Below are 55,906 nucleotides of genomic sequence, written 5' to 3' on the forward strand. Positions count from 1 at the left end.
GGAAGCCGCCCGCCGACTGGCCCTCGAGTATCCGTTAGGAAGCGTCTTCTCCATCATGCTGCCGCCAACCCTGCCTCACCATGTCCAGTGGTTTGCGGCGATGGCGGAGCACAATCTGGGGCTTCGGGAGCAATCGCGGGCGCGGCTACAGGTGCTCGCCGAACACTGCCGGCTGGCTGGCTTCCTTCAGTTGCAGACCGAGGTGCTGGCGTTCCTTCGGCAGTGTGGTGCTGCGGACGAAGGCGAAGGCGCGGACGCTTGCGGCTACCAGGAAGAGCTCACTGTGCGGGAGGTGGCGGTGCTCGAGCTGCTGGCCGAGGGGCTGTCGAACCAGGAAATCGCCGACGCGCTCTTCCTCTCGGTGAACACCGTCAAGTATCACGCCAAGAATATCAATGCGAAGCTCGGCGCCACCCGGCGCACCCAGGCCATCGCTTGCGCCAAGGCTCGGGGCCTGCTGGCCTGAATGGAACGCCACCTGATCCGGGTGGCGTGTTCCTACAGACGAAACCTCAACCATTGCAGCCACTCCCCGGCGGCGGATGCCGCCCGATCATGCACAACAGGAGCTTCTGCAATGAGCACCCACGAGTACCTGGACGAGGCCGCGATTCGCGCCTTGCTGGAGCGCCAGCGCGCCGCGAGCCGGGCCAGCGCGCCGCCGAGTGCCGAACAGCGCGGCGAACTGATCGACCGCGCCATCGAGCTGCTGGTGCGCTATGAGCAGCCCCTGATCGAAGCGCTCAATGCCGACTTCGGCCAGCGCAGCCCGACCTTCTCCCGGCACAGCGACGTGTTGTCGCCCTTGGCGACCCTCAAACAGACCCGCGCCGAACTGGCCGGGTGGATGCAGCCCGAGCGCCGCCCGGCACCCCGTGGCGAGGCCTGGGTGGAATACCAGCCGTTGGGCGTGGTAGGTATCGTCACCGCCTGGAACGTACCGGCCAACATGGTCTTCAAGGGCCTCGCCGGCGCTCTGGCGGCGGGCAACCGGGTAATGATCAAACCGTCGGAATTCAACCCACAGACTTCGACGCTGATTGCGCAGATGATCGGTGAGGCCTACGCCCAGGACGAAGTGGCGGTCGTCACCGGCCCCGCGGAAGTCGGCCAGGCATTCTGCCGGCAACCCTTCGACCACCTGATGTTCACCGGGGCAGCGAGCATCGGCCGCCACGTGCTTCGGGCCGCGGCCGAAAACCTGGTTCCGGTGACCCTGGAGCTGGGCGGCAAGTCGCCGACCATCATTTCCCGTTCGGCGGACCTGAAGACCGCGGTGAGCAAGATCATCGTCGGCAAGCTGATGAACGCCGGCCAGCTGTGCGTCGCACCGGACTATGTATTCGTCCCCGAAGAGTCGATGGATGCTTTCGTCGAGATCGCCCGTGCGTTAGTAGGCAAGGTGTTCCCCACCCTGGCCGGCAACCCCGAGTACACCGCGATCCTTAACGACCGCCACTATCAGCGCCTGCAAGGGTATCTGGAGGAGGCGCGTGCCGCAGGCGTCGACGTGGTCGAGCTGAACCCGGCCGGTGAAGTGCTCGATCCTGCGCGCCGCCTGATCGCCCCGACCCTGCTGCGCAATCCGGATGATCGATTGCAGGTCATGCAGGACGAGATATTCGGCCCGCTGCTGCCGATCAGGCCCTACCGCGACTTCGCCGAGGTCATTGCCTGCATCAACGCGCGCCCGCGCCCGCTCGGCCTGTACTGGTTCGGCAGCGATGCCGACGAGGAGCGCCAGGTGCTCGAGCGCACCTGCTCCGGTGGCGTGACGCTCAACGAGGTGATGCACCACGCCGGCCTGGAAAGCCTGCCCTTCGGCGGCGTCGGCCCCAGTGGCATGGGTGCCTATCACGGCATCGACGGCTTCCGCACTTTCAGCCACGCCAGGGCGGTTTATCGCGCGGGCTGACCGCTGCGATTCACCGCTGTCGATTTCCCCTACTCGAGAACGAACATCATGAAAGCAGCTGTATTCCATCAGGTCGGCGCGCCGCTGAGCATCGAGGAAGTCGGTATCAGCAAGCCGGGGCCACGCGAGGTCTTGATCCGCACCGTCGCCGTCGGCGTCTGTCATTCCGACCTGCACGTGATCGACGGGTCCTATCCGTATCCGGGCCCGCTGGTGCTCGGCCACGAGGCGGCCGGTATCGTCGAGCAGGTCGGTGCGGAGGTCCGCACTGTCAAGCCCGGCGACCATGTCGTGACCTGTCTAACGGTCTTCTGCGGCCATTGCGAACACTGCGTGACGGGTCACCTGTCGCGCTGTGTTTCGCCGGAAACAAAGCGCGGCAAGGACGAGGAGTCGCGTCTGACCTACGTGCAGAAGCCGATGCCGCAGTTTGTCAACCTGTCGGCCTTCGCCGAGCAGATGCTGGTACATGAGAACGCCTGCGTGGCCATCCGCCGCGACATGCCGCTGGACCGTGCTGCGCTGCTGGGCTGCGCTGTCACCACCGGCACCGGCGCGGTGTTCAATACGGCCAAGGTGCGGCCCGGCGAGACGGTCGCGGTGATCGGCTGCGGCGGCATCGGCCTGGCTGCGATCAATGGTGCGGCGCTGGCCGGGGCAGGGCGGATCATCGCCATCGACATGCTCGACTCCAAGCTTGAGCTGGCCCGCCAGTTCGGCGCCACCGACGTGGTCAACGCGAAATCGGGCGATGCGGTGAAGCAGGTGCAGGAGCTCACCCGTGGCGGGGTCCAGCATTCCTTCGAGTGCATCGGCCTCAAGCAGACCGCCGAGCAGGCCTTCGCCATGCTGGCACGCGGCGGCACCGCCACCATCATCGGCATGATCAAGCCCGGCCTGAAGATCGAGGTCGACCCCTATCAGTTGCTCCACGAGCGCCGGCTGCAGGGTTCGCTGATGGGCTCCAACCGTTTCCCGGTGGACATGCCGACGCTGGTGGATTTCTACATGGCCGGCCGCCTCAAGCTCGACGAAATGATCTCCCAGCGTATCCGCCTGGAGCAGATCAACGACGCCTTCGACGAATTGCGGCGCGGCGAGCTGGCGCGCTCGGTGATCGTCTTCGACCAATGACCCGCACGGGCCGCCCCAAGCGGGCGAGCCCCTGCCAGGAGTTCGCTGATGGATATCCATTTCACGCCTGAAGAACAGGCTTTCCGCGAGGAGGCGCGTGCCTTCCTGCGTGCCGAGCTGCCCGAGCGGCTGGCGAGCCGCATCCTCCAGGGCAAGCGCCTGAGCAAGCAGGACCAGGTGCTGTGGATGCGCAAACTGAACGCACGTGGCTGGCTCGCGCCTGGCTGGCCGGCCGAGTACGGCGGCCCCGGCTGGAGTGCCGTGGAGAAGCATATCTTCGAGGAGGAGTGCTTCGCCGCCGGGGCGCCGCGAGTGGTCGCCTTCGGAGTGAAGATGGTGGCGCCGGTGCTGATCCGGTTCGGCACACCCGAGCAGAAGGCGCGTTTCCTGCCGCGCATCCTCGACAGCTCCGACTGGTGGTGCCAGGGCTATTCCGAGCCGGGGGCAGGCTCCGACCTGGCATCGCTGAAGACTCGCGCGGTGCGTGAGGGTGACCACTATGTGGTGAACGGCCAGAAGATCTGGACCACCCTGGCGCATTACGCCGACTGGATGTTCTGCCTGGTGCGCACCGACCCGGATGCCGCGCAGCAACGCGGCATCAGTTTCCTGCTGGTCGACATGAAGACGCCGGGCATCACCGTGCGGCCGATCATCACCCTGGATGGCGAGCACGAGGTCAACGAGGTGTTCTTCGACAATGTGCGCGTGCCGGCGGAAAACCTGGTGGGCCGCGAAAACGAAGGCTGGACCTGCGCCAAGTACCTGCTCACCCACGAGCGCACCAGCATCGGCGGCATCAACCAGACCAAGGTGTTGCTGCGCAAGCTCAAGCAGGTGGCCGGACAAGAGTTGCGCAATGGTCGGCCACTGATCGAGGACCCGCTGTTCCGAGCTCAGGTCGCTGCCGTGGAGATGCAACTGATGGCCGCTGATATGAGCAACCTGCGCGCACTGGTAGCCGCCCGCGATGGCGGGGTACCGGGTGCGGAGAGCTCGATCCTCAAGATCAAGGGCACCGAGGTGCGCCAGCAGATCGTCTATCTGCTGACCAAGGCGGTGGGCGCCTATGCGCTGCCGTTCCTGGAGGATGAGCTGGGCTTCGAGGCATCGCAGGAACCGGTGCTGCACAGCGCTGACAGCGCCACTGCCACCTACCAGTACCTGGATTCGCGCAAGGCTTCGATCTATGGCGGCTCCAACGAAATCCAGAAGAACATCATCGCCAAGATGATCCTCGAGCTGTAAGGAGCCCACCGCATGGACTTCAAATTGACCGAAGAGCAGCAGATGCTGCAGGACACCGCAGCCCGCCTGGTGCGTGACAACTATGCTTTCGAGCAGCGCGAGGCCTATCGGCGCGAGCCTGGCGGTTTCAGCCGGGCATTCTGGGCCCGGCTTGGCGAGCTGGGCCTGTGCGCGGTGCCGTTCGAGGAGGTCCATGGCGGCTTCGGCGGCCAGGGTGTGGAAATGGGCCTGATCTGCGCCGAGCTTGGTCGTGGCCTGTGCCTGGAGCCGTACCTGCAGTCGGTGATTTTCGGCGGCGGCCTGCTGGCGCAATTGGGCAGCGCCGCGCAGCGTGATGAGCTGCTGACTCGTGTGGCCGCAGGCGAGTTGCAACTGGCGGTCGCCCTGGAGGAGCCGCAAAGCCACTATCAGTTGCACGATGTTTGCTGCACCGCGAGCCCGGCCGCCGGCGGCTGGTTGCTGGACGGGCGCAAGAGCGTGGTGTTCGGTGGCCAGAGCGCCGGGTTGATCCTGCTGTCCGCGCGCACCGCCGGCGGCGCCCGGGACGAGCAGGGCATCAGCCTGTTCCTGGTCGATCCGGCCAGCACGGGCGTCGTCCGGCGCGAATTTCCCACGCTCGACGGGCGCATGGCCTGCGAGCTTTACCTGGACCAGGTGTTCGTCCCGCGTGCCGCGCTGCTGGGCCTCGAGGGCGAGGCGCTGCCGGCGTTGCGCTACCAGCAGGGCCGGGCCATCGCGGCGCAGTGCGCCGAGGCGGTCGGCAGCATGGAAGCCGCCTGCGCGCTGACGCTCGATTATCTCAAGACCCGCCAGCAGTTCGGCAGCGTCATCGGCAAGTTCCAGGCGCTGCAGCATCGCATGGTGGATATGCGAATCGAACTGGACCAGGCCAGCTCCATGGCACTGCTCGCGGCCTGCATGGCGGACGAGCCCGACAGCGATGAGCGCAGCCGGGCGTTGGCCGCGGCGAAGTACATCGTCAGCCGCGCCGCGCGCCTGATCGCCGACGAAAGCGTGCAGCTGCATGGTGGCATCGGCCTGACCTGGGAGTACCAGCTATCGCACCACGCCAAGCACCTGTGGATGGTGGCGCGTCAGTTCGGCGACGATGATCATCACCTTCAGGTCTTCAGCGAACTGATGGCGCCGGCAGACTGAGCAAGCGTCCAGGAGTCCCTTCTCGGGCCACCGCGGGTGGCCCTTTTTTCAGGGTGTCGGGGTGGAGGTCATCGCCCAGGTGATGAAGCCGGCATTGAAACCGGTGAACACCAGCGCGAACAGGAATACTGCATCAGCGATGTGCATCATCCGCCGGCCGCGCAGGGTACGGTGGGTGCGCAGGCTCCAGTAGGAGCAGAAGGCCGAGACCACATAGAACATCATGTTGACGGCCACCATGTCATCGATGATCAGGTCTTCCCGGCGCAGGGTGAGGATCACCCGTATGATCCCGATCACGGTCAGGCACACGCCGACCATGGTGGCCGAGACGGAGAAGATGTGGACGCAGATGTCGTCGTCCAGGGAGGGCGTTTCCGGCTCGTTCATGACGCGCGCTCGCTGTCGTGGAAGGTGTGGAAAGCGTAGTTCCGATTCAACCAGGGCTTGAGTCGCTCGCCCAAGGAGCCTACTGTCAGCGGCTGCCCCAGGCCCGGATATGAAACGCCCCATGATCGACTTCAACAACGTCACCGCCTACCAGCAGCAGACCCGCGTGCTCGATGGTTTTTCCCTGCATATCGGCGAAGGCGAGAAGGTCGCCATCCTCGGCCCCAACGGCGCCGGCAAGAGCACGCTGCTCAAACTGATCAGCCGCGAACTCTACCCGGTGGATCGCCCGGACAGCTCGCTGAACCTGTTCGGTCTGCAGAACGTCACCCTGTGGGACCTGCGCAGCCGCATCGGCTTCGTCTCCCAGGACTTGCAGGAAGACTACACACCCTTCACCCAGGCGCTGGACGTGGTGATCTCCGGTTTCTTCGGCGCCATCGGCAGCCACGGTCACCTGCAGCCAACGCCGGAACAGGCGGAGAAGGCGCGCGAGATGCTGGGCCAGGTGGAGATGGACGGCTACGCCGAGCGCATGTTCCAGCGCCTGTCGACCGGGCAGAAGCGCCGCCTGCTGCTGGCCCGCGCGCTTATCCACGAACCCCGCGCGCTGATTCTCGACGAGCCGGCCAATGGCCTGGACATGGGCGCCAGCCTGCAGATGCTCACCCTGCTTCGACGCTTCTGCGGCCCGGAGCACGCGATGATCATCACTACCCATCACCTCGACGAGATCATTCCGGAAATCGAACGGGTGGTGCTGATCGCCAACGGCAAGGTCGTGGCCGACGGGCCGAAGGCGGAGATTCTGACCAGCAAAAACCTGTCGGCGCTGTACCAGGCTCCGCTGAAAGTGACCGAGCAGGATGGCTGGTATCGCTGCTGGCATGCGTGATTCGATGCTGGCCTTCTGAGCCAGACCAACCCTGTCGCGGACGTGCGTTCATGGAGGCTCCTGCAGGAGCAGACTCTGTCCGCGATGGGCGCCTGCGCGTGCCGATCCTCGATCGGATTTTTGTCCAGCGCCCGCCACTGCGCCTGCATCGCACGAATGCGCTATCCGCTGAGCCTTGCCGGCGGGGACGCCGAGCAGGCAGGTGCGGCTGGGGTCGATCAGCCCGAAGTCACGCACGCCCACCGGATAGGGCCGCTGGACTTGGGCATCGGTGACACCGGGAAGACGCACAAGGCGGCGACGGCCACACTCACCAGCAGGGTGAAGCATATCCCCGACCAGACCGGTACCCGCGCAGGGCGCTTTTTCCGCAACAGCAGCCAGGGCAGCAGGCCGGCGGCGATCGTCATGCAACGGCGCCCTTGCGCGGCAGCACGGTCCAGACCACGCCAAGGACCAGCAGCACGGCAATCAGCAGGTAAGGTGCGCGGCTATCGACCTGGTGCAGCAGGGTGCCCAGCAGCGGGCCAGTGATCATGCCCAGACCGTGCACGGCGACCAGGCTGCCGGCGGCGGCGCCCTGTTCGTCGGCTTCCACGGCGTTGGCGTTGAGCGCCGAGACGGCGGGGAAGACCCAGCCCATGCCGGCAGCAGCGACGAAGCACGATGCGTAGAGCATCCACGGTGCGACGGCGATGCATACCGAGGCAAAGCCCAGTGCCGAAATCACGCCGCCCACGCCGATCAGCCGCAGCGGTGCCCAGTTCAGCTTGCGTACCAGCATCTGCGCGCAGATCAGCGCCACCCCCACCGAGGTCAAGGCGATGCCGGCGACGCGGGCGGCATCGGCGGGCGGCAGTTGCAAGCGGTCGAGGGCGAAGAAACCGACGGTCATCTGTGCGACGGTGACGCAGACCATGGCGATAAAGCCCAGGGTCAGCGAGCGGCGCAGACGCCGGTCGCTGATTGCCAGGGCAGGGCCCTTGCGTTCGCTGAGGCGCTGGCTGTCGGGCAGCCATTTCCACAGCACGGCCAGGGCCAGCAGCGGCAGCAGGCAGGTGAGCAGCAGCGGCAGGGCCAGACCGAGCATGGCCAGCAGGCCGGCGAAGCTCGGGCCGACCACCATGCCCACGGCGCTCGCCGCGCCGAGCCCGGCCATGGCGGAAGCGCGCTTGTCGGCGCTGACATGGTCAGCCACCAGTGCCGCCGAGCAGGCCGGCACGGCGGCGTAGAAACCGCCCGCCAGTCCGCGCAGTGCAACGATGCCGATGAATGCCGGCAGCGGTGACATCGAGGTGTTCAGCGCCAGCGCCATGAAGGCGCAGAGCAGGGCGTAGGTCAGCGCAAAGCCGGCCAGGCCGCCGAGCAGCACGCGGCGGCGGCCCAGGCGGTCGCTGGCGATGCCCCAGACGCGGGCCATGAACATCCAGGCGATGCCGCCGACGGTCACCGTCATGCCCGCCTGCCAGGGCGCCAGTCCCAGGGTGCGCGCCACCGGGCCGATCAGCGCGACGAAGGACATCACGGCCACCGTGCAGACGAAAGTCTCGAACATCAGCGGGCGGAGGTTCAGGGTCGGCGCCTGGGGTGGCATGGCGGTCATTTCAGCGGGTCTCCTTGGGTCGGCGGGGCACTCTCATCCCTACAAAGACGATCAGCAGCAGCGGAACACCAAGGGAAATCCACGACAGCACGTCGAAAACCCCATATCCAGTTCCGCCAGGCGTTTCTCGACGGGCGTGCGGCGTCGGCCAAGACAAAGGTACAGGCCGCTGGCGAGGATGACGATGCTGACGATATCCAGCAGCGCCCAGACGATCTTCAGCGGCATGCCGCCGTAGTCACCGAAGTGCAGCGGCTGGGACAGCAGCGTCTTCACGTACAGCGGCATCTCGCGCATGTCGGTCAGTTCGCCGGTTTCGGCATCCACCAGCGCGGGCTTGAGCAGGCGTTCGGTGAACGGCGTGTTGCCGCGCATGAACACGGCGTAGTGTTGCTTGCTGCTGAACTGCGTGCCGGGGAAGCCGACGAAGCTGACCTCCATGTCCGGCGCGGCCTTGCGGGCGGTATCGATGGCCTTGTGCTGCGAGCCGAGGCTTTCCAGCGGCGGCGCGTCCTTGTGGGGCGCGGTCATTTCCGCCAGCTGGCCACCTTGCCAGAGCATCAGGATCGGCAGCGCCAGGGTGTTGATCACCCCGGTGACGCCGACCACCAGCACCCAGGCGAGGGTGACGATGCCCAGCACGTTGTGCAGGTCCAGCCACTTCGGCCGCGAGCTGCGCTGGGAGCGCACGGTGGCGAAGTCCAGCTTGCGCATGAACGGCGTGTAGACCACCACGCCGGAGACCAGCGACGCCACCAGCAGCGTCTGCAAGGGCATGCGGTCGGCCATCAGCATGCCGTGGGTCCAGGCGTCCGGGGCCGGCGAGGGGGCGACCGAGGTGATGCCCAGTGCTGACAGCAGCACGGAGTCCCCGGCGCCCAGCCCTTGGCCGGCTCCGTGCGACGACACTGCTTCGACGCGGCCCTCGAGAACGGCAACGCGGGTCGCCCCCTGGTCCTGGCGCACATTGAAGCGCGCTTCGCGGGGCGTGACCAGGAAAGGCCGGCTGTCCACGCGCGCATCGAGGAAGATCTCCCCCCGCAGCAGGTGCACCAGGCGCGGCGCGGGAGTGAAGGCGATGTCCACGGCACTGTCGGTGTTGAGCGTCAGCAGGCTGCCATCGGGCAGCAGCCATTTGCCAACAGCAGGGCAAGCTGCTTGAGTGCCCGGCAGCGGTCGAGCTGGCGTTCACGGCCCAGGGTTGGCATGGCCAGTGCGGGCGGCAGGCTGCCGAGATGCCCCATCAGGCGCTCGGCACGATCCCAGGGATACGCCCAGGCGCTTGGCGATAGCCCCTCGACCTGTGCCAGCAGGAAGGCCTGGCGCACCGGGTCGGGCAAGCGCGAAAGCAGGGTGTCGATCTCGTGCAGGGTTTCCAGCACCAGGTAGCGCTGCTCCGGCGAAGGCGCGAGTTCTTCGGGGATGCTGGCGAGGGCTTCGAGGTAGGCGCGCTCCAGCGACTGGCGCTGGAACCAGTTGATCATCAGCCCCTTGGCCACCGTGGTGAGATAGGCTCGCGGCTCGCGAGCCTCCAGCACACGGCGTGAACCAAGCAGGCGGGTAAACGTGTCCTGGGCCAGGTCCGCCGCCTGTTCGTGGCAGCCCAGGCGGCGACGCAGCCAGCCCTGCAGCCAGCCGTGATGGTGCTGGTAGAGGTCACTGACAGCAGCGTGGAGCGGAGCGTCGACCGGGGACATGGCAGAACTTTTATCATTTGAGAATACTTCTCATGATAGAGGTTGCCAAGGCCTGCTCACAAGCCCCCGGAAGGAGGCGCGCTTGTGGCAGTTGCTCAGGATATTCGGCTGGCGAGGTCGAGCATTGCCAGGTGGGAGTCTGAAAGGCTCAGTCGGGTCGCTCGCACCAGACTGGCTAGCTGGTGTTCGCTGGTGGCGCTGGCGATGGGGGCGGTGATGCCCGGCTGTTGGCGCAGCCAGGCGAGGGCGACCTCGGCCGGCGACGAATGGGTTTCCTCGGAGACCTGGTCAAGCGTCGCGAGAATCTTCAATCCTCGAACATCGAAGTAGCCCTCCAGGTCTTCGCCACGAGCACTTCCAGTGAGGTCGCTGGGGGCGCGGTACTTGCCGGTGAGAAAGCCCGAGGCGAGGCTGAAGTAGGTCACCACGACGTCTCCGTGCTCGGCGGCGAAGGTGGCGGTTTCCGTTTCGTGGCCCGTGCGGTCGTAGAGGTTGTACTGGACTTGCAGTGCGGAGTACGCGGGGAGGTCGTTACTGCGCGCAGTTTCCGCGGCCGCCTCCAGTTGGTTTCGGCTGAAATTGGACGCACCGATGGCGCGCACTTTTCCCGAGGCGATCAACTCTTCGTAGGTACGCAGGGTTTCCTCGTGGGGCGTGCTGTCATCCGGGTAATGACTGAAGTACAGGTCGATGTAGTCGGTGCCCAGGCGCCGAAGGGAGTCCTCGACTCCCTGCAGAATCCATCGGCGCGACAGGCCGCGCCGCTGTATCGAAAGTTCGGCGCCGATCTTGGTGCATAGCGTCACCTCGGTGCGCCGGCCTGGTTGGCTGGCGAGCCAGCGGCCGATGATGGCCTCCGACTCGCCACCCTCGTGACCCGGCACCCAGACTGAGTACATATCCGCGGTGTCGATACTGCTCAGCCCCGCGTCGAACGCCGCGTCCAGTAGGCGTCGAGAAATGGCTTCGTCCACCGTCCAGCCGAACACGTTGCCGCCCAGTATCAGTGGCGAAAGGTTGAGGTCACGAGCATGCATGGCTTTCTCCTCAGCACACCGCGATATGCGAATCCGCGCGCGGTTCAGTGCCGCCGCAGAGCACGCCGGTCTGCGGGTCGCGGACGATGATCTGGCCGCGGCCGTAGTCGGTGAGGTCGCAGGCAATCTCCACCTCGTGGCCGCGTCGCGCCAGGCCGAAGGCGAGATCGCGGTTGGCGTGCTGCTCGATGCCGACCTTCATGCCACCCAGCCATTGCCAGCGCGGGGCGTCCAGCGCAGCCTGCGGGTTGAGGCCGAAGTCCACCAGGTTCATCACCATCTGCACGTGGCCCTGGGGCTGCATGTAGCCGCCCATCACGCCGAACGGGCCGACGGCCACGCCATCCTTGCTGAGGAAGCCGGGGATGATGGTGTGGAAGGTCTTCTTGCCCGGTGCCAGGGCGTTGGAGTGCGTTGGGTCGAGGCTGAATTCCGAGCCGCGGTTCTGCAGGCCGATACCACTGTCGGGCAGTACCACGCCGGAGCCGAAGCCGTGGTAGGCGCTCTGGATGAAGGAGACCATGTTGCCTTCGCCGTCGGCGGTGGCGATGTACACGGTGCCGCTGGAGAGTGGGTCGCCATGCCTGGGTTCGGCGGCACGCTCGCCGATCTCGGCGCGACGGCGTGCGGCATAGTCATCGGAGAGCAGCGCGGCGGTGCTGACCCGCATGTGCTCGGCGTCGGTGATGTAGTGCAGGCCGTCGGCGTAGGCCTTCTTCATCGCTTCGAGCTGACGGTGCCAGGTGAGCTGGCTGTCGCGCTGGTCGAAGTCGTAGCCCTGGAGGATGTTCAGGGTCATCAGGGCGATCAGGCCCTGGCCGGCCGGCGGGATTTCCCAGACGTCATAGCCGCGGTAGTTGGTCTTGATCGGCTCTACCCACTTGGGCTTGTAGCCGGCCAGGTCAGCGGCGCTCAGCTCGCCACCGGTGGCGGCAGAGTGCGCGGCCAGGCGCTGGGCGAGGGCGCCACGGTAGAAGCTTTCGCACTTCGTCTCGGCCAGCTCGGCGAGGGTTTTCGCCTGGGCCGGGTTGCGGAACAGCTGGCCGGCGCGCGGCGCTTCGCCGTTGACGGTAAAGGTGTCGAACCAGGCTTCCAGGGCCGGCACGGCGGCGCGGCTTTCCTGGTATTCGCGGCGGGCGATTTCCCATTGGTGGGCGACCACCGGGGACACCGGGAAACCGTCGCGGGCGAGGGCGATGGCCGGTTGCAGAAGGTCGGCGAAGGGCAGCTTGCCGAAGCGTGCGGACAGCTCGGCCCAGGCCGAGGGAATGCCCGGCACGGTGACTGGCAGCCAGCCGTGAACGGGCATCTTGTCGTGGCCGGCGGCTTTCACCTTGTCGATGGAAATGGACGCCGGTGCGTGGCCGCTGGCGTCCAGGCCGTGCAACTGGTCCTTGACCCAGACCAGGGCAAAGGCGTCGCCGCCGATGGCGCAGCCGGTGGGTTCGACCACGGTCAGCGCGGCGGCGGTAGCGATGGCGGCGTCGATGGCGTTGCCGCCGGCACGCAGCATGGCGATGCCGGCCTCGGCAGCCAGGGGCTGCGAGGCGGCGACCATGCCGTTACGGGCGAACACGCTCTGGCGCTGGGAAGCGTAGGGGTACTCGTGGGCAGAGAAGCTCAGCATGGAAAACTCTCTTCGGTTCAGCGGTCAGTCTTGATACGGGTCCATTCGCGGGTGATCACGCGCTGGATTTTCGGCGGCAGGTCGGCGGAGACGTAGAGCTTCTCGATCACCGCGTCGCTGGGGTAGATGCCGGGGTTGTCACGCACTTTCGGATCGAGCAGCGGTGTGGCGTCCGGGTTGGGGTTGGCGTAGCCGACGTAATCGCTCACCGGGGCGATCACTTCCGGGCGCAGCAGGTAGTTCACCAGCTCGTGGGCGCCCTTGGGGTTCTTCGAGTCGCGCGGGATGGCGAGCATGTCGAACCACAGGTTGGCGCCTTCCTTGGGAATCACGTAGCGCACGTCGATCTTCTTGCCGGCTTCCTGGGCGCGGGTCTGCGCCTGCATGACGTCGCCCGAGTAGCCGACGGCCACGCAGATGTCGCCGTTGGCGAGGTCGGTGGTGTACTTCGAGGAGTTGAAGTAGGTGATCGACGGGCGCAGCTTCTGCAGCAGCGCGGAGGCCTTGGTGTAGTCCTCGGGATTCGTGCTGTTCGGGTCCAGGCCCAGGTAGTGCAGCGCCTGCGGGATGATCTTCACCGGTGCGTCGAGGAAGGCCACGCCACAGCCGTGCAGCTTGGCGAGGTTTTCCGGCTTGAAGATCAGGTCCCAGGAATCCAGCGGCGCGTTGTCGCCGAGGGCGGCCTTGACCTTGTCATAGTTGTAGCCGATGCCCACGGTGCCCCACATGTAGGGCACGGCGTACTGGTTGCCCGGGTCGGCGGCTTCCAGGCGCTTCATCAGGCGCGGGTCGAGGTGCTTCCAGTTGGGCAACTGGGCGCGATCGAGCTTCTGGTACACGCCGGCGTTGATCTGCTTGGTGAGGAACTGGCTGGACGGCACCACCAGGTCGTAGCCCGAGTGCCCGGAGAGCAGCTTGGCTTCGAGCATCTCGTTGGTGTCGAAGACGTCGTACTGGACCTTGATGCCGGTGTCCTTCTCGAAGTTCTTCAGGGTGTCCGGGCCCATGTAGTCGGACCAGTTGTAGAAGCGCACCAGCTTGTCGTCGGCTTGCGCGGCGGTGGCGCAGGCGAGAAGGGTGAACAGCAGAACTCCATTACGCATGAGCTTTCCTTTCTTCATTAGTCAGAGAACACGGCTGAGGAATTCCCGCGTACGCGGGTGGTGCGGATTGCCGAAGACCTGCGCGGGCGGGCCTTCTTCGATGAGTTCGCCCTGGTGCAGGACCACCACGCGGTCGGCCACTTCGCGGGCGAAGCCCATTTCGTGGGTGACCACCACCATGGTCATGCCTTCGTCGGCCAGCTCCTTCATCACTTGCAGCACCTCGCCGACGGTTTCCGGGTCGAGGGCGCTGGTGGGCTCGTCGAAGAGCATCGCCTGGGGCTTCATCGCCAGGGCGCGGGCGATGGCCACGCGCTGCTGCTGGCCGCCGGAAAGCTGGCCGGGGTAGTGCTCGGCCTTGTCCGACAGGCGCACGCGGGCGAGCAGCCGGCGCGCCTGCTCCAGCGCTTCGCCCCTGGAAACGCCGAGCACCTGGGTCGGCGCTTCGATGATGTTTTCCAGCACGGTCATGTGCGGGAACAGGTTGAAGCGCTGGAACACCATGCCGATGTCGCGGCGACGGCGGGCGATGTTGCTTTCCGAGTCACGCACCAGCTTGCCATCGGGACGCTCGCGGTAGCCCATCAGCTCGCCGTTGACGCGGATGCTGCCGCCCTGGATGTCTTCCAGGTGGTTCATGCAGCGGATGAAGGTGGTCTTGCCCGAGCCGGAGGCGCCGATCAGCACCACCACTTCGCCGCGGTGCACTTCCAGGGAAACACCCTTGAGGATTTCCAGCTCGCCGAAGGCCTTGTGCACGTCGCGGGCCTGGATCACCACGTCTTTCATATCCGGGATCATCTCAACGCCCCCTCAGCAGTTTCATGGCCTGGCGGCCGAACATGCGGTTCGGTGCGGCGGCCTGGCCGTCGGATTTGCCGAAGCGCACTTCCAGCCAGCGCTGGAAGAAGCCCCACAGGGTGGTCAGGGCGAGGAAGTAGATCGCCACGACCAGGTACAGCTCGAACACGCGGAAGGTCGCGGAGGTGACCATCTGGGTGCTCAGCAGCAGTTCCTGCACACCGATCACGCTGACCAGCGTGGTGTTCTTCAGCATCACGTTGAACTCGTTGCCCAGCGGCGGAACGATCACCCGGAAGGCCTGGGGCAGCACGATGCGACGCATCAGCCTGGGGAAGGTCATGCCGAGGGATTTGCCGGCTTCGTACTGGCCCTTGTCCACCGCGCCGATGCCGGCGCGGATGATCTCGGCCATGTACGCGCCTTCGTTGAGGCCCAGGGCGATGATCGCCGCCTGGATGTTGCCGGGCAGGATGAACAGCCCCAGGTCCAGGTCCTCGAAGCGGAAGAGGCCGCCGGCGGCCAGTGCGGTGTAGAGGAAGACGATCTGCACCAGCAGCGGCGTACCGCGCATCAGCCACACGTAGAAGCGCACCGGGTATTGCAGTAGCGGGTTGGTCGACAGGCGCATCAGCGCCGCCAGCAGCCCGAGCACGCAGCCCAGGAGCATGGCGCTGACGGCAATCACGCAGGTCAGCCAGAGGCCGTAGAGGTAGATGTCGCTCGGCCGCAGCAGGTACTGCCAGAACACGTCCCAGCTGAAGTTCATATCTCGTTACCTCAGTCCAGTTTGTCGCCTTCGATGTGCCACTTGGCCAGGAGCGCGGCGTAGCTGCCGTCGGCCTGCATGTCCTTGATGATCTGGGTGACGGCTTCGCTGAGCTGCTTGTCTTCCTTGCGGATGCCCAGGCCGGTGAGGATGCGTGCGAAGGCCGGCACGCCGATCTCGAACAGGTCCGGGGCCATGCTCTGGTAGTAGCCGGCGGTTTCCACGGTGGTGCCGTAGGCGTCGGTCTGGCGGATACGCAGGGACTGGAAGGCGTCGGTGTCGGTGTTGTAGACCACCACCTTCATCGGCGGCTTGCCGGCCTTGGCCAGTTTCTCGTTGTGGGCGTCGAGCAGGGTGCGGATGGTCGAGCCATTGAGCACGGCGACCTTCTTGCCGGAGAGGTCGTCCAGGCTGCGGATGCCTTCGGGGTTGCCCTTGCCGACGACCACGGCCTGGCTGGAATACATGTAGTTGACCATGTCGATCACTTCGCGCCGCTCGGGCTTGTCGAACAGCTGGTCCACCAGCATGTCGCACTGGCCGGCGAGCAGCGCCGGGATCAGCCCGGAGAAGGGCGTGATGCGCCAGTCGATCTTCTTGTCGCCCAGGCGCTTGGCGATGGCTTCGCCGAGGTCGATGGTGACGCCGGTGAGTTTCTGGTTGGCGTCATAGAAGCCCATGGGCGGGGAGTCCATGCCGCCGCAGAAAGTGACCTTGCTGGCGTTCTGCAAGCGGTCGGGAATCTTCACTTCGGCGTGCGCCAGCGGGGCGGCCAGGCAAAGGGCGAGAAGGCACTGCGGGATCCTGCGTTCGAACATGTTGCTCTCCGGGGTGGGGTTGCCAGGGGCAGTTCAGGGACACAGAAGTACGGGTCTAGGCGCCCGTTGCTTCAAAGGACTTGCGCTTGCTCAGGAGGATTGCGCCTCAGGAGGCTTGTGCTTCAAGGAAATGGGCCAGGGAGGGGATGGTTCCCTCGATGTGCTCGCAGATCACCCGCTCGGCTTCGCGGGCATCGCCCGAGCGCAGGGCGTCGAGGATCACGGCGTGCTCCTCGCGGGCGCTCATGGGCTTGTCGACGTGCTGCAGCCACAGGCGCATGTGCGGCTCGATCACCGAATACAGCGCGGTGATCTGGCGCAGCAGGCGAGGGCGCCCGGCGAGGCTGCAGAGGTATTCATGGAAGGCGCGGTGGCGGCTGACCCACTGCGCGCTTTCGTCGCGGTAGTCGTCCATCTCGTCGAGCATGCGCTCCAGGCGAGAGATGTCGCGGTCGCTCAGGTGCGGCACGGCAATGCGGACGGCCAAGCCTTCCAGGGCGCTGCGCATTTCGAAGACTTCACGCATCTCCTCGATGTTCAGGCCGCTGACGATGGCGCCGCGATTGGGCCGCAGGGTGACCAGGCCTTCGGCGTCCAGGCGCTTGAAGGCACCGCGCACGGGCATGCGGCTCATGCCGATCTCACCGGCGATGTCCTCGGCCACCAGGCGGTCGCCAGTCTTGTAATGGCCGGTGCAGATGGCCTGGAGGAGGTAGTCGTAGGCCTCGTCTTCGGCACTCATCGGTGGGCGGGCAGTGGGCACCAGGCGCATGGGGATGTTTCCTCGTGGATTTTTGGATCCAATTATCCATGCATGCAAATAAGCAGATGCCGTGCCAATGATGGCGAAGTGATTGGAAGTCGGCGGGGTAGAGCGGTGGGCACCGGAAAGTGGCGTAGGAGCCATGGAGGGAGAAGGGGCGAAACGGTAACGGATGGGGCTGTTGGTGCGCGCTCGCGGTGCGCTTCGGTAACGTTGTGGTGCAGCAAGAGCATTGAGTTTTGTAGGAGCGAGCGCGCTTGCCAAGGGTTACCCGGCGAAACGGAGGCTGAGGGTGGTTCGCGAGCAAGCTCGCTCCTACAGTCCAGGGCGCGCGCGCCGCGTGCAACTTAAGCACACACCTACATACAAACCGGCTGGTCGATAGTTGACCAAGACGCTTGGTGAATGGCTGCGGCTTTCTATAGAATGCACAAACGTTTCAGCAGACCATGCATCCCTCCCACAACAAAAGCCAAAGCCGAAGGCTTTGCGTGTCTCTCTGCGCAGGACGTCCCTCATTCCATCAAGCAGGCCTCAGAGCCGACGGAGGAGGGAACTGAGTCCCGACTCATCCTCGTCATCTGTCGCCTTGCCCATCGCTCGCACGCTGTGCGCCGGGTCCGGCCTTCACGCTGAATGACGCCGGTGGGGAAGGCCAAGCCCTAACGACGAGAAACCTTTCGATGATCAAGAAAGTTAGCGGGGCGCTGCTGGGCCTCGCTCTGGCAGTGAATTGCGCGCCCGCCTTTGCGGATACCAAGAAAGTCGACGTGCTGCTGATCGGCGGCGGCATCATGAGCACCACCCTGGGCGTCTGGCTCAATGAGCTGGAACCGGGTTGGTCGATGGAAATGGTCGAACGCCTCGACGGCGTCGCCCAGGAAAGCTCCAACGGCTGGAACAACGCCGGCACCGGCCATTCGGCCCTGGCCGAGCTGAACTACACGCCGGAAGACAAGGACGGCAACGTCACCATCGCCAAGGCCGTGGAGATCAACGAGTCGTTCCAGATCTCCCGTCAGTTCTGGGCCTGGCAGGTGCAGAACGGCGTGCTGAAGAACCCGCGCTCATTCATCAACTCCACCCCGCACATGAGCTTCGTCTGGGGCGACGACAACATCGCCTTCCTCAAGAAGCGCTATGAAGCGCTGCAGGCCAGCCCGCTGTTCCGCGGCATGCAGTACTCCGAGGACCCGGCGCAGATCGCCAAGTGGGTGCCGCTGATGATGCAGGGCCGCGATCCTTCGCAGAAGATTGCCGCCACCTGGACACCCATCGGCACCGATGTGAACTTCGGCGAGATCACCCGCCAGTTCGCCGGCTACCTGCAGACCAGGCCGAACTTCAGCCTGAAACTCTCCAGCGAAGTCGAGAACATCACCCGTAACGACGATGGCACCTGGCGCGTCGAGTACAAGAACCTCAAGGACGGCAGCGTTACCGAGACCGACGCCAAGTTCGTCTTCATCGGTGCTGGCGGCGGCGCGCTGCGTCTGTTGCAGAAGTCCGGTATCGAGGAAGCCAAGGACTACGCCGGCTTCCCGGTGGGTGGTTCGTTCCTGGTCACCGAGAACCCGACCATCGCCCAGCAGCACCTGGCCAAGGCTTACGGTAAGGCGTCGGTTGGCGCACCGCCGATGTCCGTGCCGCACCTGGACACCCGCGTGCTCGACGGCAAGCGCGTGATCCTGTTCGGGCCGTTCGCCACCTTCTCCACCAAGTTCCTCAAGGAAGGCTCGTACCTCGACCTGCTGGGCAGCACCAACGTGCATAACGTCTGGCCGATGACCCGCGTGGGCATCGACGAGTACCCGCTGGTGGAATACCTCGCCGGCCAGCTGATGCTCTCCGATGACGACCGCCTCGCCGCGCTGCGCGAATACTTCCCGGAAGCCAAGGCCGAGGACTGGCGCCTGTGGCAGGCCGGCCAGCGCGTGCAGATCATCAAGCGTGACGCGGACAAGGGCGGTGTGCTGAAGCTCGGCACCGAGATCGTCGCTTCCGCCGACGGCAGCATCGCCGGCCTGCTGGGCGCTTCGCCGGGTGCATCCACTGCGGCGCCGATCATGCTCAACGTGCTGGAGAAGGTGTTCAAGGACAAGCTCGCCACGCCCGAGTGGCAGGCCAAGGTCCACCAGATCGTCCCGAGTTACGGCACCAAGCTCAACGACAGCGCGGAGAAGACCTACGCCGAATGGAGCTACACCGCCAAGGTCCTGCAACTGGACCCGCCGCCGGCGATCGACCAGGCACCGGCCGTGCAGCCGACCGACGCCGCCCCGGCTGCGGAAAAAGCGGCCAGCGACATGGCGCTCTGACCCCCGCAAAAGAAAACCGGAGCTGATGCTCCGGTTTTCTTTTCTGCGCCTGGAAATTAGCCGCGCGAAGCTTTCCAGCGGCGGATCACCAGTTTCTCCAGTTCCACCGCGAAGAACACCACGATGCCGATGCCCAACGAGATCAGCCAGCCGCTGAAGGGCAGGGCGACCGTATGGAAGGCGGTCTGCATGAAGGGCACGTAGATCACGAAGCACTGCAGCAGGATCAGCGCCAGGGTCACCGTGAGCAGAGCGCCGTTGCGCAGCAGCGCCCAGTTCAGCGAGAACTCCTCCTGCAGGCGGCAGTTGAACAGGTACGCCCACTGCGCGGTGACCAGGGTGTGCAGGATCATGGTGCGGATGTAGTCGGTATCGTGGCCGTTGCTGACCAGCCAGGCTTCCAGCAGGAAGGCCGCGGCGGTGAGCAGGCCGCCGACGTAGAGCACGCGCCAGACGGCGAAGCCGTTGAGGATCGACTCCTTCGCGTTGCGCGGCGGCCGGCGCATCATCCCCGGCTCGCCGGGCTCGAAGGCCAGGGCGAAGGACAGGGTGGTGGAGGTCGCCATGTTCATCCAGAGGATCTGCAGCGGCGCCAGCGGGATCACCGCGCCGGCGAGGATCGCCATGACGATCAGCAGGCCCTGGGCCATGTTGGTCGGCAGGATGAACAGCACGGTCTTCTTCAGGTTGTCGTAGACCCGGCGGCCCTCGCGCACGGCGCCGGCGATGGTAGAGAAGTTGTCGTCGGTGAGCACCATGTCGGCGGCTTCCTTGGTCACCTCGGTGCCCTTGATGCCCATGGCGATACCGACGTCGGCTTGCTTCAGCGCCGGGGCGTCGTTGACCCCGTCGCCGGTCATGCCGACCACTTCCTCGTTGGCCTGCAGCGCGCGCACCAGGCGCAGCTTGTGTTCGGGGCTGGTGCGGGCGAACACCGAATACTGCAGGGCGAGGGATTTCAGCTGCGTATCATCGGCCTGCTCCAGTTCCTGGCCGGTCATGGCACGCAGGTCGTTGCCCATGCCGAGCATGCCGGCGATGGCGACGGCGGTGTCCGGGTGGTCGCCGGTGATCATCTTCACCTGGATGCCGGCGCGCTTGCACAGGGCGATGGCTTCGATGGCCTCCGGGCGCGGCGGGTCGAGCAGGCCGGCGACGCCGAGGAAGATCATGCCGTCCTGCACGTCCTCATGATCGATCACGCCGTCATCGGGCTGCACCGGCTTGTAGGCAGCGGCCAGCATGCGCAGGCCTTGCCCTGCGATGAAGCCCATCTCGCGCTCCCAGTACTCGCGGTCCAGCGGCTCGGCGCCGTTGGCGCCCAGTTGCTGGTTGCACATGCGCAGCAGCACGTCCGGCGCGCCCTTGAGGTAGATCAGGCTCTGCCCGGCGACGTCACAGCGGCGCGCCATGTACTTGTAGGCGGAGTCGAAGGGGATCTTGCCGAATTTCTGGAACTCGATCTCCGGCAGGGTCGCCTTGCGCGCCAGGACCTTCAGTGCGCCCTCGGTGGGGCCGCCGACCACGCCCCAGCGGCCTTCTTCATTGAGCTGCAGGCTGCTGTCGTTGCAGATGTCCACCGCGCGGATCAAGGCTTCCAGCGAGCCGTGTTGCGACCAGTCCAGCTCGTCACTGGTGCCGCCGAAGGTGATACGGCCCTTGGGCTCGTAGCTCTGGCCCTCGACGCTGTAGAGACCCGTGGCGAGCAGCACGCTCTTCACGGTCATCTCGTTCATGGTCAGGGTGCCGGTCTTGTCCGAGCAGATCACGCTCATGGCGCCCAGCGTTTCCACGGTCGGCAGCTTGCGGATGATCGCCTTGTTCTGCGCCATGCGCTGTACGCCCAGGGACAGGATGATCGAGACGATGGCCGGCAGGCCCTCCGGCACCGAGGCCACGGCCAGGCTGATCAGCGACAGCAGCAGCTCGCCGAACGGATAGTCATGCCAGAAGAAGCCGATGATGAAGAGCACCACCATCATGCCGACGATCAGCTGGAAGATGCGCTTGCCCAGCTCGGCGATCTGCCGCAGCAGCGGCGTTTCGCTTTCATCGACGTTGGCGATCAGTTTGTTGATGCGGCCCAGCTCGGTGTTCGCTCCGGTCTCGATTACCACGCCGCGCGCATTGCCGGCGCTGACGTTGGTGCCGGAGAACCCGAGGTTCAGGCGGTCGGCCAGCAGCGCCTCCTTGTCCAGCGCGTCGGCCTGCTTGCCGACGGTGAGGGATTCGCCGGTGAGCATGGATTCCTCGACCTGCAGGTGGTGCACGTCGAACAGGCGCACGTCGGCGGGAATCTTGTCGCCGGGACGCAGGATGACGATGTCGCCGGGTACCAGCTGGGCGGCGTCCATCTCGATCTTCTTGCCATTGCGCACCACGTGGGCGGTGCTGCTGAGCATGCCGCGCAGCGCGGCGAGGGATTTCTCCGCCTTGTTCTCCTGGAAGAAGCCGATACCGGCGTTGATCACCGCCACCAGCAGGATGACGATGGTGTCCGTCCAGTGGCCCATCAGCGCGGTAGCCACGGCGGCGGCCAGGAGGATGTAGATCAGCACGTCGTTGAAGTGCCGGGCGAAGCGCAGCCAGAGCGGATCGACGTCCTTGGCCGGCAGCGCGTTGGGACCGACGCGCAGCAGGCGTGCGCCGGCATCGTCAGGGGAAAGGCCTTCCGCGCTGGTTTGCAGGTCGGCCATGGTCTGCTCAACGCTCTTGCGGTACCAGTCGGTGGCTTGCGGTTTGTGGTCGGTGGTTTGCGGTGCAGTCATGCTCTGACTCCCGGCTCCTGCCTGTTGGGAAAGTGGGACTGCACCCAGACTAGACGGTGGGGATTGCACCGGGCCTGTCATATCTCAAGGTTCGGCGGATCCTCGCTGAACCGTTACTGAATAGCGTGGTATTTGTCATCAGAGGTAGGGATTGGCGTAGCAATGGGCTCAGTGCGTGTTCGGGTCAGCATCGCTCCGGGCCGTGGTGAGGTGGGCGAAACCCTCGCGAACGGAGTCCGTTCCTGCAAGGTCGATGGCTCCAGTTCCCGCGTTCCGCCCACCCGGCTGGCTTGCCGCCAGCGGTTCGGCGTGCAGCCCACGAGCTTGCGGAAGCTGCGGCAGAAGTGCGACTGATCGGCGAAGCCGCATTCCTGCCCGACCTGGGAAATCGGCGCGTCGCCGCTGGCCAGCAGCTCGCGGGCGCGGTCGATGCGCAGGCGCAGCGCCCATTCCCGCGGCGCGAAACCGGTGGCCTGCTTGAACGCACGGGAGAAATGGCTGCGCGACAGGCCGCATTGCTCGGCGACATCGGCGATGTACAGACGGCTGAGCAGGCAGCCGGCGAGGATTTCCTTGGCCTTGCGCTCCTGCCAGGGGGCGAGGGCGAGGCGTTCGCCATCGCTGCGCGCGTCGTTGCACGGATCCGGCATGCGGTAGTGCTCCAGCAGATGCCGGCAGAGGCGCTGGCTGGCTTCGTGCACGCCTTCACCGGGGGACTGCAGTTGCTCCATGAGCTGCAGGACCAGGCGGTGTGTCGCAGGGGCGAGCATGGTCGCTACCTGGTGGGCAGGTGCGGGCATGATGTCTCTCTTCTCGCCGTCTTCCAGTGGCGGCAAAAGCCGCCTGATAAAAAAGGAAAATTCAAGGTAAATCAAGGTGATCCGATGCTCAATCGAATTCGCCGGAGGCAGCGCTTTCAAGCACATCCGTCCAAGAAAAACCTCGTGGGGCATGGTCGACTGGCGCGACCCTCGTCTTGTGCCAAGATGCCCAATTCCACAGCCCCGAGCGACCAGCCATGAACCGAAACGACCTGCGCCGCCTGGACATGAACCTGCTGGTGATCTTCGAATCCCTGATGCTGGAGCGGAATTTGACCCGCGTCGGCGAGAAACTGTTCATCACCCAGTCCACTGTCAGTGCTGCGCTGGCGCGCCTGCGCGACCTGTTCGACGACCCGCTGCTGGTGCGCGCCGGCCGCGCCATGGAGCCCACCAGCCGGGCGCTGCACATCTTCGAGGAGCTGCGGCCGGCGATGGATGTGATCTCCGCCGCGGTCAGCCGCGCCAAGTCCTTCGAGCCCCAGAGCAGCTGCAATATCTTCCGCCTGGGCCTGTCCGATGACGCGGAATTCGGCCTGTTCCCCGCGCTGCTGGCGCGCTTGCAGCAGGAGGCGCCGAACATCACGGTGGTGGTACGCCGGGCCAATTTCCTGCTGATGCCGGCACTGCTCTCGTCCGGCGAGATCACCGTTGGCGTCAGCTACACCACCGACCTGCCGGCCAACGCCAAGCGCCGCAAGCTGCGCGATATCGGCGTGAAGGTGCTGCGCGGCGACGACCGCCCCGGCCCGCTGACCCTGGACGAATACTGCTCGCGGCCGCACGTGATGGTGTCCTTCTCCGGCGACCTCAACGGCGCCATCGACCTGGACCTGGAGCGTATCGAGCGCCGCCGTCGGGTGGTGCTTGCCGTGCCGCAGTTCGGCAGCCTGCGCGCGCTGCTGCGCAACACCGAGATGATCGCCACCGTGCCGGACTACGCCGCCTGCGCCCTGGTGGAGGACAGTTGCCTGCGCGCCGAGGAGCCACCCCTGGAGATCAAGCCGGCGGAGCTGTCGATGGTCTGGAGCGCCGCCCACGACAACGACCCGGCCGAGCGCTGGTTGCGCGAGCGGATGGTGGAATACATGAGCGCGGCGGTACCCTGAATCCCGCTATCCGCTATCCGCTATCCGCTGTCGGTGCGCTTCCGACACAGGCGTCCAAGAATCGGGCGGGCAAAACGGAGCAGCATGGCGCCATCATCTTCCAAGGAGGCGCCCGCCATGCCGGCATCCCGCAGCAACCCTTGCTTGACGCTTTTGGCCAGCACACTGCTGGTCTCCACCGTTGCCTGGTCCGAGCCGCCGGCCGCGCCGAAGACCCAGGCGCCGGGCTATTTCCGCCTGGCCGTGGGCGATTACGAAGTCACCGCGCTGTACGACGGGTACAACGATCTGTCGCCGGGCCTGTTGCTGGGCCTGAGTCGCGAGCGCATCGGTGCTCTGCTGGCGCGCAGCGCCATGGGTGACGAGCGTGTGCAGACCAATTTCAATGCCTTCCTGGTCAATACCGGCAAGCACCTGGTGCTGGTGGACAGCGGTGCCGGCCAGTGCATCGGCGGCACCGCCGGGCACCTGCCGGAGAACATGAAGGCCGCTGGCTACGCGCCTGAACAGGTGGACAGCATCCTGCTCACCCATATGCACCTGGACCATGTCTGCGGCCTGGTGGACGGGCAGGGCCGGGCGCTGTTCGCCAACGCCACCGTCTACGCGACCCAGGCCGAGGCGGATTACTGGCTGGACGAGAAGCGCCGAGACCAGGCGCCGGAAAAGGCCCGCGAGTTCTTCCAGGTGGCGCAACAGTCGCTCGCGCCATACCGAGCCACCAATCGCCTGCGGACGTTCGTGCCACCGGCCTCGCCTTTGCCCGAGCTGCAGACCGAGGCCACCAGTGGCCATACGCCGGGCAGCACCAGCTACCGCTTCGAGTCCGGTGGAGAGGCTATCGTCTTCATCGGCGACCTGATCCACAACGTCGCCGTGCAGTTCGCCCACCCGGAGGTGGCGATCCGTTTCGACACCGACCCGAAGCAGGCGGTGAAGGCTCGCGAGGCGGAGTTCGGCGCGCTGGCGAAAAACGGCGCCTGGGTGGCCGCCGCGCACCTGCCGTTCCCTGGCATCGGCCATATCACCCGCGACGGCAAGGCGTACAACTGGGCACCGGCGGTTTACGGCCCGTACCAGCGTGCGCAGGAGGTGCCGTTCATCCAGTGACGGGCAGGGCGAAAGCCTGTGCGATGGCATCGATCACTGCCCGCACCCGCGCCGTATGGCGCACGTCCTTGTGGGTGACCAACCACACGTCATAGGGCAAGGGCGGGCGCTCCGGCCACAGGCGGACCAGGCCGCCCGCCTCACCCATTGGCAGCGGCAGTTCGCCCACGCCGAGGCCGCAGGCCAGCGCGCGGCGGACCATGAAGCCGGAGGTGCAGGTCATGGCGATGCGCCCGCGGATGATCGGCTCGGAGGCGAGGAGCAGGTCCTTGCCGGCATCCAGATATGGCTGGTAGACCACCAGGTCGTGCCCGGCAAAGGCGGTTCCCGGCTCGGGTACGCCGCGCTCCTCGACGTACTGCGCGGAGGCGAACAGCCCGCTGCCCCAGCGCGCCAGGCGCCGTACGATCAGGTCGGGGTTCTCCGGCTGGTGGGTGCGCACGGCAATGTCGGCCTCGCGCTTGCTCAGGTTGAGCATCTGCGTGGAAGTCTGCAGCTGCACCTCGATCCCCGGCTCCTCGCGGTGCAGGGCGGCCACGGCGGGGATGATGTAGTCCGTGGCGAAGGAGTCGGTGGTGGTGACCCGCACCACGCCACTCATGCGCTCGTCCATGCCGAGGATCTGCCGTTGCAGGTCGGCGGCGGAGGACTCCATGGCCTGCGCCGCGGCCATGGCGATCTCGCCCGCGGCGGTCAGACTGTAGCCGGCCGAGGTACGCAGGAAGAGCGTTGCCTCCAGCGAGCGTTCCAGCGAGGCCAGGCGCCGGCCCACCGTCGCCTGGTCCACCGCGAGCACACGGGCGGCGCCGCGCAGGGTCTGTTCGCGGCACAGGGCGAGGAACACCCGGGCGTCGTCCCAGTTCATCATGGTGATTTTCCTTTGATGCAGAAATGCAAACCTGGAAAGAAAACTCGCTGCATTATTTCATCTTCTCGCGACTTTATGATCTCCCCATTGTCAAGCAACGGCGCCGCCCCGACGGCGCGATAGGGGTTGTCATGAATACCGATGCTTCCCGCCTCGCCAGCCGAGGCTCCCTCTGGTTGCCGATCTGGGCCGGCCTGTGCGCCAGTCTGGTCGGCATCGGCCTGGCGCGTTTCGCCTACACGCCACTGATTCCGGCGCTGATCGAGGCGCACTGGTTCTCGGCCTCGGCCGTGGTCTACCTGGGGGCCGCCAATCTCGCCGGCTACCTGGTTGGCGCCCTGGCCGGGCGCCCGCTGGCGGCGCGCTGGTCGAGCGCCGCGGTGCTGCGCGGCATGATGCTGCTGGTCACGCTGTCGTTCTTCGCCTGCGCCTGGCCGCTGAACCAGGCGTGGTTCTTCTGTTGGCGACTGGTCTCGGGGATTTCCGGCGGGGTGATCATGGTACTGGCCGCCAGCACCATCCTGCCGCAGGTGGTCGCCAGTCGTCGTGGATTGGCCAGCGGAGCGATCTTCCTCGGCATCGGCCTGGGCATCGCCGCTTCCGGCACGCTGGTGCCTTTGTTGCTGGCGCTGGGGCTGGTGCAGGCCTGGCTGGGCCTCGGCGCGCTGGCCCTGGCGCTCAGCCTGAGCAGTTGGTTCGGTTGGCCACGGGAGCACGCCCACGCCCAGGCGCACAATGTCGCGGCGCCGCGAGCCTCGGCAGGCGTCTACGTGCTGTTCGCCCAGTACGCATTGATGGCGTCTGCGCTGGTGGCGCCGATGATGTTCCTGGTGGACTACGTCGCCCGCGGGCTGGGCGCCGGCACTCACAGCGGCGCACTGATCTGGACACTGTATGGTGTCGGTGCCATCGTCGGGCCGGTGGTCTACGGCTTCCTTGCCGATCATCTCGGGGCGCGGGCAGCGATCCGCCTGGTGCTGGTGGCGCAATTCATCGCCCTCGGCCTGTTGCTGGAAACCGGCGACCTGCGCCTGCTGGGCGTCGCCAGTCTGGTGATCGGTTCGTTCCCGCCGGGCATTGTGCCGCTGGCCCTGGCGCGGGTGCATCAACTGGTGCCTGGCCACGCTGCGCAGAATGCCACCTGGAGCCGTGCGACCGTCTCCTTCGCCAGCTTCCAGGCCATTGCCGGCTACGCCTACTCGGCGCTCTTCACTGCGAGCCACGGGCACTACGCGTTACTGTTCGCGATGGCCGCCGGAGCCATCGTCCTGGCGCTGCTGATGGAATTGGCGCTGCTGTTCAAGGCATCGTCCGCAGTGGCTGAAACCGCCCATGGCTGAGTCAGAACGCGCCCTTGAGCGGATACTCGATGATCACGTAGAGGCGGTCGATATCCGCTCCGCCCTGGGCGTCGTTGGCGCGGTGCGAGACTTGCGCGAAGCTCAGGGCCAGGTCTTTGGCCGGACCGGACTGGACCACGTAGCGGAGGTCCAGGTCGCGTTCCCAGTGACGCCCACCGTCGCCGTAGGTCGGCTGGCAGGTGGCGCCCTCCAGGGGGTTGTAGGCACCCCCGCACGGGGCATGGGTGCCGTCGATGCCTCTGCCGCGTACGTAGCGCGCGGACAGAGTCAGGCCGGCAAGCCCGGCGCTGGCGCCGTCCCACTGGTAACGCGCTTGCCAGGAGTGCTCACCGGGGCCGTTGAAGTCGGCGTACTTGATGGAGTTGGCGAGGTAGATGGAGTCGCCGCCGACGAAGTCGAAGGGTGTGTCGCCGTTGACTTTCTGGTAGGCAAGGCTCAGTGCGTGGCTGCCCAGGGCGACCTTGCCTAGCAGGCTCCACGCCAGGGTGTCGATGTTGCCGGCGCGTGCGCTGCCGGTGTCGCCGGTCTTGTACAGGTTGGCGTCCACCGACCAGCGACCGACTCGGCCATTGAGGTTGGCGTAGCCCTGGCGCCAGACGTCGTCCAGTTGGCTGGCATAGAGTGCACCTCCCCAGTTCGCATCGGGTGCGCTCCAGGTGGCGCCGGCCAGGCTCAGGCCGCCGAAGCGGGTACTGGCGCCGTAGCCTTCGAACTCGCCGTGGCTGGAGCTGGAATTCTGGTTCTTGAAGGCGGTGAAGCGCCCGGCTTGCAGGCGCAGGCCCGGCAGGCTCCTGTCGTCGAGAAACCAGCCGGTGGCGTACTCGGGTTGCAGGCGCTTGTCGCCGGTGTCGAATACCGGCGTCTCCACTTCCATTTCGCCCCAGGCCAGGCTGGTTTTTTCGTGCACCAGACGCAGCGCGGCACCCGCATCGGAGTAATCGCTCTCGCTGCGGCCGTCGCTGTCCAGCGGTAGCAGGCCGGTGCCGGCGTGGCCGCGCCCGCCATCGAGCTTCAGGCCGAGGAAGGCATGGGCATCGACGCCCAGGCCGATGGTGCCGGGCGTGACGTCGCTGCTGAACTTGCCGATGAAGCCCTGCGCCCATTCACGGCGCAGGCTCTGGCCGTTGGGGCCGGGGCTGCGGTAGTCGTTGTCGAGGAAGTAATTGCGCGACAGCAGCGACCAGTCGGCGGCGTGGACCGGAACGCAGGCGAACGCCAGGGCGCAGGGAAGCAGGGCGTTTCTCACGGTCCGGGCTCCGTGTGGAGGGCGCCAGGGCGGGGCAGGACGAGGCGATAGCTTCCCGGCCCGGCAATCGCCAGACCGGCGAAAAGAATCAGCATCCACCAGGCGAACTGGCCTTCCTCCAGCGACCACTGCGGGTGCACGAACACGAGTGCCACCAGGAGTACGGCGATCACCGGCAGGCAGGCGAGGCGGGCGAACACGCCGAGGATCAGCAGGATCGGGCAGAGCACTTCGGCGAACACCGCCAGCACCAGGGTTGGCGCAGCGCCGATGCCGAAGGGATCTTCGATGTGCTGCAGCTCGCTTTGCCAGTGCAGCAGCTTGGGCAGCCCGTGCACCTGGAGCAGCAGCAGGGCGGCGGCAACGCGCATGAACAGCAGCGCTAGCGCGCCGGAGCGGTCGGGGGTCGGCATGGTGTCGTCAATCCTGCAAATGAAAAAGGGGCGGCAATGCCGCCCCTATCCGGTGCCCGGGCTCAGTGGCCTTCGCTGGCGTTGAACATGGTCTTGGCGTAGATCAGGCCCAGGCCGTAGGCGCCGCCATGCTCGATGGAGGTCTTTACGGTGGCATCGTAGGTCTCGCCGCGGGCCCAGTCGCGTTGCAGCTCCAGCAGGTACTGCAGGGAGGTCATCGGGCGGGCACCCAGCTGGATCATTCGTTGCAGGGCCATTTCGTGGGCCTCGGTGGAGACGTCGCCACAGGCGTCGGCGATGACGTAGACCTCGAAGCCCTGGTCAATGGCCGACAGGGCCGGGCCGACGATGCACACGGAGGTCCAGAGGCCGGCCAGGACGATCTTCTGCTTGCCGAACTTGTTCACTTCCACGGCGATGCGCGGGTCTTCCCAGGTGTTCATGCTGGTGCGGTCGATGACGTTGTGCTCGGGGAAGACCGACTTGATCTCGTCGAAGATCGGGCCGGAGAAGCTCTTCTCGGCGACGGTGGTGAGGATGGTGGAAACGTCGAACTCCTTGGCCGCCTTGGCCACCAGGGCGGCGTTGTTGCGCAGGGTCACGGCGTCGATGGACTTGGTCGCGAAGGACATCTGCGACTGGTGGTCGATCATGATCAGGGTGTGGTCGGTGGGGTTGAGCAGGGTCTTGCCGGGAACGGCTTTGGCGATGGCGGTCATGGCGATGGTCCTTGTGGATGGCGTGGGTGGATGAGGTTCGAGTGGTCGATGGGCCCGGACTGCCGTAGCCGGTGCCGAACCGTGGACGCATCTTTGCCGATCGGCGAAAGGCGCGGAACAGACAGCCTTGCACGGCCACTTTGCAGTTCTGCAAGGCCCGCCCGAGGGCGTTGATGGGCAGACTATGGTTCCGCCGCCCCGCCAATTATTGGACCTGTGTGCTCGGCCCGCCTGGCGGAGAATGATGCAAACGTGCGATTCATCGTCGTGGCGAATCGGTACAGTGGTTTTTTCCATACCGGGGCACGCGAGACCGCCAAGCCCCGCTTGCGTGCGAGTAGAAGAATGAAAACAGTGGCCATGGTGCTGTACGACGATGTGCTGGCGCTGGATGTAACGGGGCCGATGGAGGTGTTCTCCATGGCGAACCGCTACCTGCCGCCGGAGCAGCACTACCGGTTGCTGACGGTGGCGGCGAAGCCGGAGGCCGTGCGCGCCTCCAGCGGCCTGAAGATGAGCGCGGACCTGCCGCTGGAAGCACTGCTGGCGGGCGTCGACCTGCTGCTGGTGCCCGGCGGGCCGGGCGCCTACAACGGCCGTAACGAGGCGCTCACTGCCGGGCTGCCGGCAGCGGCGCGCGCGGCGAAACGCTATGGCGCGGTGTGCACCGGAGCCTTCCTGCTCGGCGCGGCCGGGTTGCTCGACGGCTACCGTTGCACCACCCACTGGAATTACCTGGAGCGCCTGGCACAGCTGTACCCGCGCACCCAGGTGCAGGCAGAGCGTATCTACGTCATCGACCGCAACCTGATCACTTCCGGCGGGGTCACCGCCGGCATCGACATGGCGCTGGCCGTCGTCGCCGAGGACCACGGCAAGGACATCGCGCTGGAAGTCGCCAAGGTGCTGCTGGTGGTGCTCAAGCGCCAGGGCGGGCAGACGCCGTTCGGCCCGCTGCTGGTGTCGGTGGTGCGCGACGGCTCGGTGATCGCCCGCGCACAGGCCTTCGTGGTGGACCACATCGACGAGCCGCTGACGGTGAATCGCCTGGCCGAACAGGTGGCCATGAGCCCGCGCAACTTCGCCCGTGCCTTCCAGCGCGAGACCAGCATGACGCCCATGCAGTACGTGCAGAGCGCGCGCATCGACCACGCGCGCAAGCTGCTGGAAAGCAGCGACCTGCCACTCAAGCAGGTGGCTTGTCGCAGCGGCTTCGGCAGCCCCCGGCACATGCGCACGGTCTTCGGCGAACGCATCGGCATGACGCCGAGCCAGTACCGCGAGCAGTTCGGCTTCGCCTGATGGCAGTGCGCCGCATTTCATGCCGGTTGACCGTCCGGCGCACCCTAGTTGGCCGAATCCTTCCCCCTGCGGGAATTGCGCTGTCACACGAGGACGGGAAAATACCCTGACCACCAATCAGGGGCGCGTCACCTCGGTTCTGACCAGATCGCCTGGAGGCCTTGTTGTAGAGCGATCCGTCGGACTAAAGACGTGAGCAGGAAATGAGCGAAAGCACGGAAAACCGCACCGAGACCATCCTGCAGTTCGGTCGCTTCCAGTTTCATCCCTACAAGCGCCAGCTGCTGCAGGGGGACCGCCCGGTGCGCATCGGCAGCCGGGCGCTGGACATTCTCCAGGTGCTGATCCGCCAGCCCGGCGAGATCATCGGCAAGGATACGATCATCGCCCAGGTGTGGGGCAACACCGTGGTCGAAGAGATCAACCTGCGCGTACACATCGCCGCCCTGCGTCGCGCCCTCGGCGAAGGCCGCACCGGCGAACGCTACATCGCCAACGTGCCGCTGCGCGGCTATGGCTTCGTCGGTGTGGTGGAAACCGTCACCGCCCCGGTACAGGCTGTCGCACTGCCTTGCGAGGTGCGCGCCAGCAACCTGCCGGTGCTGCTGATGGGCCTGGTCGGCCGCCAGGCGCTGCTGGAACGGGTGGTGAGGCAGCTGCCCGCGACGCGCCTGCTGACCCTGGTCGGCCCTGGGGGCATGGGCAAGACCTCGCTGGCGATCCACTGCGCCGAGTCGTTGCACAAGCATTTCAGCCAGGTGCGCTTCCTCGATCTGTCCATCGACCCGGATGGCATCTCCCTCAGCCAGAACCTCGCCGTCCTCCTGCGCGAGCCGGTGCAGGAGCCGACCCTGCTGTTGCTGGATAACTGCGAGCACCTTGCCGAGCGCTGCGCCGAGGCGGTGGAGTACCTGTTGCGCCTGCATCCGGCGCTGAGCATTCTTGCCACCAGCCGCGAGCCGTTGCGCGCGGAAGGCGAACATGTGCTGCGCCTGCCGCCGCTGGAGGTGCCCGCGCAGGACGACGCGCCCCTGGCACTGGCCATGTGCAGTTCGGCGGTTCAGCTGTTCGTGATGCGTGCGCGGGAAGTCTGCGACCGCTTCGAACTCAAGCCGGGCCAGGTGCGCGCGATCATCGATATCTGCCGGCGCCTGGACGGCATTCCCCTGGCCATCGAGATGGCGGCGCGGCAGGTGGGCATCCTCGGTCTCACCGGGCTGCCGGCCCTGCTGGATACGCCCATGCAACTGCTGATGCCCGGACGCCGTACCGCGCCGGCGCGGCAGCAGAGCCTGCGGGCGACCTATGACTGGAGCTACGGGTTGCTGGATGTTGCCGAGCAACGCTGCCTTCGCCTGCTCGCGCAACTGGACGAGGACTTCACGCTCGACGCGGCCGTGGCCTCGCTCGATGGCAATCCCCTGTGCCGCGAATGTGCATTCGCGGCGGTGCGCCAACTGGCGGACAAGTCGCTGCTGTGGGTGGAGCAGGGCGAGTGCGAGGTACGCTACCGGTTGCCCCACACGGCGCGGGCGTATATGCGGCAGGTCGATGTAGCCGAATTGGCTATCAGCGCCGCTTAATCGCACCTTCGATTACCCAAGCGCTGGGGCGGACTCGAAATCTCTGTCACCGCAAGGTAACCCGCCCTGTCGGCGATAGCCCGTTCCGGGTTCGTCACCCTGGAAAAGCAAAAGCCCAACCCAGCACATGCGTCCAATAGGCCAGCCGCGACCGCAGCCATAGTGACCGGACCTCAACCCCGAGCCCGGAACACCCATGAGCGCCGAAGCCATCGATCTGAACAGCGTGGTGACGCTGGTGGTCCACCACAAGGTGCGCTGCGAAGCCCTGCCCAGCTATGAAGCCTGGCTGCGCCGCACCGTTGCCGCTGCGCGCCAGCAGCCCGGCCACCTGGGCGTGAACGTGATCCGCCCCGACGGCGAAGGCGCGATGTTCACCACCGTGGTGCGTTTCGCCCGGGCCGGCCAGCTGCAAGCCTGGATCGATTCCCGCGAGCGTGCCGAGCTGGTCGCCGAGGTCCTGCCGCTGCTGGAGGAGGGTGACCACCCGCTGATCCACAACAACGCCGAATTCTGGTTCACCCCCGAGCACGGCAACGTTCGCCAGCCACCGAAATGGAAGCAGGCGCTGCTCACCTACCTGGTGATCAGCCCGCTGACCATGGTCATTCCGCCGCTCTGGGGGCCCGCGTTCGAGCGCTTCCCTGTGCTGGCCGGCGTGGTGCCGAGCAACCTGCTGGTAACCCTGTGCATCGTCCTCCCGGTGGTCTATCTGATCATGCCCTGGGTGACCCGGCATTGCGCCGGCTGGCTCAACGCCGACTGATCTTTCCCCTGACTTTCCCCTCACGGGGCGCCCTGGCGCCCGTCCCCACATCGTCCTGCATGGCAGGCAGAGGAGTTTCCATGAGCACTTTCGTCACCCGCGACGGCACCGAGATCTATTACAAGGATTGGGGCAGCGGCAAACCCGTGCTGTTCAGCCACGGCTGGCCACTGGACGGCGACATGTGGGAATACCAGATGCAGTACCTGAGCAGCCGCGGCTACCGCACCATCGCCTTCGACCGCCGCGGTTTCGGTCGCTCCAGCCAGCCGTGGGACGGCTACGACTACGACACCTTCGCCGACGACATCGCCGGCCTGATCGAGCACCTTGACCTGCGCGAGGTCACGCTGGTGGGCTTCTCCATGGGCGGCGGCGACGTCAGCCGCTACATCGGCCGCCACGGCACCTCGCGCGTCGCCGGCCTGGTGCTGCTGGGCGCGGTTACCCCGATCTTCGGCAAGGCCGCCGACTTCCCACAGGGGGTCGACGGGGCTGTATTCGACGGTATCAAGGCCGGCCTGCTGCAGGATCGCGCGCAGTTCATCGCCGACTTCGCCGCGCCGTTCTACGGCACCAACCACGGCCAGAAAGTCTCCGACGGCGTGCTCGCCCAGACGCTGAACATCGCGCTGCTGGCCTCGCTCAAGGGCACCATCGATTGCGTCGGCGCCTTCTCCGAGACCGACTTCCGTGCCGACCTGGCCAAGGTCGACGTGCCGACCCTGGTGATCCATGGCGATGATGACCAGATCGTGCCGTTCGAGACTACCGGAAAGCTGGCTGCCGAACAGATCCAGGGCGCTAAACTGAAAGTCTACGCCGGTGCTCCCCATGGGTTCGCCGTCACTCACACGCAACAACTCAACGAAGACCTGCTGGCCTTCCTGCAACGCTGAGGGTCACGAACATGAGTAACGCAGAGCGCAATGCAGACCTGATCCTGTTCAACGGCAAGCTGCACACCGTCGACCCCGAGCGCCCGCACGCCACCGCCGTGGCCATCGCTGACGGCAAGTTTCTCGTCGTGGGCACCGACGCCCAGGCGATGGCCTATCGCGACGCCTCGACGAAACTGGTCGACCTCAATCGCCGTACCGTCATCCCCGGCCTCAACGACTCGCACCTGCACCTGATCCGCGGCGGCCTGAACTACAACCTGGAGCTGCGCTGGGAAGGCGTGCCGTCGCTGCACGACGCCCTGGAAATGCTGCGCCTGCAGGCACAGCGCACGCCGTCGCCGCAATGGGTGAGGGTGGTCGGCGGCTGGAACGAGTTCCAGTTCGCCGAGAAGCGCATGCCGACCCTCTCGGAGCTGAACCAGGCGGCGCCGGACACCCCGGTGTTCGTCCTGCACCTCTATGACCGCGCGCTGCTCAACCGCGCCGCGCTGCGCGTCGTCGGCTATACGAAGGACACGCCGAACCCGCCCGGTGGCGAGATCGTCCGCGACAGCAACGGCGAGCCCACCGGCATGCTGATTGCCCGCCCCAACGCGATGATTCTCTACGCGACCCTGGCCAAGGGGCCGAAGCTGCCGCTGGAGTACCAGGTCAACTCGACCCGCCAGTTCATGCGCGAGCTGAACCGCCTGGGCCTGACCAGCGTGATCGATGCCGGCGGCGGCTTCCAGAACTACCCGGACGACTACCAGGTGATCCAGCAGCTGGCCGACGCCGACCAGCTCACCGTACGCATCGCCTACAACCTGTTCACCCAGAAGCCCAAGGAAGAGCTGGCGGACTTCCGGAACTGGACCTCCAGCGTGACCTACGGCCAGGGCACCGACTTCCTGCGCCATAACGGTGCGGGCGAGATGCTGGTGTTCTCGGCGGCTGACTTCGAGGACTTCCTCGAACCGCGTCCGGACCTGCCCGGCACCATGGAAGCCGAGCTGGAACCGGTGGTGCGCCACCTGGTCGAGCAACGCTGGCCGTTCCGCCTGCATGCCACCTACGACGAGTCCATTTCGCGCATGCTCGACGTGTTCGAGAAGGTCGATCGCGATATCCCGTTCAATGGCCTGCCGTGGTTCTTCGACCATGCCGAGACCATCACGCCGAAGAACATCGAGCGGGTGAGGGCGCTGGGTGGCGGCATCGCCATCCAGGACCGCATGGCCTTCCAGGGCGAGTATTTCGTCGACCGTTATGGCAGGCAGGCCGCCGAGGCCACGCCGCCGATCAAGCGCATGCTCGCCGAAGGCGTTCCCGTCGGCGCCGGCACCGACGCCACCCGTGTCTCCAGCTACAACCCCTGGACCTCGCTGTACTGGATGGTCAGCGGCAAGACCGTGGGCGGCCTGAGCCTGTACCCGGAAGGGCTGTCGCGCGAAGTGGCGATCCAGCTGTTCACCCACGGCAGCGCCTGGTTCTCCAGCGAGCAGGGCAAGAAGGGCATGCTCAAGGCTGGCCAGCTGGCTGACCTGGCGGTGCTGTCGGAGGACTTCTTCAGCGTCGAGGAAGAGGCGATCAAGACCATCGAGTCCGTGCTCACCGTCGTCGGCGGCAAGATCGTCCATGGCGACCGCGAGTTCGACAAGCTGGCCCCGCCGAGCATCCCGGTGGTGCCGGAGTGGTCCCCGGTGGCCATGGTCCCTGGCCACTGGCGCCCGCAGGCCCCGTTGCAGCAGGCCGTGCACCAGTGCGTCGGTTCCTGCGGCGTGCATGGGCACAGCCATGAGCGTGCGCGCACGAAAGACGTGCCGGTGAGCGACTTCGCCGGCTTCTGGGGCGCGTTCGGCTGTTCCTGCTTCGCATTCTGACGGTGTGAGAGTCCGGCCCGCGAGGGCCGGATTGTAATCGTTCATCCAATGGGCGAGGTTCTTTGTAGGAGCGAGCTTGCTCGCGAATCGCCCTTTACCGGATCAAGCCTACGTGAAGCGGGTTCGCGAGCAAGCTCGCTCCTGCACCATCGATGACAACTGCGTCCGTTACCGTCTCCCGCGATGAGGCCTTTGGCCACCCTTCATCGATAGCCTTTTACCGCTTCAGCCAATCGAAAACTGCAATAGCAGCCCGCCCCGTTTGATCTATCTTCTGATGGGTTGTGCGAATACAAGGCGCCAACGATAGGCGCCCCCAAGGAGCCTGCAATGAGTGAAGAAAAGAAAGGTAGCTGCCCGTTCCACCAGACCGCTGGTGGTGGTACTTCCAACCGTGACTGGTGGCCCAACCAGCTGAGGCTGGACCTGCTGCACCAGCATTCTTCCAAGTCCAACCCCATGGGCGAGGACTTCAACTATGCCGAGGCCTTCAAGACCCTCGACCTGGAAGCGGTGAAGGCCGACCTGCGCGCCGTGATGACCGACTCCCAGGACTGGTGGCCCGCCGACTTCGGCCACTACGGCCCACTGTTCATCCGAATGGCCTGGCATGCCGCCGGCACCTACCGCATCGGCGATGGCCGTGGCGGCGCCGGTCGTGGCCAGCAACGCTTCGCTCCGCTCAACAGCTGGCCGGACAACGTCAGCCTGGACAAGGCCCGTCGGCTGATCTGGCCGATCAAGCAGAAGTACGGCGCCAAGCTGTCCTGGGCCGACCTGATCGTCCTCACCGGCAACGTCGCCCTGGAGTCCATGGGCTTCAAGACCTTCGGCTTCGCCGGCGGCCGTGAGGACGTCTGGGAACCGGACCAGGACGTGTACTGGGGCGAAGAGACCACCTGGCTGGGTGGCGACAAGCGCTACACCGGCGACCGCGACCTTGAGAACCCGCTGGCCGCGGTGCAGATGGGCCTGATCTACGTGAACCCGGAAGGCCCCAACGGCAACCCCGACCCGGTGGCTGCCGCCCGAGACATCCGCGAGACCTTCGCCCGCATGGCCATGGACGACGAGGAAACCGTCGCTCTGATCGCTGGCGGCCACACTTTCGGCAAGACCCACGGCGCGGGCCCGGCGGATAACGTCGGGGTCGACCCGGAAGCCGGCGGCCTGGAGAACCAGGGGCTGGGCTGGGTCAGCACATTCGGCACCGGCTCCGGCGGCGACGCCATCACCAGCGGCCTGGAAGTCACCTGGACGTCGACGCCGACGCGCTGGAGCAACAACTTCTTCTGGAACCTGTTCGGCTATGAGTGGGAACTGACCAAGAGCCCGGCCGGCGCGCACCAGTGGCAGCCGAAGAACGGCGCCGGTGCCGGCAGCATTCCCGATGCGCACGACAAGTCCAAGCGTCGTGCGCCGTCGATGCTCACCACCGACATCTCCCTGCGCGTGGACCCGGTCTACGAGAAGATTGCCCGGCGTTTCTACGAAGATCCCGAGGCGTTCGCCGACGCTTTCGCCCGCGCCTGGTTCAAGCTGACCCATCGGGACATGGGCCCGCTGGCCCGCTACCTGGGGCCGGAAGTACCGAAAGAGGAGCTGATCTGGCAGGATCCGATCCCGCCGGTCGACCATCCGCTGGTGGACGAGAAGGACATCACTGCGCTCAAGGCCAAGGTACTGGCCTCGGGCCTGTCGATTTCCGAGCTGGTCTCCACGGCCTGGGCCTCGGCCTCCACCTTCCGTGGTTCGGACAAGCGCGGCGGCGCCAACGGCGCGCGCATTCGCCTGGCGCCGCAGAAGGACTGGCCGGTGAACCAGCCGGAGCAGCTGGCCAAGGTGCTCGGCGTGCTGGGCGAAATCCAGGCGGAATTCAACGCCTCCGCTACTGGCGGCAAGAAGATCTCCCTGGCCGACCTGATCGTGCTGGCCGGTGATGCCGCCGTGGAAGAGGCCGCGCGCAAAGGGGGGCACTCCGTCAGCGTACCCTTTGCGCCGGGCCGCATGGACGCCAGCCAGGAGCAGACCGACGTGCACTCGGTGGGCATGCTGGAACCGGTGGCCGACGGCTTCCGCAACTTCCTCAAGTCGAAGTTCGCGGTGCCGGCGGAGGCGTTGCTGATCGACAAGGCGCAACTGCTGACCCTGACCGCACCGGAAGTCACCGTGCTGATCGGCGGCCTGCGGGTGCTCGGCGCCAACACCGGCGGCTCGCAGAACGGCGTGTTCACCACGCGTCCCGGCACCCTGAGCAATGACTTCTTCGTCAACCTGCTGGACATGGCCACGGTCTGGAAACCGACCTCGGACGCCAATGAGCAGTTCGAAGGCCGTGATCGCAAGACCGGCGAAGCGAAGTGGACCGGCAGCCGCATCGACCTGCTATTGGGATCAAACTCCCAGCTGCGGGCGCTGTCGGAGGTCTATGGTTGCTCGGACGGCGAACGCAAGTTCGTCCATGACTTCGTCAAGGCCTGGACCAAGGTGATGAACCTCGACCGCTTCGACCTGCCGCGCTGATCGGGCAGCAACGAGCACAAGGCCCGCGGACGAGCGATCGTTCGCGGGCCTTGTCGTTGTTGCGGGTGCCGGCCGTCGCAAGAGTTTCACAGGCCGGCGGCAGACTGGGCCGCTAATCCGTTACCCAGCCAATGGGGGTTCGCACATGCGCCGTCGCATCATCGCTGTACTGGGCACCTTCGCGCTGGCTGCCGCCAGCTTCACCGCCAGCGCCGCGGAGTCGCCCGGCCGCGCCCTGAGCGAGGCCGCCGGCATTCCGTGGCCGACGGTGATCGCCCACCGCGGCGCCTCCCACGATGCTCCGGAGGAAACCGCACCGGCCTATCTCGCCGCCCGTGATCTGGGCGCGGACTACCTGGAAGCGGACCTGCAGCGCACCAAGGACGGGGTGCTGGTGGCGGTGCACGACGACACCCTGGAACGCACCACCAACATTGCCAAGGTATTCCCTGGCCGCGAGAAGGATCCGGTGAGCCGATTCACCCTGGCCGAACTCAAGCGCCTGGACGCCGGTAGTTGGTTCAACATGGCCTATCCCGAGCGTGCCCGCTCCAAGTACGCGGGTGCGCGCATCCTCACGCTCGATGAATTGATCGATATCGCCGAAGGCGGCGAGACCCCGGGCCTTTACCTGGAAACCAAGGCACCAGGCCAGTTCCCCGGCATCGAGGAGGATCTGCGCAAGGTCCTGGAGAACCGTGGCTGGCTCAATGCTGATGGCGAGCCCCAGGGCAGAATCGTGCTGCAGACCTTCGAGAAGAGCAGCCTGGAACTGCTGCAAAAGAGCATGCCGAAGGTGCCGAAAGTGTTGTTGTTGTGGGTCGGCGACGGCTACATGGCGGCAAAGCAGTCGACCACCTTTGCCCAGTCCGGCGAGAAGATCAAAGCGGACTTCTATGCCAGGCAGGAAGTGAAGTCCAAGGAAGAGCTCTTCGCCTGGCTCGACTGGGCCAAGACCAACGGCGCCCTGGGCAGCGGCCCGTCGGCGACCCTTACCGCTCGCGGCGACCAGAGCTACATGGACCTGGTGCAACCCTGGATGAACCAGGCCGCCCATGAGCGAGGCCTGTTTGTGCATGCCTACGCCGTCGACGACGCAGTGGACTTCGACAAGCTGAGCAAGGCTGGCGTGGATGGCTTCTTCACCAACCGCACCGACCAGTTGCTGATGTTCCTCGGCCGGCCACCGAGCCAGGGCGTGGACGAGGTGCTGAAGTCGGTGGGCTATTGAAAGAGGTATTGCGGGAGGGGGACTACACTCGCAGTGGTCTTTCACTTCGTGTCCTTCGTCAGGAGATTCCCATGACTACCCGCAAACTGATTCCCGCGGTCCTCGCTGTCGCACTGCTGCCCTGGTCGCTGGCCCAGGCCGCGTCCCTGGGCGATGTCGCCGGCAGCCTTGGCGGCCTGGGCAACCTTTCCTCGGTCTCTTCCAGCAGCAGTAGCAACGTCGCCGGGGTCCTGGAATTCTGTGCGAAGAACAATTACCTCAATGCCGATGCAGCGACCCAGGTGAAGGACAAACTGCTCGGCAAGCTGCCCGGCAACACCACCACCAGCGACAGCGGCTACAAGGACGGCGCCAAGGGCATACTCACCGGCAAGGACGGCAAGAGCCTCGACCTGTCCGGCAGCGGTATCAAGGAAAAGGTGACCAGGCAGGTGTGCGACAAGGTGCTCAGCCAGGGCAAGTCGCTGCTTTGAGCCGAGCGCCGAATCAGTGAGTCCGCTTCCTTAGAGGGCGACCCTTTCTAGGAGCGGACGTCGTCCGCGATCGGATCACCGGTCACGCCGCACCTTTGCGCCGAGCGCGTTTTTTCATAACGCACATCGCGCTCATCCAGGCGCGCGGCCAACTGCCAGCCGTGCTTGCGGTAGAAGGCATTGGCGCGAATACCGTCGCCGCCATCGGTCACCAGCCAGATGTTCTCGTGTTCACGGAACAGCTGGTACTCGGCCATGCCCAGCAGTTGGCGGCCTGCGCCGTGGCCCTCGTATTCCGGGCGCACGAACAGCGCGAAGAGTTCTCCTGACGCGATATCCACCATGGCGAAGCCGACGGCCATGCCGTCGATTTCCGCGATCCAAGCACAGGCTGCTGACTGGATGGCCTCGGCCAGCACCGCCGGCGTGATACCCAGCACCGCCATCTGCTCGCGGCTCAAGTGGTTTTCCCGCACGCTGGTGCGAATGTCGAAGAGGCTGTCGATGTCGGCAACGCTGGCGAGGCGGATCGATAGGGGCATGAGGCGCAGTTCCGGATTCAGGAGGCAGAAAAACCGCTGTGGTAGGCGACCTCGCCATTGGCTTTGGAACCGTCCAGCGACAGGGCCATGAAGTACTCCGGCGGCACGCCTTGATAGTGGATCGCCGGGTCCTGACGAAAGCCGAATCGCCGGTAGTAGGCTGGGTCGCCCAGCACCACGCAGCCTTTCGCACCGAGCTTTTCAAGACGCTCCAGTCCGGCGCTGATCAGCGCCGCTCCAAGTCCCAGGCCGTGCAGGTCAGGCCGCACGGAAACCGGCCCGAGCCCGTACCAGCCGATGTCCGCGCCATCCAGGGTGACGGGAGAGAAAGCCACATGGCCTACCACTTGGTCTTCCTCCGTCGCAACCAGGGAAATCCTCAGCGCCCCCGCCGCGCGCAGGGCGTCGACGATGGCGCCTTCGGTGCCGCTGCTGTGCTCGGCCATGGCGAAGGCGGCGGTGGTCACCTCGCGAATGATCGCGACGTCTTCGGGGCGTTCAGGGCGAATGGCGTAATCCATGGGACGTGTTCTCGAGTGTTCGTCGGTGGACACTGTAGCGCGTCTCGCACCACGGGATACGGTAAGCTGCGCAGCTTTCCCCAGCGTTCCATGCGGAGAACGATCCATGGAAGACCTCAACACCCTCTATTACTTCACCCAGGTGGTGGAGCAGGGTGGTTTCGCCGCCGCCGGCCGCGCGCTGGACATTCCCAAGTCCAAGCTCAGCCGGCGCATCGCCCAACTGGAGGAGCGTCTGGGCGTGCGCCTGCTGCACCGCACCAGCCGGCTCTGCTCGCTGACCGAGATCGGCCAGGAGTATTACCAGCGCTGCGTGGCCATGCGCATCGAGGCGGAAGGCGCTTCGGAGGTGATCGAGCGCAACCGTGCGGAGCCGCGCGGGCTCGTGCGGCTGGCCTGTCCGACGACGCTGCTCAACTCCTGGGTTGGCCCGATGCTCACCCGCTATATGCTCAAGTACCCGTTGGTGGAACTGTTCATCGAGAGCACCAACCGCCGCGTCGATCTGCTCCACGAGGGCTTCGACATCGCGTTGCGCGTGCGCTTCCCGCCGCTGGAGAACACCGACATGGTGATGAAGGTACTGGGCAACAGTACCCAGTGCCTGGTGGGGCGTCCGGACTTCCTCGAACGCATGGCCGGTGACAGCTCGCCCCTGGGCTTTGGGCAATTGCCCAGCCTGCACTGGGGCGGCATGCAGCGCGAGTACCAGTGGGAACTGTTCAACGACGAGGGCGAGCGCCTGCTCATCTCGCATAGGCCGCGCATGGTTACCGACGACCTGCCGGCCCTGCGCAACGCCGTCCTCGCGGGTGTCGGCATCGCCCACGTGCCGCGGGTAGCGGTGCGCGAGGACCTGGCTGCCGGCAGGCTGGTTGAACTGCTGCCGGGCTGGTCGCCCAAGTGCGGCATCGTCCATGCGATCTTCCCTTCGCGCCGTGGCCTGTTGCCCTCGGTGCGCACGCTGATCGACTTCCTGGCCGAGGAATTCAGCAACAGCGATATGGCCTGAAGCGCCGCGTCGGTGGACAGCGTTGCGTATTGCGCACCGCTGTGTTGCCGGCCCGACCGATTCTGCCCGGAAGGTTGCCGGCATAGTCTGGGGGCACTGTTTCCCGTTCAAGGATTGCTCATGAACTCCGCTTCGACTTCCCACCCGGCTGACCATGCACAGCCGACCCTCTCCTCGGCGATGGTCGCGCTGCTCGCGTTCTGCTGTGGCGCCGTGGTCGCCAACCTCTACTACGCGCAACCCATCGTCGAGCTGATCGCCCCGGCCATCGGCCTCTCCACCCAGCACGCCAGCCTGATCGTCTCGCTGACCCAGTTCGGCTACGCCATCGGCCTGCTGTTCCTGGTGCCGCTGGCGGACCTGCTGGAGAACCGCAAGCTGGTGATCGGTTTCACCCTGGCGGTGGCGCTGTGCCTGGCCGGCGCCGGGTTGGCGAGTGCGCCGTCGGTGCTGCTGGCCTGCGCCCTGCTGATCGGCCTGACCTCCGTGGCGGTGCAGATTCTCGTACCGTTGGCCGCGCATCTGGCGCCGGAGGAGGCCCGTGGCCGGGTGGTGGGCAACATCATGGGCGGCCTGCTGCTGGGTATCCTGCTGTCGCGGCCGGTGTCGAGCCTGGTGGCGGAGATCTTCGGCTGGCGCGGGGTGTTCCTTGCCGCGTCGCTGCTGATGCTGCTGATCGCCCTGGTGATGGCGATAGCGCTGCCGCGCCGCTTGCCGGCGCACAGCGCCACCTATCCGCAACTGATCGGCTCGGTGTTCTCGCTGGCCCGGCGCTACGCCGTGCTGCGCGAACGCGCGCTCTATCAGGGGCTGCTGTTCGCTGCATTCAGCGCGTTCTGGACCATCGCGCCCATCGAACTGATCCGCCACCACGGCTTCAGCCAGACCCAGGTCGCGCTGTTTGCCCTGGTCGGTGCCGTGGGCGCCGTGGCTGCGCCCATCGCCGGGCGGCTGGCGGATGCCGGCCACACGTTCAAGGGCACCCTGGTGGCCTTGCTGCTGGCGCCATTGGCCTTGTTGCTCGGGGCGCTGCCCGGTGCCGGATGCTTCTGGCTGGTGGTCTGTGCTGTGCTGCTGGATTTCGCCGTGCAGTTGAACATGGTGCTCGGCCAGCGCGAGGTGTACGCACTCGACCCGCATAGCCGCGCACGCCTGAATGCGGTGTACATGACCAGCATCTTCGTCGGTGGCGCGCTCGGTTCGCTGGTCGCCAGCCCGCTGTACGAAACCATCAGCTGGACGCCGTTCGCCATTGGCGTGGCAGTCGTTCCGGCCGTCGCCACCTTGCTCTTCCTGCTCCGCGGCGAGCGCCACGCCTGAGAGCACAGGCGTGCAAGGCGAAGGCGGGGGCGATTGGGTAAACTCCGGGATTTCCCGTTTCCGGAGTCCCGCCATGGACAAACTGCAGGCCCTGTCGATGTTCGTCGAGACCGTCCGTTGCGGCGGCTACTCGGCGGCGGCCCGCAAGCTGGGCGTGGCAACATCCTCAGTGACTCGCCAGGTGGCGGCGCTGGAAGCGGAACTGGGTGCCGCGCTGCTCAATCGCACCACCCGTCACAGCAGCCCGACCCTTGCCGGGCAGGCCTATTACGACAAGGCCGTGGCGATCATCGAGGCGCTGGTGGAGGCCGACGGCCTGGTCAGTGACCGCGGCCGCGAGGCGAAAGGGCGACTGCGGGTCAGCGTACCGGTGGAGTTCGGCCGGCGTGTCATTGCCCCACACCTGGGGCGCCTGCTGGCGCAGTACCCGGAACTGGAGATCAGCCTGTCGCTGAACGACCAGCTCGTCGATCTCCCCAAACAGCAGATCGACCTGTCCGTGCGCCTGGGGGCGACGCTGATCAGCGACGACATCATCAGCCGGCCCATCGGCCGGTTCGATCGCTGGCTGGTGGCGAGCCCCGACTACCTGCGCGGCGCGGGCATGCCCCGGCATCCGCTGGAACTCATGGAGCATTCGTGCCTGCGCTTCGACTACGGCGGCCCGCACGCGACCTGGTCCTGCAGTGACGGCCGGGAAACCTGGGCACTGAATGTGCAGGGGCGGTTGCAGAGCAACAATGCTGACGTTCTCCGGGAAGCCGCCCTGGCCGGCGGCGGTATCGCATTGCTATCCGACTGGCTGGTCGCCGAGGACGTGCGCAGTGGCCGGCTGACGCGGCTGCTGACGGACTACAAGACCTACCCCGGCAGCACGGTGAGCAGCATCAACGCGCTCTACCCGCCGAGCCTGCGCGACTCCAGCCGCATCCGCGTGTTCGTTGCGTTCCTCGAGGAGATCCTCGCGGCTCAGTGAGCGTCCGCACTGGGCTGCGTGGGCGGGGCGATCTTGCGCATCAGCGGCACCAGCAGCAGCGTCACCGCAAAACAAGCGCCCACCAGCAGGTAGGCATCGGCGAAGGTCAGTGTCTGCGCCTCGCGCCAAGTCAGGTCCCACAGGTGTTTCAGCGCCTGTTGCGAGGGTTCGCCATTGAGGTCCATGGACGGTGCCAGCCACTGGTTGAGCGCCTCGTTGCTGCTGTTCAGGTGCTCCGCCAGGCGCAGGAAGTGCAGGTTGGCGCGGTCGTTGAGCACCGTGGCGCAGGCAGCGATGCCGATGGCGCCACCGAGGTTGCGCATCAGGTTGAACAGCCCGGAAGCGAGCTTCAGGCGTTCCGGGGGCAGCGAACCGAGCGCCAGTGTCACCGTGGGCGCCACGCAGAACTGCTGGGCCATACCGCGCAGGGCCTGCGGGAACATCAGCTGCGCCGCGCCCCAGTCGTGGGTCAGCGGGGCGAATTCGTACATCGATAGCGTGAACATCACCATCCCCAGCAGCAGGATCCAGCGCAGGTCGACGCGCCGCGCAAGGGCGGCGTAGAGCGGGATGCTCATGATCTGGAAGATCCCGGTGGAGAAGATCGCCAGGCCGATGTCCAGCGCGCCGTAGCCGCGCACACGGCCGAGGAACAGCGGCGTGAGGTAGATGGTGGCGAAGATGCCGATGCCAGTGACGAAGCTGAACAGGCAGCCGAGGGCGAAGTTGCGTTCCTTCAGGGCGCGCAGGTCGACGATGGGGTGCGCTGCGGTCAGGCTGCGGTAGATGAAGGCGATGCCGCACAGTGCGGAGATCCAGGCGGTGGCGCGGATGGTGTCGTCGCTGAACCAGTTCCAGCGCGGACCTTCCTCCATGGTGTATTCCAGGCAGCCGAGGAACAGCGCCATCAGCAGGATCGCCGGGTAGTCGGCGCCCTTGAGCAGCGACAGGTCGGGCTTGTCGATGCGCACCATGATCGGCACCACGATGGCGACGAACAACCCTGGCACCAGATTGATGTAGAACAGCCAGGGCCAGGAGGAAATATCAGTGATCCAGCCGCCGACCACCGGGCCGAGGGTCGGCGCGAGGGAGGCGATGGCGCCGATGGTGGCAGCGACAATCACCCGCTGCTTGCCGTCGAAGTAAAGGAAACCGGTGGTGAACACCATGGGGATCATCGAGCCACCGAGGAAGCCCTGCAGCGCGCGGAAGGCGATCATGCTCTGGATATTCCAGGCCATGGCGCAGAGCAGGCTGGTGAGGGTGAAGCCCAGCGCCGACGCGGCGAACAGCCAGCGTGTGGACAGCACCTTGGACAGCCAGCCGGAGAGCGGGATGACGATGATCTCGGCGATCAGGTAGCTGGTCTGCACCCAGGCCAGTTCATCGGCGCCGGCCGATAGTCCGCCACCGATGTCGCGCAGCGAAGCGGAGACAATCTGGATGTCCAGCAGGGCGATGAACATGCCCAGGCACATGCAGGCGAAGGAGATCACCTTGCGCCCGGTGGAAAGACTTTCCACCGGCACCACGTCGTTGCTCCAGAGGCTCACGGCCGGTTGCTCTGGGCGACGCGCTGGTCGGCATCGCCATGGTCATGGGCACGGGTGTCCACTTCCACCAGCACGGAAAGGCCGGGGCGCAGGTTGCCGAGGCGACCGTCGGCGTCGTCCAGGTGCACGCGTACCGGCACGCGCTGGACAATCTTGGTGAAGTTGCCGGTGGCGTTCTCCGGCGGCAGGATGCTGAACTGCGCGCCAGTGGCCGGGGCGAGACTGTCCAGGTGGCCATGGAAGACCTTGCCGGGAAGGATGTCGGCCTCGATGGCCACCGCCTGGCCAGGCTGCATGCGGGCCAGTTGGTCCTCCTTGAAATTGGCATCCACCCACAGGCCCTGCGCGGGGACGACGGCCAGCAGTTGCGTACCGGCGGCGACATAGCTGCCGATCCGTGCGCGGCGGTTGCCGATGTAGCCGTCCACCGGGGCGCGCAGCTCGGTGTAGCTCAGGTTCAGGCGTGCCAGGTCGCGGGCGGCGATGGCTTGCTCCAGCGCGGCCTGGGCCTGCTGCCGCTGACTCTGGATCACGTCGAGCTGACGGCGTGCGGCGAGCAGGCTGGCGCGAGCCTTGTCGCTGTTGGCGCGGGCGGATTTGAAGCTGGCGTCGGCGCGCTGCGCGGCTTCCACCGACACGGCATTGGTGCGCACCAGGGTGGCATAGCGGTGCTGGTCGTCGCGGGTGCGCACTTCCTCGGCAGCGGCCGCGTCGATCTCCGCCTGGCTCTGGCGGATCAGCGCGTCCTGCAGCGAGGCCTGGGCATCGACATTGGTCAGCGCCGCTTCCTCGGCATGCACGGCGCCGTCCGCCTTGGCCAGCGCGGCGCGGTAATCGCGATCATCGATGCGCGCCAGCAGATCGCCGGCATGCACCAACTGGTTGTCGCTCACCTTCAGCTCGGCGATGTAGCCGGCGACGCGTGGGCTGATCACCGTTACGTCGCCGCCGACATAGGCATCGTCGGTTTTTTCCAGGAAGCGACCGTCGAGCCACCAGTGCCCGGCGTACGCGCCCGCGCCGAGGATGGCAGCCGCTGCGACAGCGAGCTTGAGGGCCTTGCGCGACTTCGGTCTTGCCGTGTCGACGGCCGGCGTGGCGGGAATTGTGACGGGCTGGTTCATGGCGGCCTCGCTCAGGCGTGATCGGCTTGTGGGATGTGGGCAGGGACGAGTTGGTCGCCGTCGCGGCGATGGATCTGGTGCTGCGGGCCGATGGCTTCGCCGCTGTCGGCGTCCACCAGGGCGATACGCACTGGCCGGCCCGTGCGGGTGTCCACCAGTTCGGCGGCGCTGGCCTTGCCGGCGTGGCGCTTGCCCCACTGCAACAGGGTGAGCAGCACCGGGCGCAGGTCGCGGCCACGATCGGTGAGCAGGTATTCGAAGCGCGGCGGATGGTCGTTGTACTGGCGGCGCTGCAGCAGGCCGCTGTCCACCAGTGCGCGCAGCCGACGGGTGAGGACGTTGCTGGCGATGCCCAATCGTGCGAGGAACTGGTCGAAGCGCGTGGAGCCGTAGAAGGCTTCGCGAAGGATCAGCACGTTCCAGCTGTCACCGATCAGGTCCAGCGCCTGGGCCACGGGGCAGGGGAGGTTTTCGAAGCTGGATCTGCGCATGTCGGCCTCTCTTTACATGAATATCGTCATCTAATCGGGCCGCCTTGCTACGGGCCTGGCAGGGCGTCAGGCCAAAGGCGGCTAGAAAGATTATGGTTGTAATCTAATGGGGTCGCTTGCTTTGCGCAAGTGACTCATCGACGGGGAAAGGGGCGCGGGGATGAGCGGTATGCCGAGGTGATATCACCGCTGCGGAAAGAGTTGCCCAATTCTGCGGAAGTTGCCCGGAGAAATCTTGGGAAGTTGCCCTGAAACCATCTTTGGAAGAGTTTGAAATTGGCCAGGAGAATTATCCGGAAATGGCCTGGAACACTTGTTCCATAACTTTCCTGCAGGCAAAAAAAGGCCGCCTGGGGAGGCGGCCAAACCAAAGGATGATGAAGTGGAGCAATCCTCCGGACGCTCTGGAGCGGGCATCCGGGACTCATGTTCTTCATCGGGGCGCAAGCTTAATAGCGATAGCGACAAATGCTTAATCATTCGTCTCGATATCGACTATCGACAAGGCTGGTTGGAGGGCGAGGCGGCGGATTGTTATCTCTTCGCTCGCTCTGCCTATGGCGGGGAAACATAAGAAAGTTATTCAGGATTCAATCGATACGCCTGCCAAGACAAGTCCAACAAAGGGGTAGAAGATGTCTGCTTTCCGTCTTTCCATGCTGGGGGCGATCGTCGCCGGCATTCCGTTCCAGCTGGCGCATGCCGCCGCCGTTGCCGATCAGTCCGAAGCCACCGGCTTCATCGAAGGCAGCACCGCCTCGCTGCTGATGCGCAACTACTACTACAACAGCGACCGCAAGTCCGGAGACCGGGACCGCAAGGACTGGACCCAGGGCTTCACGCTGAACTACAGCTCGGGATTCACCCAGGGTACCGTCGGTTTCGGCGTGGAAGCCTTCGGCAACTGGGGTATCCGCCTGGATGGCGGCGCCGGCACCTCCGGCACCGGCAACCTGCCAGTGCGTGACGATGATTCGCCGGAAGGCGAATACGGCCGTGCCGGGGGCGCCGTGAAGCTGCGCGTGTCCAAGACCGAGTTGCGCTGGGGCGACCTGCAGCCCACCGCGCCGGTATTCGCCGCCGGCGGCACGCGCCTGTTCCCGCAGACCGCTACCGGTTTCAACGTGCTCAGCAGCGAGATCGACGGGCTGGACCTGGACGGCGGCCACTTCACCGGCGGCAATGGCCCGGTGACCACCAACGGCGACCATGGCATCTGGGCCTCCTATGCCAACGTCGAGGCCAGCAGCATCGACTACGTGGGCGGCAAGTACGCGGTCAACGACGCGCTGAATTTCTCGCTCTACGCCTCCAAGCTGGAGGATGTGTGGCGTCAGTACTACGGTAACGCCAACTACACGCTGCCGCTGGCGGACGATCAGTCGCTGAACTTCGATTTCAACATCTACCGCACCAACGACGACGGTAGCGCCAAGGCCGGCGAGATCAGCAACACCACCTGGTCAGCCGCCGCCGCATATACATTCCTTACCGCACACACCCTGACGCTGGCTTACCAGAAGGTCCACGGCGACACGCCGTTCGACTACGTGGCCTTTGGCGTCAACGGCCCGGGCGACACCGGTGACTCGATCTTCCTCGCCAACTCCATCCAGTACTCGGACTTCAACGGTCCGGAGGAGAAGTCCTGGCAGCTGCGCTATGACCTGGCGATGGCCACCTACGGCATTCCCGGCCTGAGCTTCATGGCCCGTTACGTCAACGGCCACGGTATCGACGGCACGAAAATGGCTGCCGATAGCCAGTACCGCGGTTATGGCTACGGCGAGGATGGCAAGCACCACGAGACCAACCTGGAAGCCAGGTACGTGGTGCAGTCCGGGCCGGCGAAGGACCTGTCCCTGCGCCTGCGCGAGGCGATCCACCGTGGTAATGCCGACCAGGTGGAAGGCGACGTCAATGAGTTCCGCCTGATCGTCGACTACCCGCTGTCGATCCTGTAACGCCAGTGCGCACCTTGGAGGACACCGCGGAACATCCGTAGGGCCGCATAACGCGCCAGCGTTATCCGCCGTTAGCTGGCTGGCGGCGGATAACCTGTTCCAGGTTATGTGCCCTATGAGTGCGGCCCACTGCAAGGCTGTGGTGCTGAAGTGAGCGGGCGGGGCGCTACAATCGGCGCTCCGTTCCCGTCCCGCGAGAAGAGTCGATGTCCGAAGAAGAGCGCCGCACGCAACTGATCGATGGCCCGGTGGGCAAGCTGCAATTGCTGATCGACCGGCCGGGTGTGCCGCCGCAGGGCATCGCGCTGATCAGCCATCCGCAGCCTTTGCTCGGTGGCAGCCCGAGGCACCGCGTGCCGCTGACCCTTTCGCGCAAGCTCTGCGGCGCCGGCTGGCTGACCGTGCGGCCGAGCTTCCGTGGGGTGGATGGCAGTGAAGGCGTGTACGCCGAAGGCATCGGCGAGGCGCAGGACATGCTGGCGGTGATCGGGCATCTGCGTAGCGAGTATCCCGATCTGCCGTTGGCGCTGGTGGGTTTTTCCTTCGGCGCCTATGTGTTCGCCCGCGTTGCCAGCGAACTGTCACCGCCTGCGCAGGCCATCGCGCTGATGGGCTTGCCGGTGGGAACGGTCCCCGGCGGCCGCGACTACGAAGCACAGGCGCTGCCGGCCGACTGCCTGCTGCTGCACGGCGAGGCGGACGAAATGGCGCCGCTGGCCAACCTGCTGGACTGGGCGCGGCCGCAGCAGCGCGAAGTGGTGCTCTATACCGGCGCCGACCATTTCTTCAAGGGCTGCCTGGAGCGCGCTGTGGAGCGGGTACTGGAGCACCTGACCCGAGCCATCAGCTGATTACGGACCGCCCCAGTTCACGCAGATACGACCACGGGTAGATCCCGCGGTCATGGCCGTCGTCGAACACCAATTGCACGCCGTAGCCCTGCAGGTTCAGCCGTTGCAGGACAACGCCGGCCTTCACCAGCTCGATGCGACCTTGCAGCCGCGCGGCCCGGCATTGCGAACAGGGGCAGGCGCCGCGCAGGCGGGTGAAGGCAATGCACTGCTCGACGCCGTCGTCCCAGCGGATGCGCAGTTCGCCGTCTGCGCTGGAGCGATGCAGCGCGACCGGCGTGTTCATGTGTTCTGTCCCAGTTGAGCTAGGGCGATGCGCACGGCCTTGCGGACTTCCGGATCGCCGTCCTGCTCGGCGTTGCGCAGTGCCTCGATGGCATCGCCGCTGCCCAGTTCGCCCAGGGCCAGCGCGGCTTCCTTGCGCAGGTTGCTGATGCCGTGGCCGAGCACGACCTTCAACCCTTCCAGCGCCGGCAGGTAGCGCAGCTTGCCCAGCGAACGGGCAGCGCGCAGGCGAACCTGCCAGAAGTCGTCTTCGAGTGCCTGCACCAGCGCTTCGCCGGCTTCGGGCAGGGCGAGTTTGCCGAGGGTGCCGGCGGCTTCCTCGCGCACTTGCCACGCCGGATCGGCCAGGGCGGCCTGCAAGGCCGGCAGCACGCTGGCGTCGATGGCCAGGCCAAGGGCGCCGGCGGCGGCGCGGCGGACCTCGGCGTCCGGGTCGTCGCGGGTCAGCCGGGCCAGGTGCGGCAGGGCGTCGGTGCGTTTGAGCCAGCCGAGGATGCCCACGGCTTCGCGGCGCACGCCAGCATCGCTGTCCTGCAGCGCGGCGCGTGCCGGTTCTGCAGCCGCTTCCAGGCGCAGCTCGCGCAAGGCGCGCAGGGCGCTGCGGCGGACGAAGATTTCGCTGTGCGCTGCCCAGGGCAGCAGGCGTACGCCGGCCTCGGCGGTCTTCAGCTCGCTGAGGCTCTGGGCGGCGGCTTCGCGCACGTCCTCGGCGCGGTCGGCAAGGGCCTGGCAGAGCGCGTCCACTACATCGGGCTCTTCCCAGGCTTCCAGCAGGCGCGCGGCTTCGGCACGCACGCTGGCGGCGGCGTCATGGGTCAGCGCGTGGGCGAGCCAGGGGAGGCCGTCAGGGTCTTCAAGGTCGGCCAGTTCGATCAGGGCAATGCGGCGCACGCCGGCGTCGGCATCCTGGAGACGCGGTTGCAGGTCGAGGATGTCGGGATTATCGGTAGTCAGGCTGAAGTCGGTCATATGGCGAATCGCGGTATCCGTTGTGGAGTGGGCAGCCCCAGCGGCGTCAGGCGCGGCAGCTGGCGGCCGTCTTCGTGGCGCAGCAGTTCCAGGCAGTGACGCTTGAGGCGGGAGAATTCCGGTCTGGTGAGCAGGTCGGCGTGGCGTGGGCGCGGGAAGTCGAGGCGGATGTCTTCGAGGATGCGCCCGGGGCGCGGGCTCATCACCAGGATGCGGTCGGCGAGGAACAGCGCCTCGTCGATGTCGTGGGTGATGAACAGCACGCTGGTGCGCAGGCGCGTCCAGATGTCCAGCAGCAGTTCCTGCATCATCATCCGCGTCTGTGCGTCGAGGGCGCCGAAGGGTTCGTCCATCAGCAGCAGGCGTGGCTGGTTGATCAGCACGCGGGCGATTTCCACGCGTTGCTGCATGCCGCCGGAGAGCTGCGACGGCCAGCGATTGGCGAAGCCGTTCAGGCCGACCAGCTGGAGCATTTCATCCGCCTGGCGATGGCGTTCCGCGCGGGGCACGCCGCGCATCTTCAGGCCGAAGGCGACGTTGTCGCGCACGCGCCGCCAGGGCAGCAGGGTGTGGTGCTGGAACACCATGCCGCGCTCGGGCGAGGGGCCGGCGACAGGACCATCGTCCACTTCCAGTTTGCCGGCGCTGGGCGCCAGGTGGCCGGCAAGGGCACCGAGCAGGGTGGACTTGCCGCAGCCGGACGGGCCGAGTACGCAGACGAATTCGCCGGGTTCGATGGAGAAGCTCAGGGAGTGCACGGCCTCGAAGGCGTCGCGGTCGCTGCCGAGGTGGATCGACAGGCCGTCGACGCGCACGCGCCCCGGTGCGCTGGCGGGCAGGCTCATGGCTTGCCTCCGGCCTGGCGCTGCCAGGGTGTGACGAGGCTGCCGAGCTGGCGTACCAGCAGGCTGCTGGCCATGCCGAGCACGCCGATCAGCAGCATGCCGACGACGATGTCGGGGTAGTTCTGCAAGGTGTAGGACTCCCAGGTGTAGTAGCCGATGCCCCATTGGCCGGAGATCATTTCGGCGGTCACCAGGCAGAACCACGAGGTGCCCATGCCGATGGCAAGACCGGTGACGATGCTCGGCGCGGCACCCGGCAGCACCACCTCGCGCAGCAGCGCCAGGCGTCCGGCACCGAGGCTGCGGGCGGAGGCGAGCAGGCGCGGGTCCACCGTTTCCACGCCGTGGATGGTGTTGAGCAGGATGGGGAACAGTGCGCCGGTGAAGGTGATGAAGATCATCGACAGCTCGGAGCTGGGGAACATCAGGATCGCCAGCGGAATCCACGCCACCGCGGGGATCGGCCGCAGCACTTCCAGCGGCGGCAGCAGGCTGTCGCGCGCCCAGCGGCCACGGCCGATGAGCAACCCCAGGGCGATGCCGGCGAAAGCCGCCAGCAGGTAGCCGGCGAGTACCCGCAGCAGACTGCTGCCCAGGTGGCGGCCGAGCTTGCTCGATTGCGCCAGGTTCCAGGCCGCTTCCAGCACATCACGCGGGCCCGGCACGTTGGCGAAGGTGACCACGCCGAGGTTCACGTGGCGCGCGCTGAGCACCTGCCACAGCGCCAGGCAGACCAGCAGCGAGGCCAGGCGCAGGCTCCAGCGGGTGAGGGTGGTGGTGTTCATCATCGTTCTCCGTCGAGCCCCGGTGCGCGCGGCACCGGGGCTGCACCTCAGCGGCTGGCGACCGCCTGCTGGCTGGCAGCGGCGAAGTCGGCGACCTCCCCGCCGTGTTGGCGGGCGAAGGCGTCGGCCTGTTCGCGCAGCAGGAAGGCGTCCAGCGCGCCGTCCTTGCCACGCACGAACCAGGCCTGGCTGGCCAGCAGCTTGATGCCGCTGTCGCTGGCCTGGGCGTAGACGGCGCGGATGTCCTTGCCTTGCTGCTTCAGCTCGGCGAGTTGCCCCAGCGCTTCACTGGCGGTCGCGTAGCTGCGCACCTTCGGTTCGCCGCGCACCCAGATCTGCGCGACCTTGTGCGTATCGCTGATCGGCTTGTCGGTCAGAACGTCGTTACCCAGCAACGGCTGCTGCGCGTAGTTCTTCAGCGCGGCGTCGTAGTCGGCGCCGGAGGCCTTGAAGGCGGCGCGGATGTAGCGGTCGTCGACGAACTGCTCGACGTTCAGGCCGCGGTCGGCCTTCTTCAGCAGCTTCAGGGTGTCGATGGCGGTGGTGACGGCCTGGCGGTATTCGGGCTTCCAGGTCAGGTCGCGGGTCTGCAGGCCGAGCGGGCCGTGGAACAGGTAGTTCACTTCGGCGGGAATGCCGGCGACCTTCTCGATCAGTTCGCTGTATTTCTCCGGGTCTTTCGCCAGCAGTTGGTTGGCTTCATAGGTGGCGCGCAGGTAGGCCTCGACGATTTCCGGGTACTGCTGCGCGTAGTCGGCTTCCACCAGCGCACCGTGGAAGGTCGGCGCCTTGGCCTGGGAGCCGTCGTAGATCTTGCGGGCGATGCCCCGGCTCTCGAACAGCTCGGCGAAGGGCACGAAGTCAGCATGGGCGGCGATCTTGTTGGCCTGTAGCGCGGAGCCGGCGACTTCCGGCGGTTGCGCGATGATGGTGACGTCCTTCTCCGGGTCCCAGCCCTGCGCGGCGATGGCGCGCAGCAGCAGGCCGTGGGCGGTGGAGGCGAAGGGCACGGAGATGGTCTGGCCCTTGAGTTCGGCCAGCGACTGCACCTTGGACGAGGCGGGCACGACGATGCCGTTGCCGCTGCCCTCGATGCTCCCCGAGAGCACGCTGATGAACAGGCTGCGCTTGCCGGCCGCCTCGTGGGCGACGCCGTTGAGCGAGCCGGGGAAGTCGGCCATGGCGCCGAAGTCGAGCTTGCCGGCGAGCATCTCGTTGGTCAGCGGCGCGCCGCTGGTGAAGTTCTTCCACTGCACGTCGTACTGCGCGTCCTTGTACTTGCCGTCGTGCGGCAGGTACTTGTCGAGCAGGCCGAGTTCGCGGATCAACAGGCCGCCGGCGGCGCAGTTGATGGTGGTGTCCTGGGTGCCGATGGCGACGCGGATGGTCTCGCCGTGGGCGGTGATACTGGCAATGGCGAGCGCGAGGCCGGCCAGGGTAGTGCGCAAGGTCATGGGTGTTCCCCTCGAATCATGAGTGTTGGAATCGTCTCCGCCGCAGGCCTTGCGGTGGGAAACGAGGGGCGGTGCATCAGGCGTCCGGCGGTGGGGCCGGATGGCGTTTCTTATGGCTTTTGTGTAGGAGCGAGCTTGCTCGCGAACAGCCCCGCTGCAGGAGTTGGTTCGCGAGCAAGCTCACTCCTACAGGGGAACTTCGTTGCGGGAGCTCAACGCAGGAGGTACGGAATCTCCACGCGCACCGCACCGGTCGGGCAGTCCTTCTCGCAGGGCATGCAGTACCAGCATTCGTCGAAGGCCATGTAGGCCTTCTGGGTGGCGGGGTTGATCGCCAGCAGGTCCATCGGGCAGACCTCGACGCAGACGGTGCAGCCCTTGTCGGCGATGCACTTGTCCTCGTCCACCGTCACCGGGGCGCTGAAGCGGAAGAAGATTTCCTGGGGCTGGTAGGCCATGGCACGCGGTCCTCATCGTGTTGCTTGCCGGCCGTCGTGGCGGCGGGCTGGTTATTCGGTCGAAGGTTCGGCGCGGGGCTCGGGACCCGCTCCCCAGCCCTCCCCCTGAAGGGAGAGGGGGCTTGATCGTGCCGGCGGTTAGCGCTGAGCCCGCCGGGCTGCTCTTTTTCCGTTTGGTGTGGCGCAGGCTCCTGTGCGCGCAGGCTGAATCCCCAGTTGCCGCTCGCGCCGGACAGCTTCCTCTACCGCTTGCGGGAGAGGGCGGGGGGAGAGGGGCTCTGCGAGCAGCCGAAACCCCTCAAGCCGCCTCGCTCTTCACCCGCAGTTTCTCGTAAGCCTGCTGCTCGTCCTCATCGAGCGCGATCACATAGGGCTCGATGGGCTTCTTGAAGCTGGTCATCTCGCCGTCGTCGCCCTTCT

51 protein-coding genes and 3 pseudogenes (1 of these 54 cut by a window edge) are annotated in these 55,906 nt (G+C 66.1%); 23 read left to right on the forward strand and 31 right to left on the reverse strand.

The features are described 5' to 3' along the window. From A9513_RS11485 to A9513_RS11505, 5 genes are all read left to right on the forward strand, one after another. On the forward strand, positions 1-466 hold a 466-nt coding region (locus A9513_RS11485; protein ID WP_141678382.1), incomplete at its 5' end, for a response regulator transcription factor. Positions 467-577: 111 nt separating this feature from the next. Next, positions 578-1,915 (forward strand): coniferyl aldehyde dehydrogenase, encoded by a 1,338-nt coding sequence (locus A9513_RS11490; RefSeq protein ID WP_037006588.1) that lies wholly within the window; start codon positions 578-580, stop codon positions 1,913-1,915. 48 nt (positions 1,916-1,963) lie between these two features. Next, a complete protein-coding gene (locus A9513_RS11495) occupies positions 1,964-3,049 on the forward strand; it encodes a Zn-dependent alcohol dehydrogenase (RefSeq protein ID WP_038803184.1) in 1,086 nt (361 codons plus the stop codon). Between the two features lie 48 nt (positions 3,050-3,097). Beyond that, a complete protein-coding gene (locus tag A9513_RS11500; protein WP_065084794.1) occupies positions 3,098-4,297 on the forward strand; it encodes an acyl-CoA dehydrogenase family protein in 1,200 nt (399 codons plus the stop codon). A 12-nt stretch (positions 4,298-4,309) separates the two neighbouring features. Next, complete coding sequence (locus tag A9513_RS11505) at positions 4,310-5,455, forward strand: acyl-CoA dehydrogenase family protein (RefSeq protein WP_065084795.1); 1,146 nt, start codon at positions 4,310-4,312, stop codon at positions 5,453-5,455. Positions 5,456-5,503: 48 nt separating this feature from the next. Here A9513_RS11505 and A9513_RS11510 read toward each other — a convergent pair whose 3' ends face one another. After that, the gene (locus tag A9513_RS11510) at positions 5,504-5,845 is read right to left on the reverse strand and encodes a hypothetical protein (protein WP_024762824.1); all 342 of its coding nucleotides are present in this window, start codon (positions 5,843-5,845) and stop codon (positions 5,504-5,506) included. A 121-nt stretch (positions 5,846-5,966) separates the two neighbouring features. On the opposite strand from A9513_RS11510, the gene A9513_RS11515 reads away from it, so the two are divergent. Further along, complete coding sequence (locus tag A9513_RS11515; RefSeq protein ID WP_065084831.1) at positions 5,967-6,740, forward strand: ABC transporter ATP-binding protein; 774 nt, start codon at positions 5,967-5,969, stop codon at positions 6,738-6,740. Between the two features lie 218 nt (positions 6,741-6,958). Here A9513_RS11515 and A9513_RS11520 read toward each other — a convergent pair whose 3' ends face one another. The 12 genes and pseudogenes from A9513_RS11520 to A9513_RS11570 form a co-directional block, all read right to left on the reverse strand. Continuing rightward, positions 6,959-7,150: a hypothetical protein gene (locus A9513_RS11520; RefSeq protein ID WP_065084796.1), complete on the reverse strand. Its 192-nt coding sequence runs from the start codon at positions 7,148-7,150 to the stop codon at positions 6,959-6,961. Then, on the reverse strand, positions 7,147-8,343 hold the full coding sequence (locus A9513_RS11525) for an MFS transporter (RefSeq protein WP_065084797.1): 1,197 nt from the start codon (positions 8,341-8,343) through the stop codon (positions 7,147-7,149). The genes A9513_RS11520 and A9513_RS11525 overlap by 4 nt, the downstream gene beginning before the upstream one ends. A gap of 51 nt (positions 8,344-8,394) precedes the next feature. Continuing rightward, positions 8,395-9,105, reverse strand: a pseudogene (locus tag A9513_RS11530) (PepSY-associated TM helix domain-containing protein); the annotation flags it as partial. A 210-nt stretch (positions 9,106-9,315) separates the two neighbouring features. Beyond that, positions 9,316-9,429: pseudogene (locus A9513_RS36465) on the reverse strand (FecR family protein); the annotation flags it as partial. A 203-nt stretch (positions 9,430-9,632) separates the two neighbouring features. Further along, a pseudogene (locus tag A9513_RS11535) lies at positions 9,633-10,040 on the reverse strand (sigma-70 family RNA polymerase sigma factor); the annotation flags it as partial. A 95-nt stretch (positions 10,041-10,135) separates the two neighbouring features. Then, positions 10,136-11,077: an aldo/keto reductase gene (locus A9513_RS11540; protein ID WP_065084798.1), complete on the reverse strand. Its 942-nt coding sequence runs from the start codon at positions 11,075-11,077 to the stop codon at positions 10,136-10,138. A gap of 10 nt (positions 11,078-11,087) precedes the next feature. Next, positions 11,088-12,704 carry a gamma-glutamyltransferase family protein gene (locus A9513_RS11545; protein WP_065084799.1) on the reverse strand — a complete coding sequence of 539 codons (1,617 nt, stop codon included), beginning with the start codon at positions 12,702-12,704 and terminating at the stop codon, positions 11,088-11,090. Between the two features lie 17 nt (positions 12,705-12,721). Further along, entirely contained in the window at positions 12,722-13,807 is a 1,086-nt protein-coding gene (locus tag A9513_RS11550; protein ID WP_065084800.1) for a polyamine ABC transporter substrate-binding protein, read from the reverse strand. Between the two features lie 21 nt (positions 13,808-13,828). Then, positions 13,829-14,608 carry an amino acid ABC transporter ATP-binding protein gene (locus A9513_RS11555; RefSeq protein ID WP_038803185.1) on the reverse strand — a complete coding sequence of 260 codons (780 nt, stop codon included), beginning with the start codon at positions 14,606-14,608 and terminating at the stop codon, positions 13,829-13,831. A gap of 1 nt (position 14,609) precedes the next feature. Then, positions 14,610-15,377, reverse strand: coding sequence for an amino acid ABC transporter permease (locus A9513_RS11560; protein WP_024762832.1), 768 nt, complete (start codon positions 15,375-15,377; stop codon positions 14,610-14,612). A gap of 11 nt (positions 15,378-15,388) precedes the next feature. Next, positions 15,389-16,195: an ABC transporter substrate-binding protein gene (locus tag A9513_RS11565; protein WP_037009662.1), complete on the reverse strand. Its 807-nt coding sequence runs from the start codon at positions 16,193-16,195 to the stop codon at positions 15,389-15,391. A gap of 106 nt (positions 16,196-16,301) precedes the next feature. Next, entirely contained in the window at positions 16,302-16,967 is a 666-nt protein-coding gene (locus tag A9513_RS11570; RefSeq protein WP_065084801.1) for a GntR family transcriptional regulator, read from the reverse strand. Between the two features lie 674 nt (positions 16,968-17,641). Between A9513_RS11570 and mqo the strand changes: the two genes are divergently transcribed. Further along, positions 17,642-19,276 carry a malate dehydrogenase (quinone) gene (gene mqo, locus A9513_RS11575; RefSeq protein WP_065084802.1) on the forward strand — a complete coding sequence of 545 codons (1,635 nt, stop codon included), beginning with the start codon at positions 17,642-17,644 and terminating at the stop codon, positions 19,274-19,276. Between the two features lie 56 nt (positions 19,277-19,332). Here mqo and A9513_RS11580 read toward each other — a convergent pair whose 3' ends face one another. Both A9513_RS11580 and A9513_RS11585 read right to left on the reverse strand, forming a co-directional pair. Further along, positions 19,333-22,044, reverse strand: coding sequence for a cation-transporting P-type ATPase (locus A9513_RS11580; RefSeq protein ID WP_065084803.1), 2,712 nt, complete (start codon positions 22,042-22,044; stop codon positions 19,333-19,335). A gap of 113 nt (positions 22,045-22,157) precedes the next feature. Beyond that, positions 22,158-22,844: a helix-turn-helix transcriptional regulator gene (locus tag A9513_RS11585; RefSeq protein WP_065327401.1), complete on the reverse strand. Its 687-nt coding sequence runs from the start codon at positions 22,842-22,844 to the stop codon at positions 22,158-22,160. 218 nt (positions 22,845-23,062) lie between these two features. Here A9513_RS11585 and A9513_RS11590 point away from each other — a divergent pair, with 218 nt between their 5' ends. Beyond that, positions 23,063-23,974 (forward strand): LysR substrate-binding domain-containing protein, encoded by a 912-nt coding sequence (locus tag A9513_RS11590; RefSeq protein ID WP_024762838.1) that lies wholly within the window; start codon positions 23,063-23,065, stop codon positions 23,972-23,974. Positions 23,975-24,091: 117 nt separating this feature from the next. After that, positions 24,092-25,084, forward strand: a complete 993-nt coding sequence (locus tag A9513_RS11595) for an MBL fold metallo-hydrolase (RefSeq protein ID WP_065084805.1) — start codon at positions 24,092-24,094, stop codon at positions 25,082-25,084. Here the strand turns inward: A9513_RS11595 and A9513_RS11600 are convergent. Continuing rightward, positions 25,074-25,949, reverse strand: a complete 876-nt coding sequence (locus A9513_RS11600) for a LysR family transcriptional regulator (RefSeq protein ID WP_065084832.1) — start codon at positions 25,947-25,949, stop codon at positions 25,074-25,076. The two genes, A9513_RS11595 and A9513_RS11600, sit on opposite strands and share 11 nt — an antisense overlap. 134 nt (positions 25,950-26,083) lie before the next feature. On the opposite strand from A9513_RS11600, the gene A9513_RS11605 reads away from it, so the two are divergent. Further along, positions 26,084-27,292, forward strand: a complete 1,209-nt coding sequence (locus tag A9513_RS11605; RefSeq protein ID WP_065084806.1) for a YbfB/YjiJ family MFS transporter — start codon at positions 26,084-26,086, stop codon at positions 27,290-27,292. A 1-nt stretch (position 27,293) separates the two neighbouring features. Here A9513_RS11605 and A9513_RS11610 read toward each other — a convergent pair whose 3' ends face one another. The 3 genes from A9513_RS11610 to A9513_RS11620 form a co-directional block, all read right to left on the reverse strand. Next, positions 27,294-28,547, reverse strand: a complete 1,254-nt coding sequence (locus A9513_RS11610; protein WP_255302843.1) for an OprD family porin — start codon at positions 28,545-28,547, stop codon at positions 27,294-27,296. A gap of 8 nt (positions 28,548-28,555) precedes the next feature. Continuing rightward, positions 28,556-28,972 carry a DoxX family protein gene (locus tag A9513_RS11615; protein ID WP_065084808.1) on the reverse strand — a complete coding sequence of 139 codons (417 nt, stop codon included), beginning with the start codon at positions 28,970-28,972 and terminating at the stop codon, positions 28,556-28,558. 62 nt (positions 28,973-29,034) lie between these two features. Next, positions 29,035-29,691, reverse strand: a complete 657-nt coding sequence (locus A9513_RS11620) for a hydrolase (RefSeq protein WP_024762844.1) — start codon at positions 29,689-29,691, stop codon at positions 29,035-29,037. 345 nt (positions 29,692-30,036) lie between these two features. Between A9513_RS11620 and A9513_RS11625 the strand changes: the two genes are divergently transcribed. The 8 genes from A9513_RS11625 to A9513_RS11660 all read left to right on the forward strand — a co-directional run bounded on the left by A9513_RS11625 (position 30,037) and on the right by A9513_RS11660 (position 40,333). After that, the gene (locus A9513_RS11625; RefSeq protein ID WP_164488255.1) at positions 30,037-30,993 is read left to right on the forward strand and encodes a GlxA family transcriptional regulator; all 957 of its coding nucleotides are present in this window, start codon (positions 30,037-30,039) and stop codon (positions 30,991-30,993) included. Positions 30,994-31,196: 203 nt separating this feature from the next. Continuing rightward, entirely contained in the window at positions 31,197-32,576 is a 1,380-nt protein-coding gene (locus tag A9513_RS11630; protein WP_024762846.1) for a winged helix-turn-helix domain-containing protein, read from the forward strand. Positions 32,577-32,772: 196 nt separating this feature from the next. Continuing rightward, positions 32,773-33,342: an antibiotic biosynthesis monooxygenase gene (locus A9513_RS11635; RefSeq protein ID WP_065084809.1), complete on the forward strand. Its 570-nt coding sequence runs from the start codon at positions 32,773-32,775 to the stop codon at positions 33,340-33,342. 80 nt (positions 33,343-33,422) lie between these two features. Continuing rightward, entirely contained in the window at positions 33,423-34,241 is an 819-nt protein-coding gene (locus tag A9513_RS11640; RefSeq protein WP_065084810.1) for an alpha/beta fold hydrolase, read from the forward strand. 11 nt (positions 34,242-34,252) lie between these two features. Next, the gene (locus tag A9513_RS11645; RefSeq protein ID WP_065084811.1) at positions 34,253-36,106 is read left to right on the forward strand and encodes an amidohydrolase; all 1,854 of its coding nucleotides are present in this window, start codon (positions 34,253-34,255) and stop codon (positions 36,104-36,106) included. Positions 36,107-36,436: 330 nt separating this feature from the next. After that, positions 36,437-38,629, forward strand: coding sequence for a catalase/peroxidase HPI (gene katG / locus A9513_RS11650; RefSeq protein ID WP_065084812.1), 2,193 nt, complete (start codon positions 36,437-36,439; stop codon positions 38,627-38,629). Positions 38,630-38,774: 145 nt separating this feature from the next. Next, positions 38,775-39,860, forward strand: coding sequence for a glycerophosphodiester phosphodiesterase (locus A9513_RS11655; RefSeq protein ID WP_065084813.1), 1,086 nt, complete (start codon positions 38,775-38,777; stop codon positions 39,858-39,860). A 71-nt stretch (positions 39,861-39,931) separates the two neighbouring features. Further along, on the forward strand, positions 39,932-40,333 hold the full coding sequence (locus A9513_RS11660) for a DUF2501 domain-containing protein (RefSeq protein WP_024762852.1): 402 nt from the start codon (positions 39,932-39,934) through the stop codon (positions 40,331-40,333). Between the two features lie 47 nt (positions 40,334-40,380). Here the strand turns inward: A9513_RS11660 and A9513_RS11665 are convergent, their stop codons facing one another. Together A9513_RS11665 and A9513_RS11670 are read right to left on the reverse strand one after the other, a co-directional pair. Further along, positions 40,381-40,875, reverse strand: coding sequence for a GNAT family N-acetyltransferase (locus A9513_RS11665; RefSeq protein ID WP_065084814.1), 495 nt, complete (start codon positions 40,873-40,875; stop codon positions 40,381-40,383). A 17-nt stretch (positions 40,876-40,892) separates the two neighbouring features. Next, entirely contained in the window at positions 40,893-41,396 is a 504-nt protein-coding gene (locus A9513_RS11670) for a GNAT family N-acetyltransferase (protein WP_037010155.1), read from the reverse strand. Positions 41,397-41,502: 106 nt separating this feature from the next. Here A9513_RS11670 and A9513_RS11675 point away from each other — a divergent pair, with 106 nt between their 5' ends. The 3 genes from A9513_RS11675 (at position 41,503) to A9513_RS11685 (ending at position 44,704) form a co-directional block, all read left to right on the forward strand. Beyond that, on the forward strand, positions 41,503-42,408 hold the full coding sequence (locus A9513_RS11675; RefSeq protein ID WP_024762853.1) for a LysR substrate-binding domain-containing protein: 906 nt from the start codon (positions 41,503-41,505) through the stop codon (positions 42,406-42,408). Positions 42,409-42,528: 120 nt separating this feature from the next. Then, positions 42,529-43,728 carry an MFS transporter gene (locus A9513_RS11680; RefSeq protein WP_065084815.1) on the forward strand — a complete coding sequence of 400 codons (1,200 nt, stop codon included), beginning with the start codon at positions 42,529-42,531 and terminating at the stop codon, positions 43,726-43,728. 73 nt (positions 43,729-43,801) lie between these two features. After that, the gene (locus A9513_RS11685; RefSeq protein WP_037010157.1) at positions 43,802-44,704 is read left to right on the forward strand and encodes a LysR family transcriptional regulator; all 903 of its coding nucleotides are present in this window, start codon (positions 43,802-43,804) and stop codon (positions 44,702-44,704) included. On the opposite strand, the gene A9513_RS11690 is transcribed toward A9513_RS11685, so the two are convergent. The 3 genes from A9513_RS11690 to A9513_RS11700 form a co-directional block, all read right to left on the reverse strand. Continuing rightward, positions 44,698-46,185 (reverse strand): DHA2 family efflux MFS transporter permease subunit, encoded by a 1,488-nt coding sequence (locus tag A9513_RS11690; protein ID WP_255302844.1) that lies wholly within the window; start codon positions 46,183-46,185, stop codon positions 44,698-44,700. The genes A9513_RS11685 and A9513_RS11690 overlap by 7 nt on opposite strands. A gap of 71 nt (positions 46,186-46,256) precedes the next feature. Beyond that, positions 46,257-47,384: an HlyD family secretion protein gene (locus A9513_RS11695; RefSeq protein WP_065084817.1), complete on the reverse strand. Its 1,128-nt coding sequence runs from the start codon at positions 47,382-47,384 to the stop codon at positions 46,257-46,259. 11 nt (positions 47,385-47,395) lie between these two features. Next, a complete protein-coding gene (locus A9513_RS11700; protein ID WP_065084818.1) occupies positions 47,396-47,875 on the reverse strand; it encodes a helix-turn-helix domain-containing protein in 480 nt (159 codons plus the stop codon). Between the two features lie 656 nt (positions 47,876-48,531). Here A9513_RS11700 and A9513_RS11705 point away from each other — a divergent pair. After that, positions 48,532-49,839, forward strand: coding sequence for an OprD family porin (locus A9513_RS11705; RefSeq protein ID WP_304362937.1), 1,308 nt, complete (start codon positions 48,532-48,534; stop codon positions 49,837-49,839). 206 nt (positions 49,840-50,045) lie between these two features. Continuing rightward, the gene (locus tag A9513_RS11710; protein WP_065084820.1) at positions 50,046-50,690 is read left to right on the forward strand and encodes an alpha/beta hydrolase; all 645 of its coding nucleotides are present in this window, start codon (positions 50,046-50,048) and stop codon (positions 50,688-50,690) included. Here A9513_RS11710 and A9513_RS11715 read toward each other — a convergent pair. The 7 genes from A9513_RS11715 to A9513_RS11745 all read right to left on the reverse strand — a co-directional run. Further along, complete coding sequence (locus tag A9513_RS11715; RefSeq protein WP_065084821.1) at positions 50,683-50,976, reverse strand: gamma-butyrobetaine hydroxylase-like domain-containing protein; 294 nt, start codon at positions 50,974-50,976, stop codon at positions 50,683-50,685. The two genes, A9513_RS11710 and A9513_RS11715, sit on opposite strands and share 8 nt — an antisense overlap. Further along, positions 50,973-51,944 (reverse strand): HEAT repeat domain-containing protein, encoded by a 972-nt coding sequence (locus A9513_RS11720; protein WP_038803186.1) that lies wholly within the window; start codon positions 51,942-51,944, stop codon positions 50,973-50,975. Before A9513_RS11720 ends, A9513_RS11715 begins: the two co-directional genes overlap by 4 nt. Continuing rightward, a complete protein-coding gene (locus tag A9513_RS11725; protein ID WP_065084822.1) occupies positions 51,941-52,789 on the reverse strand; it encodes an ABC transporter ATP-binding protein in 849 nt (282 codons plus the stop codon). The genes A9513_RS11720 and A9513_RS11725 overlap by 4 nt, the downstream gene beginning before the upstream one ends. Further along, on the reverse strand, positions 52,786-53,574 hold the full coding sequence (locus A9513_RS11730) for an ABC transporter permease (RefSeq protein ID WP_065084823.1): 789 nt from the start codon (positions 53,572-53,574) through the stop codon (positions 52,786-52,788). The genes A9513_RS11725 and A9513_RS11730 overlap by 4 nt, the downstream gene beginning before the upstream one ends. Positions 53,575-53,621: 47 nt before the next feature. Then, positions 53,622-55,028 (reverse strand): ABC transporter substrate-binding protein, encoded by a 1,407-nt coding sequence (locus tag A9513_RS11735; RefSeq protein ID WP_065084824.1) that lies wholly within the window; start codon positions 55,026-55,028, stop codon positions 53,622-53,624. A gap of 212 nt (positions 55,029-55,240) precedes the next feature. Further along, positions 55,241-55,486 carry a ferredoxin family protein gene (locus tag A9513_RS11740; RefSeq protein WP_065084825.1) on the reverse strand — a complete coding sequence of 82 codons (246 nt, stop codon included), beginning with the start codon at positions 55,484-55,486 and terminating at the stop codon, positions 55,241-55,243. Positions 55,487-55,784: 298 nt separating this feature from the next. Further along, a protein-coding gene (locus A9513_RS11745; RefSeq protein ID WP_024767018.1) for a fumarate reductase/succinate dehydrogenase flavoprotein subunit crosses the window boundary here: on the reverse strand, positions 55,785-55,906 show its end. 1,630 nt of this gene lie beyond the right edge of the window; 122 of the gene's 1,752 nt are visible here — the last part of the coding sequence; the start codon falls outside the window, past its right edge — the gene reads right to left on this strand; it ends in the stop codon at positions 55,785-55,787.

This window comes from Pseudomonas sp. AU12215 (assembly GCF_001675465.2).
GTDB lineage: Bacteria > Pseudomonadota > Gammaproteobacteria > Pseudomonadales > Pseudomonadaceae > Pseudomonas > Pseudomonas nitroreducens.

What these genes read in the sequence shown, in the direction of transcription:
- A9513_RS11490 (WP_037006588.1), top strand. Translation starts at nt 578, where the DNA reads ATGAGCACCCACGAGTACCTGGACGAGGCCGCGATTCGCGCCTTGCTG.
- A9513_RS11495 (WP_038803184.1), top strand. Translation starts at nt 1,964, where the DNA reads ATGAAAGCAGCTGTATTCCATCAGGTCGGCGCGCCGCTGAGCATCGAG.
- A9513_RS11500 (WP_065084794.1), top strand. Translation starts at nt 3,098, where the DNA reads ATGGATATCCATTTCACGCCTGAAGAACAGGCTTTCCGCGAGGAGGCG.
- A9513_RS11505 (WP_065084795.1), top strand. Translation starts at nt 4,310, where the DNA reads ATGGACTTCAAATTGACCGAAGAGCAGCAGATGCTGCAGGACACCGCA.
- A9513_RS11510 (WP_024762824.1), bottom strand. Translation starts at nt 5,845, where the DNA reads ATGAACGAGCCGGAAACGCCCTCCCTGGACGACGACATCTGCGTCCAC.
- A9513_RS11515 (WP_065084831.1), top strand. Translation starts at nt 5,967, where the DNA reads ATGATCGACTTCAACAACGTCACCGCCTACCAGCAGCAGACCCGCGTG.
- A9513_RS11520 (WP_065084796.1), bottom strand. Translation starts at nt 7,150, where the DNA reads ATGACGATCGCCGCCGGCCTGCTGCCCTGGCTGCTGTTGCGGAAAAAG.
- A9513_RS11525 (WP_065084797.1), bottom strand. Translation starts at nt 8,343, where the DNA reads ATGACCGCCATGCCACCCCAGGCGCCGACCCTGAACCTCCGCCCGCTG.
- A9513_RS11540 (WP_065084798.1), bottom strand. Translation starts at nt 11,077, where the DNA reads ATGCATGCTCGTGACCTCAACCTTTCGCCACTGATACTGGGCGGCAAC.
- A9513_RS11545 (WP_065084799.1), bottom strand. Translation starts at nt 12,704, where the DNA reads ATGCTGAGCTTCTCTGCCCACGAGTACCCCTACGCTTCCCAGCGCCAG.
- A9513_RS11550 (WP_065084800.1), bottom strand. Translation starts at nt 13,807, where the DNA reads ATGCGTAATGGAGTTCTGCTGTTCACCCTTCTCGCCTGCGCCACCGCC.
- A9513_RS11555 (WP_038803185.1), bottom strand. Translation starts at nt 14,608, where the DNA reads ATGATCCCGGATATGAAAGACGTGGTGATCCAGGCCCGCGACGTGCAC.
- A9513_RS11560 (WP_024762832.1), bottom strand. Translation starts at nt 15,377, where the DNA reads ATGAACTTCAGCTGGGACGTGTTCTGGCAGTACCTGCTGCGGCCGAGC.
- A9513_RS11565 (WP_037009662.1), bottom strand. Translation starts at nt 16,195, where the DNA reads ATGTTCGAACGCAGGATCCCGCAGTGCCTTCTCGCCCTTTGCCTGGCC.
- A9513_RS11570 (WP_065084801.1), bottom strand. Translation starts at nt 16,967, where the DNA reads ATGCGCCTGGTGCCCACTGCCCGCCCACCGATGAGTGCCGAAGACGAG.
- mqo (WP_065084802.1), top strand. Translation starts at nt 17,642, where the DNA reads ATGATCAAGAAAGTTAGCGGGGCGCTGCTGGGCCTCGCTCTGGCAGTG.
- A9513_RS11580 (WP_065084803.1), bottom strand. Translation starts at nt 22,044, where the DNA reads ATGACTGCACCGCAAACCACCGACCACAAACCGCAAGCCACCGACTGG.
- A9513_RS11585 (WP_065327401.1), bottom strand. Translation starts at nt 22,844, where the DNA reads ATGCCCGCACCTGCCCACCAGGTAGCGACCATGCTCGCCCCTGCGACA.
- A9513_RS11590 (WP_024762838.1), top strand. Translation starts at nt 23,063, where the DNA reads ATGAACCGAAACGACCTGCGCCGCCTGGACATGAACCTGCTGGTGATC.
- A9513_RS11595 (WP_065084805.1), top strand. Translation starts at nt 24,092, where the DNA reads ATGCCGGCATCCCGCAGCAACCCTTGCTTGACGCTTTTGGCCAGCACA.
- A9513_RS11600 (WP_065084832.1), bottom strand. Translation starts at nt 25,949, where the DNA reads ATGAACTGGGACGACGCCCGGGTGTTCCTCGCCCTGTGCCGCGAACAG.
- A9513_RS11605 (WP_065084806.1), top strand. Translation starts at nt 26,084, where the DNA reads ATGAATACCGATGCTTCCCGCCTCGCCAGCCGAGGCTCCCTCTGGTTG.
- A9513_RS11615 (WP_065084808.1), bottom strand. Translation starts at nt 28,972, where the DNA reads ATGCCGACCCCCGACCGCTCCGGCGCGCTAGCGCTGCTGTTCATGCGC.
- A9513_RS11620 (WP_024762844.1), bottom strand. Translation starts at nt 29,691, where the DNA reads ATGACCGCCATCGCCAAAGCCGTTCCCGGCAAGACCCTGCTCAACCCC.
- A9513_RS11625 (WP_164488255.1), top strand. Translation starts at nt 30,037, where the DNA reads ATGAAAACAGTGGCCATGGTGCTGTACGACGATGTGCTGGCGCTGGAT.
- A9513_RS11630 (WP_024762846.1), top strand. Translation starts at nt 31,197, where the DNA reads ATGAGCGAAAGCACGGAAAACCGCACCGAGACCATCCTGCAGTTCGGT.
- A9513_RS11635 (WP_065084809.1), top strand. Translation starts at nt 32,773, where the DNA reads ATGAGCGCCGAAGCCATCGATCTGAACAGCGTGGTGACGCTGGTGGTC.
- A9513_RS11640 (WP_065084810.1), top strand. Translation starts at nt 33,423, where the DNA reads ATGAGCACTTTCGTCACCCGCGACGGCACCGAGATCTATTACAAGGAT.
- A9513_RS11645 (WP_065084811.1), top strand. Translation starts at nt 34,253, where the DNA reads ATGAGTAACGCAGAGCGCAATGCAGACCTGATCCTGTTCAACGGCAAG.
- katG (WP_065084812.1), top strand. Translation starts at nt 36,437, where the DNA reads ATGAGTGAAGAAAAGAAAGGTAGCTGCCCGTTCCACCAGACCGCTGGT.
- A9513_RS11655 (WP_065084813.1), top strand. Translation starts at nt 38,775, where the DNA reads ATGCGCCGTCGCATCATCGCTGTACTGGGCACCTTCGCGCTGGCTGCC.
- A9513_RS11660 (WP_024762852.1), top strand. Translation starts at nt 39,932, where the DNA reads ATGACTACCCGCAAACTGATTCCCGCGGTCCTCGCTGTCGCACTGCTG.
- A9513_RS11665 (WP_065084814.1), bottom strand. Translation starts at nt 40,875, where the DNA reads ATGCCCCTATCGATCCGCCTCGCCAGCGTTGCCGACATCGACAGCCTC.
- A9513_RS11670 (WP_037010155.1), bottom strand. Translation starts at nt 41,396, where the DNA reads ATGGATTACGCCATTCGCCCTGAACGCCCCGAAGACGTCGCGATCATT.
- A9513_RS11675 (WP_024762853.1), top strand. Translation starts at nt 41,503, where the DNA reads ATGGAAGACCTCAACACCCTCTATTACTTCACCCAGGTGGTGGAGCAG.
- A9513_RS11680 (WP_065084815.1), top strand. Translation starts at nt 42,529, where the DNA reads ATGAACTCCGCTTCGACTTCCCACCCGGCTGACCATGCACAGCCGACC.
- A9513_RS11685 (WP_037010157.1), top strand. Translation starts at nt 43,802, where the DNA reads ATGGACAAACTGCAGGCCCTGTCGATGTTCGTCGAGACCGTCCGTTGC.
- A9513_RS11690 (WP_255302844.1), bottom strand. Translation starts at nt 46,185, where the DNA reads ATGTGCCTGGGCATGTTCATCGCCCTGCTGGACATCCAGATTGTCTCC.
- A9513_RS11695 (WP_065084817.1), bottom strand. Translation starts at nt 47,384, where the DNA reads ATGAACCAGCCCGTCACAATTCCCGCCACGCCGGCCGTCGACACGGCA.
- A9513_RS11700 (WP_065084818.1), bottom strand. Translation starts at nt 47,875, where the DNA reads ATGCGCAGATCCAGCTTCGAAAACCTCCCCTGCCCCGTGGCCCAGGCG.
- A9513_RS11705 (WP_304362937.1), top strand. Translation starts at nt 48,532, where the DNA reads ATGCTGGGGGCGATCGTCGCCGGCATTCCGTTCCAGCTGGCGCATGCC.
- A9513_RS11710 (WP_065084820.1), top strand. Translation starts at nt 50,046, where the DNA reads ATGTCCGAAGAAGAGCGCCGCACGCAACTGATCGATGGCCCGGTGGGC.
- A9513_RS11715 (WP_065084821.1), bottom strand. Translation starts at nt 50,976, where the DNA reads ATGAACACGCCGGTCGCGCTGCATCGCTCCAGCGCAGACGGCGAACTG.
- A9513_RS11720 (WP_038803186.1), bottom strand. Translation starts at nt 51,944, where the DNA reads ATGACCGACTTCAGCCTGACTACCGATAATCCCGACATCCTCGACCTG.
- A9513_RS11725 (WP_065084822.1), bottom strand. Translation starts at nt 52,789, where the DNA reads ATGAGCCTGCCCGCCAGCGCACCGGGGCGCGTGCGCGTCGACGGCCTG.
- A9513_RS11730 (WP_065084823.1), bottom strand. Translation starts at nt 53,574, where the DNA reads ATGAACACCACCACCCTCACCCGCTGGAGCCTGCGCCTGGCCTCGCTG.
- A9513_RS11735 (WP_065084824.1), bottom strand. Translation starts at nt 55,028, where the DNA reads ATGACCTTGCGCACTACCCTGGCCGGCCTCGCGCTCGCCATTGCCAGT.
- A9513_RS11740 (WP_065084825.1), bottom strand. Translation starts at nt 55,486, where the DNA reads ATGGCCTACCAGCCCCAGGAAATCTTCTTCCGCTTCAGCGCCCCGGTG.